Annotated in this window: 54 protein-coding genes and 4 pseudogenes (1 of these 58 running past the window's edge); 9 read left to right on the top strand and 49 right to left on the bottom strand. The window is 40.6% G+C overall.

The features are described from left to right. From RWZ99_RS03005 to RWZ99_RS02980, 6 genes are all read right to left on the bottom strand, one after another. Positions 1 to 1,140 carry the 5' portion of an amino acid permease gene (locus RWZ99_RS03005; protein WP_314676262.1) on the bottom strand. It extends 237 nt beyond the left edge of the window, so only the first 1,140 of its 1,377 coding nucleotides appear in the window; it begins with the start codon at positions 1,138 to 1,140; its stop codon lies beyond the left edge, outside the window. A 129-nt stretch (positions 1,141 to 1,269) separates the two neighbouring features. After that, positions 1,270 to 1,869 carry a ribosome biogenesis GTP-binding protein YihA/YsxC gene (gene yihA, locus RWZ99_RS03000; RefSeq protein ID WP_314676261.1) on the bottom strand — a complete coding sequence of 200 codons (600 nt, stop codon included), beginning with the start codon at positions 1,867 to 1,869 and terminating at the stop codon, positions 1,270 to 1,272. Between the two features lie 9 nt (positions 1,870 to 1,878). Continuing rightward, positions 1,879 to 3,105: an ATP-dependent Clp protease ATP-binding subunit ClpX gene (gene clpX, locus RWZ99_RS02995; protein WP_314676260.1), complete on the bottom strand. Its 1,227-nt coding sequence runs from the start codon at positions 3,103 to 3,105 to the stop codon at positions 1,879 to 1,881. Positions 3,106 to 3,122: 17 nt separating this feature from the next. Then, entirely contained in the window at positions 3,123 to 3,293 is a 171-nt protein-coding gene (locus tag RWZ99_RS02990; RefSeq protein WP_002886174.1) for a hypothetical protein, read from the bottom strand. A 4-nt stretch (positions 3,294 to 3,297) separates the two neighbouring features. Next, complete coding sequence (locus RWZ99_RS02985; RefSeq protein WP_314676259.1) at positions 3,298 to 3,801, bottom strand: dihydrofolate reductase; 504 nt, start codon at positions 3,799 to 3,801, stop codon at positions 3,298 to 3,300. Positions 3,802 to 3,908: 107 nt separating this feature from the next. Continuing rightward, a complete protein-coding gene (locus RWZ99_RS02980; RefSeq protein WP_049546158.1) occupies positions 3,909 to 4,769 on the bottom strand; it encodes a thymidylate synthase in 861 nt (286 codons plus the stop codon). A gap of 330 nt (positions 4,770 to 5,099) precedes the next feature. Here RWZ99_RS02980 and RWZ99_RS02975 point away from each other — a divergent pair, with 330 nt between their 5' ends. From RWZ99_RS02975 to RWZ99_RS02955, 5 genes are all read left to right on the top strand, one after another. Further along, positions 5,100 to 6,275, top strand: coding sequence for a hydroxymethylglutaryl-CoA synthase (locus RWZ99_RS02975; protein WP_314676258.1), 1,176 nt, complete (start codon positions 5,100 to 5,102; stop codon positions 6,273 to 6,275). Next, complete coding sequence (locus tag RWZ99_RS02970; protein WP_314676257.1) at positions 6,268 to 7,539, top strand: hydroxymethylglutaryl-CoA reductase, degradative; 1,272 nt, start codon at positions 6,268 to 6,270, stop codon at positions 7,537 to 7,539. The genes RWZ99_RS02975 and RWZ99_RS02970 overlap by 8 nt, the downstream gene beginning before the upstream one ends. 177 nt (positions 7,540 to 7,716) lie before the next feature. Continuing rightward, on the top strand, positions 7,717 to 8,166 hold the full coding sequence (locus tag RWZ99_RS02965) for a DUF1836 domain-containing protein (protein WP_314676256.1): 450 nt from the start codon (positions 7,717 to 7,719) through the stop codon (positions 8,164 to 8,166). Then, positions 8,159 to 8,836, top strand: a complete 678-nt coding sequence (locus tag RWZ99_RS02960; RefSeq protein WP_314676254.1) for a hemolysin III family protein — start codon at positions 8,159 to 8,161, stop codon at positions 8,834 to 8,836. Before RWZ99_RS02965 ends, RWZ99_RS02960 begins: the two co-directional genes overlap by 8 nt. A 43-nt stretch (positions 8,837 to 8,879) precedes the next feature. Beyond that, complete coding sequence (locus RWZ99_RS02955; RefSeq protein ID WP_399556040.1) at positions 8,880 to 9,086, top strand: PspC domain-containing protein; 207 nt, start codon at positions 8,880 to 8,882, stop codon at positions 9,084 to 9,086. 61 nt (positions 9,087 to 9,147) lie between these two features. Here the strand turns inward: RWZ99_RS02955 and RWZ99_RS02950 are convergent, their stop codons facing one another. The 18 genes from RWZ99_RS02950 to RWZ99_RS02865 form a co-directional block, all read right to left on the bottom strand. Further along, positions 9,148 to 10,206, bottom strand: coding sequence for a DUF3114 domain-containing protein (locus RWZ99_RS02950; protein WP_314676253.1), 1,059 nt, complete (start codon positions 10,204 to 10,206; stop codon positions 9,148 to 9,150). A 29-nt stretch (positions 10,207 to 10,235) separates the two neighbouring features. After that, entirely contained in the window at positions 10,236 to 11,174 is a 939-nt protein-coding gene (locus tag RWZ99_RS02945) for an alpha/beta hydrolase (protein ID WP_314676252.1), read from the bottom strand. Positions 11,175 to 11,222: 48 nt separating this feature from the next. Then, positions 11,223 to 13,169: a threonine--tRNA ligase gene (thrS, locus tag RWZ99_RS02940; RefSeq protein ID WP_314676251.1), complete on the bottom strand. Its 1,947-nt coding sequence runs from the start codon at positions 13,167 to 13,169 to the stop codon at positions 11,223 to 11,225. Between the two features lie 395 nt (positions 13,170 to 13,564). Then, complete coding sequence (locus RWZ99_RS02935; protein ID WP_314676249.1) at positions 13,565 to 14,887, bottom strand: glycosyltransferase family 4 protein; 1,323 nt, start codon at positions 14,885 to 14,887, stop codon at positions 13,565 to 13,567. Continuing rightward, positions 14,888 to 15,886: a glycosyltransferase gene (locus RWZ99_RS02930; RefSeq protein WP_314676248.1), complete on the bottom strand. Its 999-nt coding sequence runs from the start codon at positions 15,884 to 15,886 to the stop codon at positions 14,888 to 14,890. 130 nt (positions 15,887 to 16,016) lie between these two features. After that, positions 16,017 to 18,989 carry a Spy0128 family protein gene (locus RWZ99_RS02925; RefSeq protein ID WP_314676247.1) on the bottom strand — a complete coding sequence of 991 codons (2,973 nt, stop codon included), beginning with the start codon at positions 18,987 to 18,989 and terminating at the stop codon, positions 16,017 to 16,019. Between the two features lie 391 nt (positions 18,990 to 19,380). Next, positions 19,381 to 20,073 (bottom strand): 5'-methylthioadenosine/adenosylhomocysteine nucleosidase, encoded by a 693-nt coding sequence (locus tag RWZ99_RS02920; RefSeq protein WP_314676245.1) that lies wholly within the window; start codon positions 20,071 to 20,073, stop codon positions 19,381 to 19,383. 67 nt (positions 20,074 to 20,140) lie between these two features. Next, positions 20,141 to 20,401 carry a cell wall synthase accessory phosphoprotein MacP gene (gene macP / locus RWZ99_RS02915; RefSeq protein WP_314676244.1) on the bottom strand — a complete coding sequence of 87 codons (261 nt, stop codon included), beginning with the start codon at positions 20,399 to 20,401 and terminating at the stop codon, positions 20,141 to 20,143. A gap of 3 nt (positions 20,402 to 20,404) precedes the next feature. Continuing rightward, a complete protein-coding gene (locus RWZ99_RS02910) occupies positions 20,405 to 20,953 on the bottom strand; it encodes an NUDIX hydrolase (protein WP_314676243.1) in 549 nt (182 codons plus the stop codon). A 74-nt stretch (positions 20,954 to 21,027) separates the two neighbouring features. Then, a complete protein-coding gene (glmU, locus tag RWZ99_RS02905; protein WP_314676241.1) occupies positions 21,028 to 22,410 on the bottom strand; it encodes a bifunctional UDP-N-acetylglucosamine diphosphorylase/glucosamine-1-phosphate N-acetyltransferase GlmU in 1,383 nt (460 codons plus the stop codon). Positions 22,411 to 22,976: 566 nt separating this feature from the next. Beyond that, positions 22,977 to 23,984 (bottom strand): type 2 isopentenyl-diphosphate Delta-isomerase, encoded by a 1,008-nt coding sequence (gene fni / locus RWZ99_RS02900; protein WP_314676238.1) that lies wholly within the window; start codon positions 23,982 to 23,984, stop codon positions 22,977 to 22,979. Positions 23,985 to 24,031: 47 nt separating this feature from the next. Continuing rightward, positions 24,032 to 25,027, bottom strand: a complete 996-nt coding sequence (locus tag RWZ99_RS02895; RefSeq protein ID WP_314676237.1) for a phosphomevalonate kinase — start codon at positions 25,025 to 25,027, stop codon at positions 24,032 to 24,034. Continuing rightward, positions 25,020 to 25,964 carry a diphosphomevalonate decarboxylase gene (mvaD, locus tag RWZ99_RS02890; protein WP_314676236.1) on the bottom strand — a complete coding sequence of 315 codons (945 nt, stop codon included), beginning with the start codon at positions 25,962 to 25,964 and terminating at the stop codon, positions 25,020 to 25,022. Before mvaD ends, RWZ99_RS02895 begins: the two co-directional genes overlap by 8 nt. Continuing rightward, positions 25,946 to 26,824: a mevalonate kinase gene (gene mvk, locus RWZ99_RS02885; protein ID WP_314676235.1), complete on the bottom strand. Its 879-nt coding sequence runs from the start codon at positions 26,822 to 26,824 to the stop codon at positions 25,946 to 25,948. Before mvk ends, mvaD begins: the two co-directional genes overlap by 19 nt. Before the next feature lie 204 nt (positions 26,825 to 27,028). Next, positions 27,029 to 28,060, bottom strand: coding sequence for a glutathione S-transferase C-terminal domain-containing protein (locus RWZ99_RS02880; protein WP_314676234.1), 1,032 nt, complete (start codon positions 28,058 to 28,060; stop codon positions 27,029 to 27,031). 24 nt (positions 28,061 to 28,084) lie between these two features. After that, positions 28,085 to 29,041 carry a glutathione S-transferase C-terminal domain-containing protein gene (locus RWZ99_RS02875; protein WP_314676233.1) on the bottom strand — a complete coding sequence of 319 codons (957 nt, stop codon included), beginning with the start codon at positions 29,039 to 29,041 and terminating at the stop codon, positions 28,085 to 28,087. Between the two features lie 144 nt (positions 29,042 to 29,185). Beyond that, positions 29,186 to 29,671, bottom strand: coding sequence for a GNAT family N-acetyltransferase (locus RWZ99_RS02870; RefSeq protein ID WP_314676232.1), 486 nt, complete (start codon positions 29,669 to 29,671; stop codon positions 29,186 to 29,188). A gap of 9 nt (positions 29,672 to 29,680) precedes the next feature. Then, complete coding sequence (locus RWZ99_RS02865) at positions 29,681 to 30,532, bottom strand: transporter substrate-binding domain-containing protein (RefSeq protein WP_314676231.1); 852 nt, start codon at positions 30,530 to 30,532, stop codon at positions 29,681 to 29,683. Positions 30,533 to 30,692: 160 nt separating this feature from the next. Between RWZ99_RS02865 and pepV the strand changes: the two genes are divergently transcribed. After that, positions 30,693 to 32,102: a dipeptidase PepV gene (gene pepV, locus RWZ99_RS02860; protein WP_314676230.1), complete on the top strand. Its 1,410-nt coding sequence runs from the start codon at positions 30,693 to 30,695 to the stop codon at positions 32,100 to 32,102. Positions 32,103 to 32,155: 53 nt separating this feature from the next. On the opposite strand, the pseudogene RWZ99_RS09380 reads toward pepV, so the two are convergent. From RWZ99_RS09380 to RWZ99_RS02840, 5 genes and pseudogenes are all read right to left on the bottom strand, one after another. Further along, positions 32,156 to 32,298, bottom strand: a pseudogene (locus tag RWZ99_RS09380) (FAD-containing oxidoreductase); the annotation flags it as partial. Between the two features lie 156 nt (positions 32,299 to 32,454). Then, complete coding sequence (locus tag RWZ99_RS02855; protein WP_314676229.1) at positions 32,455 to 33,225, bottom strand: transporter substrate-binding domain-containing protein; 771 nt, start codon at positions 33,223 to 33,225, stop codon at positions 32,455 to 32,457. A 55-nt stretch (positions 33,226 to 33,280) separates the two neighbouring features. Beyond that, positions 33,281 to 33,973 (bottom strand): gamma-glutamyl-gamma-aminobutyrate hydrolase family protein, encoded by a 693-nt coding sequence (locus tag RWZ99_RS02850; protein WP_314676228.1) that lies wholly within the window; start codon positions 33,971 to 33,973, stop codon positions 33,281 to 33,283. After that, positions 33,970 to 34,187 (bottom strand): annotated as a pseudogene (locus RWZ99_RS02845) (amidohydrolase); the annotation flags it as partial. The pseudogene RWZ99_RS02845 and the gene RWZ99_RS02850, both read right to left, overlap by 4 nt. A gap of 312 nt (positions 34,188 to 34,499) precedes the next feature. Then, complete coding sequence (locus RWZ99_RS02840; RefSeq protein WP_399556045.1) at positions 34,500 to 34,652, bottom strand: hypothetical protein; 153 nt, start codon at positions 34,650 to 34,652, stop codon at positions 34,500 to 34,502. Between RWZ99_RS02840 and RWZ99_RS02835 the strand changes: the two are divergent. After that, positions 34,650 to 34,931, top strand: a pseudogene (locus RWZ99_RS02835) (nucleotidyltransferase family protein); the annotation flags it as partial. The gene RWZ99_RS02840 and the pseudogene RWZ99_RS02835 sit on opposite strands and share 3 nt — an antisense overlap. 218 nt (positions 34,932 to 35,149) lie before the next feature. Here the strand turns inward: RWZ99_RS02835 and RWZ99_RS02830 are convergent. The 16 genes from RWZ99_RS02830 to RWZ99_RS02755 all read right to left on the bottom strand — a co-directional run bounded on the left by RWZ99_RS02830 (position 35,150) and on the right by RWZ99_RS02755 (position 49,030). After that, positions 35,150 to 36,466 carry an FAD-containing oxidoreductase gene (locus RWZ99_RS02830; RefSeq protein WP_314676227.1) on the bottom strand — a complete coding sequence of 439 codons (1,317 nt, stop codon included), beginning with the start codon at positions 36,464 to 36,466 and terminating at the stop codon, positions 35,150 to 35,152. A 180-nt stretch (positions 36,467 to 36,646) separates the two neighbouring features. Continuing rightward, positions 36,647 to 37,990: a HAMP domain-containing sensor histidine kinase gene (locus tag RWZ99_RS02825; protein ID WP_314676226.1), complete on the bottom strand. Its 1,344-nt coding sequence runs from the start codon at positions 37,988 to 37,990 to the stop codon at positions 36,647 to 36,649. Further along, positions 37,962 to 38,636 carry a response regulator transcription factor gene (locus RWZ99_RS02820; RefSeq protein ID WP_314676225.1) on the bottom strand — a complete coding sequence of 225 codons (675 nt, stop codon included), beginning with the start codon at positions 38,634 to 38,636 and terminating at the stop codon, positions 37,962 to 37,964. Before RWZ99_RS02820 ends, RWZ99_RS02825 begins: the two co-directional genes overlap by 29 nt. A 101-nt stretch (positions 38,637 to 38,737) precedes the next feature. Continuing rightward, positions 38,738 to 39,307, bottom strand: coding sequence for a PepSY domain-containing protein (locus tag RWZ99_RS02815; protein WP_314676224.1), 570 nt, complete (start codon positions 39,305 to 39,307; stop codon positions 38,738 to 38,740). Between the two features lie 152 nt (positions 39,308 to 39,459). Continuing rightward, on the bottom strand, positions 39,460 to 39,840 hold the full coding sequence (locus RWZ99_RS02810) for an alpha/beta hydrolase (protein WP_314676222.1): 381 nt from the start codon (positions 39,838 to 39,840) through the stop codon (positions 39,460 to 39,462). Positions 39,841 to 39,842: 2 nt separating this feature from the next. Further along, positions 39,843 to 40,256 carry an alpha/beta hydrolase gene (locus RWZ99_RS02805; RefSeq protein WP_314676221.1) on the bottom strand — a complete coding sequence of 138 codons (414 nt, stop codon included), beginning with the start codon at positions 40,254 to 40,256 and terminating at the stop codon, positions 39,843 to 39,845. 32 nt (positions 40,257 to 40,288) lie between these two features. Next, positions 40,289 to 40,654 carry a hypothetical protein gene (locus RWZ99_RS02800; protein ID WP_314676220.1) on the bottom strand — a complete coding sequence of 122 codons (366 nt, stop codon included), beginning with the start codon at positions 40,652 to 40,654 and terminating at the stop codon, positions 40,289 to 40,291. 247 nt (positions 40,655 to 40,901) lie between these two features. Further along, on the bottom strand, positions 40,902 to 42,014 hold the full coding sequence (ald, locus tag RWZ99_RS02795; RefSeq protein WP_314676219.1) for an alanine dehydrogenase: 1,113 nt from the start codon (positions 42,012 to 42,014) through the stop codon (positions 40,902 to 40,904). A gap of 444 nt (positions 42,015 to 42,458) precedes the next feature. Further along, entirely contained in the window at positions 42,459 to 43,604 is a 1,146-nt protein-coding gene (locus RWZ99_RS02790; RefSeq protein ID WP_314676218.1) for an amidohydrolase, read from the bottom strand. A 247-nt stretch (positions 43,605 to 43,851) separates the two neighbouring features. Further along, positions 43,852 to 44,571, bottom strand: coding sequence for a pseudouridine synthase (locus tag RWZ99_RS02785; protein WP_314676217.1), 720 nt, complete (start codon positions 44,569 to 44,571; stop codon positions 43,852 to 43,854). 80 nt (positions 44,572 to 44,651) lie between these two features. Continuing rightward, a complete protein-coding gene (locus tag RWZ99_RS02780; RefSeq protein WP_314676216.1) occupies positions 44,652 to 45,335 on the bottom strand; it encodes a VIT family protein in 684 nt (227 codons plus the stop codon). A gap of 88 nt (positions 45,336 to 45,423) precedes the next feature. Beyond that, positions 45,424 to 46,194 carry a nucleoside phosphorylase gene (locus RWZ99_RS02775; RefSeq protein ID WP_314676215.1) on the bottom strand — a complete coding sequence of 257 codons (771 nt, stop codon included), beginning with the start codon at positions 46,192 to 46,194 and terminating at the stop codon, positions 45,424 to 45,426. Positions 46,195 to 46,272: 78 nt separating this feature from the next. Beyond that, positions 46,273 to 46,767 (bottom strand): DUF6773 family protein, encoded by a 495-nt coding sequence (locus RWZ99_RS02770; RefSeq protein ID WP_314676214.1) that lies wholly within the window; start codon positions 46,765 to 46,767, stop codon positions 46,273 to 46,275. A gap of 13 nt (positions 46,768 to 46,780) precedes the next feature. Continuing rightward, on the bottom strand, positions 46,781 to 46,978 hold the full coding sequence (locus RWZ99_RS02765; RefSeq protein ID WP_014621323.1) for a helix-turn-helix transcriptional regulator: 198 nt from the start codon (positions 46,976 to 46,978) through the stop codon (positions 46,781 to 46,783). A 178-nt stretch (positions 46,979 to 47,156) separates the two neighbouring features. Beyond that, positions 47,157 to 48,140 carry a rhodanese-related sulfurtransferase gene (locus RWZ99_RS02760; RefSeq protein ID WP_314676213.1) on the bottom strand — a complete coding sequence of 328 codons (984 nt, stop codon included), beginning with the start codon at positions 48,138 to 48,140 and terminating at the stop codon, positions 47,157 to 47,159. Between the two features lie 188 nt (positions 48,141 to 48,328). Next, positions 48,329 to 49,030, bottom strand: coding sequence for a glucosamine-6-phosphate deaminase (locus tag RWZ99_RS02755; RefSeq protein ID WP_314676212.1), 702 nt, complete (start codon positions 49,028 to 49,030; stop codon positions 48,329 to 48,331). A 150-nt stretch (positions 49,031 to 49,180) separates the two neighbouring features. On the opposite strand from RWZ99_RS02755, the gene queA reads away from it, so the two are divergent. Beyond that, positions 49,181 to 50,224: a tRNA preQ1(34) S-adenosylmethionine ribosyltransferase-isomerase QueA gene (gene queA / locus RWZ99_RS02750; protein WP_314676211.1), complete on the top strand. Its 1,044-nt coding sequence runs from the start codon at positions 49,181 to 49,183 to the stop codon at positions 50,222 to 50,224. A 97-nt stretch (positions 50,225 to 50,321) separates the two neighbouring features. On the opposite strand, the gene RWZ99_RS02745 is transcribed toward queA, so the two are convergent. From RWZ99_RS02745 to RWZ99_RS02730, 4 genes and pseudogenes are all read right to left on the bottom strand, one after another. Further along, positions 50,322 to 52,109, bottom strand: coding sequence for an ABC transporter ATP-binding protein (locus RWZ99_RS02745; RefSeq protein WP_314676210.1), 1,788 nt, complete (start codon positions 52,107 to 52,109; stop codon positions 50,322 to 50,324). 12 nt (positions 52,110 to 52,121) lie between these two features. Then, complete coding sequence (locus RWZ99_RS02740; protein WP_314676209.1) at positions 52,122 to 53,858, bottom strand: ABC transporter ATP-binding protein; 1,737 nt, start codon at positions 53,856 to 53,858, stop codon at positions 52,122 to 52,124. A gap of 237 nt (positions 53,859 to 54,095) precedes the next feature. Beyond that, positions 54,096 to 55,321 (bottom strand): annotated as a pseudogene (locus RWZ99_RS02735) (tyrosine-type recombinase/integrase). Next, a complete protein-coding gene (locus RWZ99_RS02730) occupies positions 55,311 to 55,577 on the bottom strand; it encodes a DUF3173 family protein (RefSeq protein WP_037610862.1) in 267 nt (88 codons plus the stop codon). The pseudogene RWZ99_RS02735 and the gene RWZ99_RS02730 overlap by 11 nt, the downstream one beginning before the upstream one ends. A 520-nt stretch (positions 55,578 to 56,097) precedes the next feature. Here RWZ99_RS02730 and RWZ99_RS02725 point away from each other — a divergent pair. After that, on the top strand, positions 56,098 to 57,459 hold the full coding sequence (locus RWZ99_RS02725) for a hypothetical protein (protein ID WP_175063632.1): 1,362 nt from the start codon (positions 56,098 to 56,100) through the stop codon (positions 57,457 to 57,459). Positions 57,460 to 57,671: the final 212 nt, after the last annotated feature.

Here is a 57,671-nt window from a genome sequence, read left to right as displayed (position 1 = left end):
AAGCCAAACAACAACAACTGCAAAACCGGCGATTGATACCAGGGCTAGATAAACCGTATCCGCTGCATAGATACTTGAAAAGAGCGATAAAACTGCTCCGGCCATGGAAATCAACAGGGCTGTCATCGGAACACCGTGCTTATTGATTTTCACTAATTTTTTATTAAGCATTCCCTCATTGGCCAAAGACCAAAGCATACGGCTTGAAGCATAGAGACCTGAATTCCCAGCAGAAAGGATAGCAGTTAAAATAACAAAGTTCATAATGTCCGCCGCAAATGGAATCCCCATCTTGTCAAAGACATCAACGAAAGGAGCTGAGGATACCCCTGCTTCTTTCATGGGAAGAAGCGAAGCTAAGACCACAATAGTTAAGACGAAGAAGATAACCAAACGTCCAATAGTTGTTTTAATAGCACGTGGAACAGCTTCCTTAGGATTATCTGTCTCACCAGCAGCAATACCGATTAACTCTGTTCCTGAAAAGGCATAATTAACCGCCAACATGACTGACACAATGGCAAGACCACCATTTGGAAAGAGACCATTAGCCGTCAAGTGCTTAAACATAATAGCCTCATGGTGACCATCAAAACTCACCAAACCAAACATCGCCCCTAGGCCTAGAATGATGAAAACCAAAATAGCAATGACTTTTATTGACGAGAAGAAGGATTCCGCTTCTGCAAAAGATCTCACACTCAAAGCATTAATCCCAAAAATCACTAAGGCAAAGAAGGCTGCGAAAATCCAAGCCGGAACTGATGGGAACCAACGTTGCATCAACATAGCAGCACCCAGAAATTCTGTTCCCAAGGCATCCGTCCAACAAATCCAATAAAGCCAGGCTACCGTAAAGCCGGTTCCCGGACTAATAAACTTAGTCGCATAGGTATGAAAGGATCCCGTTACTGGCATAGCTACTGCTAACTCTCCCAAAGAAAGCATAACCAAGTAAACGACAACAGCCCCCACAAGATAAGAGAGGATCGCACCAAGGGGACCAGCTTGTGCAATCGTATAGCCTGAACTCAAGAAGAGACCAGTACCGATAACACCACCTAGCGAGAGCATAAAGAGGTGGCGTGAGGTCATCTTCCGTTGGAACTGACCCTCATTTTTATAATTATGGTTTTCCATAGATTCCTCCAATAGATATGATAAAACAAGCTTATCACAATAAAATCCCTTTGGATAATAGGTTGAAACTATCAAAGAGATAGACAAAAACTATCGCATGAAAAAAACTCGGATTTCTCCGAGTTCTTCTTACAATTCAGATAAAATAGTATCCCATGCCTCGTCATAACCGTCACGTGTGACAGATGAAAAAACGATGAAATGGTCATTTTTGTCGAAATTGAGTTTTTTCTTAATAATCGATTCGTGCTTATTCCATTTTCCACGAGGAATCTTATCAGCCTTAGTCGCTACAACAATAACTGGAATCTCATAGTACTTTAGAAATTCATACATTTGAATATCGTCCTGAGTTGGCTCATGTCGGAGGTCAACCAAGCTAACAACGACACGAAGATTATCTCGAGTCACAAGGTACTCCTCAATCATTTTCCCCCATTTGGCACGTTCTTTTTTGGAAACACGGGCATAACCATAACCTGGAACATCCACAAAGCGTAACTTGTTGTCAATATTGTAGAAATTGAGCAACTGTGTTTTTCCTGGTTTCCCAGAAGTACGTGCTAGGTTTTTACGGCCAAGAAGTGTATTAATAAAGCTTGACTTACCGACATTTGATCGTCCTGCTAGGGCAACTTCAGGGAGGTCATCTTGTGGGTAGTGACTCTTATTTGCCGCACTGAGTAAAATCTCAGCATTGTGCGTATTTAGGACTTGTTCTTCAGCCATAGGTCCTCCTTATGCTGTTTCCAATACTGGAGCAGCTTTCCCATCAACGGCTTCTTTAGTGATACGAACCTTAGTGACATCTTCCTGACTAGGAATTTCAAACATAACATCCATCATGACTTCTTCAATGATAGAGCGAAGCCCACGCGCACCAGTCTTACGTTCAATAGCCTTACTTGCAATAGCCTCAAGGGCCTCCTGGTCAAACTCAAGTTCAACCCCATCATAAGACAAGAGGGTTTGATACTGCTTCACCAAGGCATTCTTAGGTTCTGTCAAGATACGCACCAAGTCATCAACAGTTAACTGTTCAAGGGCCGCAAGAACTGGCAAACGTCCGATAAATTCAGGGATAAGACCAAATTTTTGGATATCTTCAGCCACAATTTCTTGCATGTATGATGACTCATCATCAATTGCCTTATTATTTTGACCAAATCCAATGATTTTCTCACCAAGACGTTGCTTAACGATATCTTCAATACCATCAAAAGCACCACCCACGATAAAGAGAATATTCTTAGTATCAATTTGAATCATCTCTTGGTTAGGGTGTTTACGACCACCTTGAGGTGGAACGCTAGCCACTGTTCCCTCAATAATCTTCAAGAGAGCTTGTTGAACCCCTTCACCTGAAACATCACGAGTGATTGAAACATTCTCACCTTTTTTGGCAATCTTATCAATCTCATCCACGTAAATAATCCCACGTTCCGCACGTTCAATATTGAAGTCTGCCGCTTGTATGAGTTTGAGGAGGATATTTTCCACATCCTCACCCACATAACCTGCCTCTGTCAATGATGTCGCATCCGCAATCGCGAAAGGAACATTCAAACTACGAGCCAAAGTTTGAGCCAAGAAAGTTTTCCCTGAACCTGTTGGTCCAATCATAAGAATATTTGATTTTTGCAAATCCACATCATTGTCTTCACGACTTTCTGTGAAGTTAATACGTTTATAATGGTTGTAAACAGCTACTGCCAAGGCACGTTTGGCACGATCTTGCCCTACGACATAGTTGTTCAAAATATCTAAAAGTTCTTTTGGCTTTGGTGTTTCAGCCAAGTCGGCCAAAACTTCTTCAGCCATTTCCTCACGAATGATTTCTTGTGACAAGGCCACACATTCGTTACAGATAAAGACGCCATTGCCGGCGATAATTTTCTTTACTTCTTCTTGGTTTTTGCCACAAAATGAACAATAAACCATTTCTTCATTACGATTTCCAGCCATTTATTCCTCACTCTTTTCTAAAATAGGGTGCCATAGAAGGCGTGAATGGTATTGACAAGGTTAGTAAAAGCATTTAAAAAGAGAAAAACTGCTAACCCATAACGTTTCTTTCGAAAGGCAGGAATCGCGGAAAGCACACAAAGTACTCCCAATAATGCAGTAAATAATCCAAAAACACTACGTTGCATGAACCTAGTCTCCTTCTTTTTCATAGCGACTTATACTAAAGTCATAGGCATTTTTATCATCCTTGGCCACGCGGTCACGTGATACCTCTTTAAATGCCGTCATATCTAGTTGTGGAAAATACGTGTCTCCCTCTAAATCAGCCTCAATGGTTGTCTTGATGAGCGCATCATAATGTCCATCAAAAGCCTTGTAGACACCAGCACCACCAGCAATATAGAGATCCTTGTCTTGCTGTTCAAACCAAGCTAGAGCTTCCTCAACACTCGTAACGGTCCTTACACCCTCACAGTCGAAGTCCTTGTCTCGTGTTAGAATCAAGGTTTCACGTCCCGGGAGGCAACGACGGTTCATGCCATCAAAGGTCACACGTCCCATAAGAATTGCTGAACCCATGGTCTTTTTCTTGAAATGTGCCAACTCAGCAGGCAAGTGCCAGGGCATGGTGTGATTCTTCCCAATAACATGGTTACGAGCTTCCGCCCAAATAGCAATGATTTGTTTAGACACGGTATTTCCTTTTCTTTTTAAGTTTACAATCCATTCTAACAAAAAAAGACAAAAAGAGCTTGGAAAAACTTTGCCAGCTCTTTATGGGCTTAAATCATAAGCATTTATTAAATTGCTAAGTCAAATTTGAGTTGAGGTTTAACAGGATCATAGTCCACCAATTCAAAATCTTCTGGTTTGATATCAAAGAAATTAGTTCCATCAGGAACATTGAGGACCAAGCGTGGTTGGCAATCAGACGGCTGACGCTTGAGAAGTTCCTCAGCTTGCTCAAATTGATTGTCATAGATATGGAGGTTGTTAATGAAATAAAAGAATTTACCAACTTTCCAACCAAAGTGCTTGGCAATCATCATCTGAAGAGCCACATACTGCATAGCATTGATGTGATGGGCTACCAACATATCGTTAGAGCGCTGCGTCAAAGTGGCATCCAAATAAATGTCCTCACCCACACGACGAACATCAAACATGGTCTGGAAGGCACATGGCTGAAGTCCAGCTGTCTCCTCGAAGGCCTCGTAATCCCAAAGAGAAATCACATTACGGCGATTCCAAGGATTGGCCTCTAACTGCGCCAGCAAACGATTAATAATATCGTGCTTCTTAACGACTGCCCCATAACGCTGACCGATGGAACGCTTGTCCCCATTATTAGCAGGGACGCCTTCAACTTCCCAGTCATTCCAATAATGAACATTATACTTGTCTTCAAGAACATCTAGGCTATTTGACTGGTCTTGGTAAATCCAGAGGACTTCTTTGATGGCAGATTTGATAGCAATGGGACGAAGAGTCGTAATTGGAAACTCTCCCTTGCTCAAATCATATTCTGCAAAAGACCCTGTAATGTATTTGGAATTGGCTGTTGTGCCATCCTTGTATTTGGGACGTGCTTGTTCTGACCAAACGCCTTCTTCCATGATTTTAGTGATATTTTCTTTAAAAATAGTGTCTGCTTTTGTCATGATTTTCCTCTTTATTCCATTGAAAACAAAGTCTCACTTAATACTCGCAACATATTAATAGAAATAATTTTGCTTATCTAATTATAGCTGTAAATAACGTTGCTTATCACTTCAATTTTACCCTATTCTGATGCAAATGAGAACTAAAAGCTATGTGATTACCAAACTAAGTCTTGTGGAATTCTCTAGTTCGTATCAAATTCATATCAAAAATAATATATTACTAACTATCAAAGTTTTTTCAAGGCGAAAGCACTCTTTTATGGTAAAATCACTATAGATTGGTATCCTTCTGGATACTTTACAATGAAGAATAAAAGGAAACATCATATGTCTATTGGAATTGACAAGATTGGTTTTGCGACCAGTCAATATGTTCTAAACATGGCGGATCTTGCTCTTGCCCGAGGGGCGGAGCCTGAAAAATTCAGCAAGGGGCTGATGCTTGATGCAACCAGCATTACACCGATTACAGAAGATATCGTGACACTTGCCTCTGACGCAGCCGCTGACATTTTAACTGACGACGACAAGAAGGCCATTGATATGGTCATCGTGGCTACTGAGTCTTCCATTGACCAATCAAAGGCTGCTGCAGTTTATGTCCATAGTCTTCTCAACATTCAACCATTTGCCCGTTCTTTTGAAATGAAGGAGGCTTGCTATGCAGCAACTGCTGGTCTTAACTACGCTAAATTGCACGTAGCAGCTCACCCAGATAGCAAGGTTCTAGTTATCGCAAGTGACATTGCTCGCTATGGTGTAGGGTCTTCAGGTGAATCTACTCAGGGAGCTGGTGCTGTTGCCATGCTAGTCAGCCAGAATCCACGTATTTTAGAGCTTGCTGATGACAATGTGGCACAAACCCGCGATGTCATGGACTTCTGGCGTCCAAACTATAGTTCAACGCCTTTTGTTCAAGGCATCTATTCAACCAAACAATACCTAGATAGTTTGAAGACAACTTGGGCAGCTTATCAAGAACGTCATCAAGCCAATTTTGCTAATTTTGCAGCTTTTTGTCTTCACCTCCCCTATCCTAAGTTAGCTCTTAAGGGACTTAATAAGATTATTCCCAAAGATTTAAATGTAGAGGATAAAGAGCGACTCATTAACAACTTTGATGCATCCATTACTTATAGTCGACAAATTGGAAATATCTACACAGGATCACTTTATCTTGGACTTATTTCTCTATTAGAACAGTCACAAAATCTTAAAGCTGGAGATAAAATTGGGTTCTTTTCTTATGGTTCTGGGGCTGTCTCTGAAATTTTCTCAGGTCGTCTGGTTGAGGGTTACAAAGACATGCTTCGTTCTGATCGTCTAGATACCTTTGCCCAACGTCATAACCTGAGCGTCGCTGACTATGAGGAACTTTTCTATGAAGAGACTCAATTGGATGACACTGGCTCAACCCAATTCGCTACTTATCAAACTGGACCTTTCCATTTGACTGAAATCTCTGAACATCAACGTATCTATAAAGGAAATCAAAATGACTAAACTCTCTTGGACTGGTTTTTCCAAGAAGACACCGCAAGAACGCAAAGAGCATTTGAAAAATAATGCTCTTTTGTCTCAGGAAAATCAAGACCTTCTGGATAATGACCAACAACTTACTCTTGAAACAGCCAATCAAATGGCTGAAAATGTCATTGGTCGATTTACACTTCCCTTTGCCATTTGCCCAGATGTATTAGTAGATGGCGTTACCTATCAGGTTCCCATGGTTACCGAGGAACCTTCAGTTGTGGCTGCTGCTTCCTATGCTAGCAAGCTCATCAAGCGCTCTGGTGGCTTTTCAACCAAGATTCATGACCGTCAGATGATTGGGCAAGTAGCCCTCTTTGATGTCCCTGATAAAGCCGTTGCGGCAAGTAAGATTCAAGCAGCTAGTCAGGAACTTATAGAAATCGCCAAAGAAGCTCACCCTTCTATTGTTAAGCGTGGGGGTGGTCCTCGCAAGCTCTGGACTGAGACCAAGGGAAACTTCCTCATTGTCTATTTGGCGGTTGATACCCAAGAAGCCATGGGTGCCAATATGGTCAATACCATGATGGAAGCTCTGGTACCAGAATTGGAACATCTCTCCCAAGGTCAAAGCCTCATGGCCATTCTCTCAAACCTAGCTACCGAAAGCCTTGTGACAGCGACTTGTCGTCTTAGCACACGCTTCCTTAGTCGAAATAAAGAGGAAGCTCATGACCTAGCCAAGAAGATGGAACTGGCTAGTCAGCTGGCTCAAGTCGACCCTTACCGAGCAGCTACCCATAATAAGGGTATTTTCAATGGTATCGATGCCCTAGTTATCGCAACTGGAAATGATTGGCGGGCAGTTGAGGCTGGGTGCCACGCCTATGCTAGCAAGGATGGTAGCTATCGTGGCCTGTCTACATGGACCTATGATCAAGAGACCAAGGAACTAGTGGGAAAATTAACCCTCCCAATGCCAATCGCGACCCGAGGTGGTTCTATTGGACTTAATCCAAGTGCGTCTATCGCCCATGACTTGCTTAACCATCCAGATGCTAAAACACTAGCTAGTATCATCGTCTCTCTTGGTTTGGCACAAAATCTTGCTGCTCTTAAAGCACTTACCTCAACAGGCATCCAAGCAGGACATATGAAACTTCAGGCCAAATCTCTAGCCCTACTAGCCGGTGCGAGTCCCAAAGAGATGCCTTACGTTTTGGCTGAGCTTCTCAAGGCCAAACATATGAATCAGGAAACTGCCCAAGCGATTTTGGAAAAACTCAGAAATCCTTAAAAAGATTACCATAGAAGTTTAAAATATCACTTCCGCTTTTAAGGCTAAAAGAAAAATGAAGATGTTGGAAACCCTTATTTCATCATCTTTTTTCTTGTCTTTTAAGTTCTGACTTGACTTGGATTTCTATAATGTTATAATCTAGTTATGAAAACTAGGTGAAGGGGTTTTTATAATTTGACAACACAACAATACCCTCTCTGGGAGGAATTACCAGAGATAGAACTCTATTTGGATCAGGTTTTGCTCTATGTCAATCAGGTCACCCAGAGCACTTTGGGACCAAACGACAAGGGGCTAACCGCCTCAATGGTCAATAATTATGTCAAACATGGCCATGTCGCAAAACCCATCAAGAAAAAATATAATGCAGCTCAATTAGCCAGACTCATTGTCATTACCAGTCTGAAGACCGTCTTTGAGATTTCTGAGATTGCTAAAACCCTTGAAATCCTACGGACAGATGCTGAAAGTCAAAGGACCTACTACAATGACTTTGTGGCCTGCATGAATGGTCAAGTCCCTGAAGAGGCTCCACAAGTCATACTTTCAGCCTGCCAGACACTTCAATGCTACCGAGCTACCCATCAACTTTTGAACGACCTTGAAGGAGGAAATAATGTCTAATACTGCTACTTTTAACACTTCTCTCAACCTCAAACTCAGTAAAAAACTTAGCTTTGGTGAGGAAGTGGCAAACAGTGTGACACACGCTGTCGGTGCCATGGCCATGTTGGTCTTATTGCCAATTACTGCCGTTCATGCCAACAATGGCTACGGCATGACTGCTGCTGTCGGAATGTCCGTTTTTGTCATTAGCCTCTTCCTCATGTTTTTGAGCTCAGCCATCTATCATGCCATGGATTACAATTCACCTCACAAGATGGTCCTAAGAATTATTGACCACAGCATGATTTATATCGCCATCGCTGGAAGTTACACCCCTGTTGCCCTATCGCTAGTTGGCGGTTGGCTAGGTTACAGCATCATCATTCTTCAATGGGGAACAACGATTTTTGGTATTCTCTACAAAATCTTTGCTAAAAAAATCAATGAAAAATTCTCCCTCTTCCTCTATCTAATGATGGGTTGGTTGGTTATCTTCATTATTCCAGCTATCGTCACAAAGACAGGTCCAGCTTTTTGGGGACTTATGCTTGCTGGAGGATTATCATACACGGTTGGCGCAGCCTTCTATGCTAAGAAAAAACCATACTTCCACATGATTTGGCACCTCTTCATCATGTTGGCTTCAGCTCTCCAGTATATGGGTATCGTCTATTTCATGCTTTCTTAAAACTAGTACCAGCCTTCAAATAGTTATGATATAATAAGGCCACATGGAGGTAAATCATATGAAAAAAGAACTCAGACGAGATCCTAACAACAAAATCATCGCCGGTGTTTGTTCTGGTATCGCCAACTATCTTGATATTGACCCTATCATTATTCGCCTCATCTGGGCCGCAGCGATTTTCTTATTCGGAACAGGTTTTCTTTTCTACATCGTTTGCTGGATTATTATCCCAGAAGAAAGCAAGTGGTAAGTTAAAATTGAACATAAAAAATAAGCCAGACCTGAATTTCTTACAGGTCTGGCTTATTTTTTTATTTTTTCAAGCGGAAAATCAAATAGCTGACATTAATAAGGAGTAAAACACTCCAAAGAATAAGGAAAGGGATATTTCCTCGGACAGCATTGTGCCAAATACCTAGGGCATATAAGGCCATAAAGACGAGCGATCCTAGAACCGCTGTTCCTTTATTGTTTTTTGGTTGATTAGACATAGAAACCTCCTTTGATTGCTTTGTATAAAACGTTCTGAAACCATAAACCATGGCGAAAAAAGATCTGGCTTGGCGTTTGACATCATTAGCCAAAGATCTATGGGACTGGGCATAGATACCATTTGGATTGTAAAAAGACTTGTCAAAATGCTCAGGCTCTTTCTGGCCCCACTTCTTCCTCAATTTGTTGGGTGATCGAAAACCCTTAGTCATCCGATTACGAAAGGCCGGATCGTGTGGTTGGACTGGCTCCACATCCAGTTGCCAGTGGCGCTTGAATTTACCATAGTTGAAACTAGCTCCATTTACCACACCACTCTCAGTTACCTTTTCCGCATCGGCCTCATTGAGAAAATTTCCCTGACTATCTAGAATAAACTCTATGCGATTATAGAGGAGAATCTTGAGATTAACACTAGGAATCCCATCTGGATAAATCACCTTGCCATCACAGAAAGAAATCTTTTGGTGCAGACGTCCCTGATCAAACATGGTGAAAGGTTTCCATCTGAGATAGACAGCTAAAGCTTCCTTGTCTGTCATCCCTGTTTTTTTATAATGTGTCCTCACATACTGGGCCTGTTGACTCGAAATCAGGTAACGTAGCTGATGGATTTGTCGCTCTACAAGGCCTTCCTGAGACAAGCTATCATCAGGAAAAGCCAAATTTACCAACCTGACAATATCCTTCCAGAAGGCATCATGAGGCGCCAAGTCAGGGGCAAAATAGGATAATAAACGCTGAGTTTCCTCAAGCTCCCCAGATAGATCCTCTGGCATCTCTATATAAGCAAGCAATAACTTCAGTACCTGCAATGGCTGGTATTCCTTTTGCCATCCCTTCCATAAGCTAGAAAAGCTTTTTGAGCCTATGAGCATCTCATCTCTCCTCAATAACATCAGTTAGTTTAATCAGTGGTCTCCTTTATGAAGTCCTCTATCTTAGCAACTACCTCTTTGGTGTGATAGTGATAAAGATAATGTGGAGCATCATAAAAAGTCAGTTCGATATTTTCCTGGTCCTTTGCAAATCTAGTCGCATAATGTCGCCACTCCTCCTGGCTAAAACCCGTGCCTTCTCCATTAGAAACTAGAAGTAAGGTTGGGATTTGCGAATTTATCCTAGTATCAACCTTTTTAGCATTTTCCTTAACAGATAGGCTCTCATTTAACATGGCTTGCGACAGTATTTGACGATAGGCTATTCGTTGATAGAGGCGTCGGTCACTACTATTAAGATTTTCATTAGGCATATATAAGCGACTTGGTAAATACCTTAATAGGCCTAATTGACTTCCCCAACGAGCCAGACGCAACATCTGGGGATGCGTTTTCAATTGAGAATAACTCTCTGGTAGAGCCCAATCTAAGCCAATGACTGCCTGGATTTCACTTGGGTATTTTTCTTGCCACAAAAGGGTTTCTAAGGAGGCCATCGAATGAGAGATTACTATATAGGGACCTGACACATGAGCTTTGGCTAGAGCTTGACGTGTCTCTGAAAGGATCACAGATACATCTCTTGACTTAGACGTGTCCTCACTGTAACCATAGCCAGCTCTTTCAACAACGACTACCTTGTACTCCTTTGAAAGCCCATTATATAGCTCTTTAAAATCTAGAATTGGCGAAGCCGTTCCTGCACCAGAGAGAAAAACTAAGGTTTGCGGACCGTTTCCTTTTACATAGACGCTCATTTTGTGTCCATTGACAGCTACCATTTGACCTATAGGGTTTAGAGATGCCTTCTCTCTTTGTAAGGCTAATCTATGGTAAGTAAAGCTAGCCAGTAACAAGACCAGAACGACTCCTAGCAGAAATAAAAGTCTTTTTATAAAAACATGCATGGTTTATCCTACAAAAAGTCAGCTAGCTTAGCTAACCGACTTTCTGATTTATTCGGCATCTGGGCGTGATTTGCGAGCGATATCAGCAAGGATATTTTCTACAAATTCTGACACAGTTTCAGTGTGTGTCTGTTTTTGTCCATAGCGACGAACGTTAACAGACTTGTCTTCCATTTCCTTATCACCAACAATCAATTGGTAAGGAACTTTTTGGGTTTGAGAAGCACGGATTTTGAACTGCATTTTTTCGTTGCGCTCATCAACCTCGGCACGGACACCACGGTCACGAAGTTGTTTAGCAACTTCCCATGCGTAATCTGTGTGAGCTTCGTTAGAAACAGGGATTACTGTCACTTGTTGTGGTGCCAACCAAGTTGGGAAGGCTCCTTTATAGTTCTCGATGAGGATGGCTGTGAAGCGTTCCATTGTTGAGATAACCCCACGGTGAATCATAACTGGACGGTGCTCTTCCCCATCCGCTCCGATATATTTAAGGTCGAAGCGTTCTGGAAGTAAGAAGTCAAGCTGGATAGTAGAAAGAGTTTCTTCTTTCCCAAGGGCAGTTTTAACCTGTATATCCAATTTTGGTCCGTAGAAGGCTGCTTCCCCTTCTGCTTCGTAGTAGTCTACGCCCATTTCGTCAAGTGCAGCACGAAGCATGGTTTGGGCATTTTCCCACATTTCATCGTTATCGAAGTACTTGTGAGTATCTTCTGGATCACGAAGAGAGAGACGGAAACGGTACTCAGTCAAGTTGAAGTCTTCATATACGTCGATAATCAACTGAAGGGCACGTTGGAATTCTTCTTGGATTTGTTCTGGCGTAACGAAGAGGTGACCATCATTAAGAGACATTTCACGTACACGTTGAAGTCCTGTAAGAGATCCAGATTTTTCGTAACGGTGCATCATACCGATTTCAGCGATACGGATTGGCAATTCACGATAAGAGTGAACATGGTGTTTGAAGACTTGGATGTGGTGTGGACAGTTCATTGGGCGAAGGACAAATTCTTCACCGTCTCCCATATCCATTGGAGGGAACATGTCTTCACGGTAATGATCCCAGTGACCAGAAGTCTTGTAAAGTTCTACAGAAGCAAGTGGCGGAGTGTAAACGTGTTGGTAGCCAGAAGCCAACTCTTTATCGACAATGTAGCGTTCCAACTCACGACGGATTGTCGCACCATTTGGCAACCAGAATGGAAGACCTTGACCAACTTCTTGAGAAATCATGAACAAATCAAGTTCTTTACCAAGTTTACGGTGGTCACGTTCTTTAGCTTCTTCAAGGCGTTTAAGGTAAGCCTTGAGATCTTTTTTATCGAACCAGGCTGTACCATAGATACGTTGCATCATGGCATTATCACTATTACCACGCCAGTAAGCACCAGCAACATTCAAAAGATGGAAGATTTGGATGCGACCAGTTGATGGCACGTGTGGACCACGGCAAAGGTCAACGTATTCACCTTGACGATAGATAGTCAAACCACCTTCATCTTCTGAGTGTTCTTCAATCAATTCCAATTTATATGGATCGTTCTTGAAGATTTCGCGAGCCTCGTCTTTAGTCACTTCTTCACGGATTGAAGGGAAGTTTTCTTTAACGATTTTCTTCATTTCTTCTTCGATGCGAGGAAGATCTTCGTTAGAAATTTGACCAGCTTGATTGTCTGTATCGTAGTAGAATCCGTCTTCAATAGCTGGACCTACACCCAAGTGGATATCTGGGAAGAGACGACGAGCTGCTTGAGCAAACAAGTGGGCCGCTGAGTGACGCAGGATTGGAAGGGCATCTTCGTGATCTGGTGTCACGATTTCAATGCTTCCATCTTCAGTGATCGCACGAGTTGTGTCAATCAATTTACCGTTAAATTTACCAGCAAGAGCTTTTTTTGCCAAAGAATTACTGATAGATTGTGCAATTTCAAAAGTTGTCACGCCAGATTCGAATTCACGAACAGCGCCATCTGGGAAAGTAATCTTAATCATGATGTTCTCCTTATATTAGTTATCAATTATTTCTAAAGCAGAAGTGTTTTTCTTATTTTACAGTCTTAAATCAAGAAAATTAAAAAACGACCTCCTCGAAAGGACGTCGCAACGTGGTTCCACCTTAGTTCGTGTACGACAAAAAATGAGTCTGTCCTACACCTCTGATTGGCTCTAACGTGGCCACCGTTTTATGTTTGCATAAAAAGTTAATCGAGTAGTCCCAACCATGTCCTCTGCGTGATTTCCAGCACCACACGCTCTCTGAAAGATTTCCCATGACTGATATGTCTCTATGCGTTATTATAGCATGAAACTGTAATTTTTCAAGCTAATTATCTTTTTTATTACTCAATCCTAAGATTTTATCTGACTAGGAAAATGTGATAGCTTTCCTAATCCAAAAGTTTTGTGATATTTCTGATTTTCTTGACCTGTTTGGCAGATCCTTTGATAATACGAACAGAGCCATTGACAGGCAAGCTAATAGCCTTAGTTGGCAAATAAGTCACCATACGGGTCAAGCGTTTCATAGTACTATCTTCACCATTAAGATCATTATGGAAATCCTTAGAAATCGTAAGGTCCAAGTAATACTCATAGACACGTTTTCCAAAGTTTTCCGCAGAAATTTCATAGAGCTTCTCAGCCCACTTAGTCTCATCTTTTTCCGGCGTTGCTATAGCCGCTTCTAAAATCGCCCCAGCTAAATCATTATCATGATAATACAGCGTTCCAAACATCTGGTCTGTGATGACATTGTCCAAATAAGGATTTCCATGAGCAATGATAGGTGTACCGCTTGCCAAGGCCTCCAAATAAGTCAAACCTTGCGTCTCACTGGTTGATGCTGAAATAAAGAAGTCAGCAGCCTTATAATAAAGTGCCGTCTCACTAGGTGCAATCATACCTGTGAAAACCACCTTATCCTCAATACCAAGTTTCTTGGTTTGGGACTTCAAATCTGGTAGGTAAGGGCCATCGCCAGCAACAACTAACCTAACCTTATCATCTTCCTCTAAAACCGAAGGCAGAGCCGCCAAAACGGCTTGGATATTTTTCTCATAAGAGACACGAGACAAGCTCAACAACATGGTTTCATCTGAAGCAATACCAAGCTTGGCTCTCAAGTCCGCCACATCTTCCTCAGTAATCTCTGGACGCTGGAATTTCTCAAGTTCAATACCTGTTGGAATGACCCGTTTTTCAGCAGCAATCTTATACTTGAGCAAAAGGTCATAAACAATCTCACTCGGACAGATAACCCCATCCAAGTCACTCATAAAACCACGAACAATGTACTTAACCATGCTGGGTCGAATAACCATACCTTTGGCAATATAGCGGACATAGTCTTCATACTGGGTATGATAGGTGTGTACAACAGGAATCCTAAGTTCACGCGCAATGGCAATCCCTAGAAGCCCCAAGGAGAACTCGGTCTGCGTATGAATAATATCAAGCTTGTACTGTTTGGCAATCTCTAGAGCCTTAGAAAAGCCACGATAAGCCACTCGGCGATCCTTAAAAGCAAAGAAAGGCACACTAGGAATACGGACAATCTGCCAGTCTTCATAGCGGTCAACATCTCTATCAGTCGTAGTAAAGATAAAGACATTATGCCCCATTTTTTCCAACTGCGTCTTCAGTGTGCGAATACTAGTCGCAACACCTGATACCTGTGGAAAATAGGTATCTGTAAACAATCCGATACGCATTTAAATCTCCAATACTTCTTTGTAGGCTTCAACAAGTTTTTGGGCAACATCATCAATCGAGCGACTCTCTGCCACCTTATAACCTTCTTTACGTTTGTCCACTTTACCATCAATGATATCTTGTAAGGCTACTACAAATTCGTCCACGTTGTGCCCAAATGAGGCAGATTTCTCATCAACCCAGCCCTCATAAACAGGAATATCACGCAAGACCACATGTTGGTGACTCGCAAAGGCTTCCAGCACCACAATCCCTTCTGTCTCTTCGTAAGATGGGAAAAAGAAGGTACTAGCACCACTCATAGCTCCCTGGAAGACAGCTCCCTTGAAATAACCTGGGAAGCTAACATTATCAGGATGCTTGCCATTGACAATGTCTCGAATCTTTTTAGGAATTAACCATTTACTGATACTGCCTAGCCAAATGAAACGAACATGGGGCATTTTCTCAGCCACCTTGACAAAATCTTCAATTCCCTTACGTTGGAAGTAAAGACCCGCACAAATAACCACTGGCTGTCCTTCCTCGATACCAAAGTAATCTCGGAAAACTTCTTCCTTACGTGGGTCCTTGCCGTATTTTTTAAGATCAATTCCGTTTGAAACAGCAATGATTGGTGTGGTCACCCCATAAGATTGAATCAATTTTTTGGAATACTCAGATGGCGTAATCACGTAATCAGCCTTTTGATACATGTGGGCCAAATATTTCCCAAAAAGTGGAGCCATGAGGTTAGAGCCGATGAATGAGTTTTCAAAGTCCTCACGTGTTGAATGACCATGCATGATGACCTTCTTACCACGACGTTTTGCGGCATGCAACAACATCAAGCTGCGTGGTCCGTAAGTATTAATATGAACGACATCGTAATCACCCAAGATGTCAGTTGTATAGGGAATCCCCGCCAAGTCCAAGGCATGCATCTGATGGTGGAGAGCCCGTCCGATTCCAGATTTTTCAAGAACCGATTTTCCTTCAAGATAAAGTAGAACTTTCATACTCATCATTATAGCTTAATTTGGACGAAATTTCATCTTGCAGTTGACTTTATCTTGATTTCTCATTTAATGAGATAGGGTAGAAAAACACAAAAAAGATCGAGTATTCTCAATCTTTTAGGTCATCACCTTAAATGTCTTTACGACGACGATGGCTATATGCTACACCCATGACTGCTGCCACTTCTGCTGCCACTCCTAGAGCAAGCAAGGCAGTATCATTAGCTTGACCAGTCTCTGGAAGTTGAGGTCCTGATTTCTCAGAGGATACAACTGGCTTAGCTGGTTTTGGTGTCATCGGTGGAGTAGGCAGAGTTGGTGGTGTTGGTGGTGTAGGAGGTTTTGGTGGAATGAAACTATTGTTGAATTCCGTATCCAAAGGAAGTAGAACCGCTGCTACAAGCAGATTTTCCTTTTCACCCACAGTCTTAGTAACAGTCACTTGGAATTTGGCCACCATGTTATCGTAAACCACGTCGGCTTCATTGCCCTTGACTTCTTCAACAGTGTAGTAGTAAACACCTGGTTTATCATAGACAATGTTATCGAAACTAATGTTTCCTTGTGCATTATTGGTTACTGTTTGGATAACATTACCCTTGTCATCCTTGAGGACGAAACTAAACTCACCATCTTTTAGATTGCGACCAGTAAGAACCTTGGTCAATTCGAATTTAGCCTTGGCTGGTTGCACTTCTTTCACATAGTTATTGAAAACAGTGTCCGTTGGATTAGCAACAGTTGATACCAAAGCATCACCGTCTCGGGTTACTGTAATCCAAACAGTTGCTTTCATACCATCATAGATGATATCTTCGTTAGTTCCCTTAACTTCTTCAACCGTATAAGTGTAAGTTCCTGCCTTATCAAAGTGAAGTTCACTAAATGCCACACGACCATCAGCTGTATTTCCAACAGTTTCGACAATATGGCCTGCACTATCTTTGAGGACAAATTGGAACTCATTAGCAGTCAAAGTTTGGTTAACACCTGCCTTAGTCAATTCCTTACTGAACTGAATAGCAGCTTTAGCTGGAGTCACAAACTTGTTGTTAAAGATGGTGTCTTTTGGATTAACTACGGTTGAAACAAGAGCATCACCATCACGTGTTACCGTGATAGAAACAGCAGCTTTCATCGTATCATAGACAATTGCATCATCCTTATCTGCAAGTTCTTCAACAGTGTAGTTGTAGGTACCTACCTTGTTAAAGGTCAACTCACTAAAGGCAACCTGACCGTCAGCTGTATTTCCAACAGTCTCAAGGACTTTTCCAAAACGGTCTTTAAGGACAAATTGGAATTGATCTGCTTTTAGATCTTGCTTAACACCTGCCTTGGTCAATTCCTTACCAAATGCAATTTTGGCCTTGGCTGGTGTTACCAATTTATTGTTAAAGATAACGTCATCTGGATAAACCACTTTGGCCACTAATTTTTCTCGGCCATCTGTGGTTTCTCTAGCTACTTGGACAGTCACATCAGCTTGGAGCTTATCATAAACGACGTCACTATCATTACCAGGAACTTCTGTCACACGATAATGATAGATGCCTGGCTTACTGAGTGAGAGATCTGAAAAGACAATTTTACCCTTGGCATCATTAGTGGTTTCCCCTAACTCAACAGGATTGGCACCATCAGTCACATCAACCAATTTGAAGGTAAACTCTTTGTCCTTGAGGTCTCTACCCGCCAAGTCCTTCTCAAGCTCAAGATTGAAATACGTTTGTTGTTCACCACCTGCATTTCCACGACCTCCAACTAAACGTACTTCAGAAGTATATGTTTTTGACTCAACATCTGCATGAAGGTCAACTTTATTCGTAGGATTATTAGAATCTGATGCTGGGTTGGTCAATCGTGTCTGATACCAAACATAAACCATACGGTCCAAACGACCAAGATTTAACTCAAATTTAGTATCGTCATGAGAGAAACTCTTAATCAATTCCATAGCTGAACCCTTATCAACCCATGGCTCAGCAGAATCAATGTAACGTAACTCTAAAGAATTATCAACAAATCTTTGATTATCAGACCAAGTATCGATCAATTGAAGATTATTCAAGACACGTCTTGCGTAATTAAGACGCATTCCCCAGTTAATTAGGGTTGAATCATTCTTGTCCTGACTACCCCATTTAGCAATGACTTCGTCACCAGGAATAGGATTTGCAGAACCAACTGTCACATTAACGACATGACCATTGAAATTGAGGTGCAATTTTTCGCCACCTTTGAGAGCTTCAGAATAAAGCGTATCTAACTCTAAATTCATATATTTCCCAATAGGGTGATCTTCGAAATAATGATTAAATGTGGTTACAACACTGTTATTCTTAGGATCTACCTGAGCAATACCAACAACTTCGTTATTAGGGTTGTAAACATTAACACTATAGCTTGTCTTAAATTGCAATTCACTTGGAAGAGTGAAGATAACTTTGTCACCTGAATTAATAGCTATATCGTTAGGGAATGAAATATCATGATAAACAACCTTACTTCTTGAGTAAATACTATTTCCGTCTGGAAATTGAAGCTCAACGTTAGGGTTTTGAACATGAATTTCAGTTCCTGTCTTAGTCACCTTGACATCCGCTGGAATTGGACGACTTAGATTGGTAATCTTAAGTCCAAAATTATCAGATGAAGTTGAACTACTATTACTAGCTGCAGCAAGTTCGCTAGCACTGGCTTCTCGTGTTTCACTAACAGTAACAGGTTTCTCACTAAGAGCTTCACTAGTCTTATCTTGTGATGAACTAGTTTGTTCAGAGCTTGCAACCGTTTGCTCTTGAACCGTAGCTTCACTAGTAACAGCAGTCACTGAAATAGCACTGGTACTTTCTGCATGAACGGTAGGTTCAACTGTCGCTTCATAACTTGAGACACTAGTGCTTGTCCTTTGGCCCCCGCCATCAGACTCACTAGCTTCCTCAAGTACACTCGTCGCTGGTTGCCCTTTAGGCTCCTCAGCTTGCTCTGCTTTGGCGGTACTCACACCAAAAACTGCAAACGAAAGTAAGACCGATGCAACGCCCACCGTAAACTTACGAATGGAGAAACGTTGCCTCGAATCACCGAATAGGTTATTCATGATTCTATCCTCCCATTATTACAAATCTTAACATTTTTGTAACCCTTTTCATTTTGGATTATACACTATTTTCAGAACTTTGCAAGAACATTATTTACCTATTTGGAGGTTTTGTAAATCTTTCTAAGATATCAATAGATAGTGAAATCTGTAAAACCTTATATTATAGGCTTTATGCTAAGTGCCCTCATTTAACATTGTTTCACTTTCTCATTTTTTTATCATAATTTTAATTCTTATTCTATTTTAAAAATGCCGAAATTCAAGTTATTTCTTCCAAAGATTAGAAGATTATCTAAATTTAAAGAAGAAAAAACTGCCATTCTCTTAAGAATGACAGTTAGCTTTTAAATTTATTAAGAAGGCGAACTTTAACACTCATTTATACTACTCAAGCAAGTTCTTTGAGAAACTCCACTAAGATAGCAGCTGATTGTTTACCCGCTTGAATAATGAATTCGTCAAAGGTAATATTAGCGTCATGGGCTGCTGTATCACTCATAGCACGGACAACGATGAAAGGTTTCTTGACACTGTGCGCAGCTTGAGCAATGGCTGCTCCTTCCATTTCCACCGCTAAGACTTCTGGAAAGTGCCCTTTAATAGCATCAATCTTATCCTGACCTGCAATAAAGCTATCACCAGTCGCAATAAGACCAATTTTAGAGTCGATAGAGGCTTGCGCCAAAACCTTTTCAAAAGTCTCTACAAAGCCAAGGTCACTTTCAAAGTAAAGTGGTTGCATAGACATTTGACCAAAATCATAGCCAAAGGCTGTCAAATCAACATCGTGGTAGGCTAATCTTGATGCCACAACCACGTCCCCAATCTTAAGTCCAGGCGCTACAGCTCCTGCAGATCCAGTGTTAATTAGGGCCTCAACCTCAAAGTGGTCTGCCAGAACAGCCACAGACATGGCTGACATGACCTTCCCTACACCTGATTGCACCAAAACAACATCATGTTTACCTAATCGTCCCGTATAGTAGGTATTGCCTAAAACAATTTCTTCAACCTTATTTTCCAATTGCTCCACTAGAAGCACTAATTCCTGCTCCATGGCAGCGATAATTCCGATTTTCATATAGTTCCTTTTCAACTTGTAATCTTATCAGAGGTCAGCAGAGACATCTATCCAACTCACAGACTTTTTAGAAATAAAAGACAGCAATGAAGAGAATAATCAAGAGGACGACAACCCAAAAGAGGATGCGATTAAGCTTGTGCTGAAATTGATTGCGTTTAGCATTCTCAATTCGACGGCTCTTATATGCAGAAGGCTGATAATTAGCCTCATAGTCCTCATCATAGAAATCTTCCTCGTAGTCCTGATAATAAGGATGATCCTCTAAGTCAATTTCCCCACGCTTGGCCTGCTCAATGACATCGTCAGTCAAAAGTGGCTTACTCATAACTTATTTTCCTCCAAAATGAAGTGCATAGTACTGGAGAGCAATGATGGTTTTAGCATCCTGAATAGCACCTGATGCTACGAGTTCCATACACTCCTCATAAGTCAATTCATAGATTTCAAGAAACTCATCTTCGTCAAGTGGGCGTGGATTTTCAACAGGCTTGAGGTTTGTAGCCACATAGAGCTTAATTTTTTCATTACAGAAACCAATAGCTGTGTAAAACTCATGAATCAATTTAAGTTCGCCCTTATACTGAGTTTCCTCTTCAAGTTCACGCGCTGCTGCAGCCATCTCATCGCCAGCCTCACCGACTTCCAGTTTACCCGCAGGAATCTCGTAGGAAACCGCCTCAATAGCCTTACGGTATTGCTTGACGATAATAATTTTCCCTTCAGGGGTAACAGCTAAAACGGCCACTGCTCCCTTGTGGAAAATCAGTTCGCGGCCAGCTGTCTTACCGTCTGGCAAGAGAACTTCGTCCACTGCAACTTCAAAAATATGTCCCTTAAATTTTGACTCACGTTTGAGTGTTTTTTCTTCAAACTCCATGACTTGACTCCTTTAATCTATGACCTCAATCTAAGTCTTCTCTCCAATAGAAGTAAGACTAGATAGGCTTAGGCCTACTTTTGTTGGCTTGGGTGGTGAGGTTTCTTAATAGCGTAGCCTTCTTTATTGACCTGACGGCCGCGTCCAATGGCTACACTGTCAGCTGGAACATTTTCCGTAATGGTTGAACCAGCTGCTGTAAGTGCATTGTCCCCGATTTCAAGCGGTGCAATCAAGGTTGAATTGCTTCCGATAAAGACGTTGTTAGCAATTTGGGTCTTGAATTTATGTTGACCATCATAGTTGACAGTGATTGTCCCTGCACCAAAATTAACATCAGAACCGACTTCCGCATTACCAATGTAGGTCAAGTGACCAGCCTTAGTATTTTCACCGATAGTAGAACCCTTGACCTCGACAAAGTTACCGATATGAACGCCTTCTTTGAGAATTGAATCCGGACGAATATGGGCAAATGGACCAACGGTAACTCCTTTTTCAACCACTGAATGCTCAATCATAGAGTTAGTGATAACAGTATTGGCACCGATAGTTGAATCAACAATATAAGTCCCATTTGTCAGTACTGACTCTGCACCGACTTTAGTTTGCCCTTTAAGCGTAACGTTAGCCTCAATGACAACATCTGGCTCAATTTCCACATCCACATCGATATAAGTAGCGTTTGGATTTTGGAAAGTCACACCATTAACCATGTGAGTCTTGTTAATGCGACGACGCATAACATCTTCTGCCGTAGCTAGGGCCACACGGTCGTTAACTCCAAGACTTTCTTCAAAGTCACGAAGGGTAAAGGCACCTACCTTTTCACCATTTTCACGGAAAATAGAGATAACGTCTGTCAAGTAGTATTCCCCTTGAGCATTGTTGGTGTTAATATTTTTAAGCGCTTCGAAGAGACGTTTATTGTCAAAGACATAAGTCCCTGTATTAATTTCTTTAACCTGTTGTTCAAACTCGTTGGCATCTTTTTGCTCAACAATCTTAGTGACTTCACCATTTTCATTACGGATGATACGGCCGTAACCAAATGGATTGTCGGCAGTTGCAGTCAAGATAGTGGCAACATTTTTGTGATTAACATGGAAATCAATAAGGTTTTTAAGGCTTTCACCGGTAATCAAAGGTGTGTCCCCAGCGATAACAAGCGTTTGTCCTTCAAGTCCAGCCAACTCTTCTTCAGCCATCATTACTGCGTGACCAGTCCCCAACTGCTCTGTTTGCATAGTGAAGGCAGATTGACCATCCAAAACCTCACGAACAAGCTCAGCCTTGTGACCAATAACAGTAACATTTTTAGCTGGTTCGATAGCTGAAACTGCACGGAAAACATGCTCAAGCATAGTGATGCCTGAAACCTTGTGCAATACTTTTGGAAGATCTGACTTCATGCGAGTTCCTTTACCCGCAGCAAGGATAATAGCGTAATTACTCATTTTCTTTTTCCTTCTTAATATTTTTTTGTGATGATTTCTTTCGTGACGGTTTTAGCCTTGAGCCCCAAATATCAGGGCCTCAACCTCCCACTGGATGGCCAACGAAAGAATGGAGACCTAGAAAAAGTACAGTTTCTCATTTATGAGAAAACATGTCTTTCAGAACAACCGTTTTTAAAGGCCTCTGATTATCTATAATCGCTCTATTATACCATAAATGAGAAAGTTTTGGCAGAATGGACGGTAATGAAAAAAGAGCTGACGCTCTTTTTTCAAAACTATCTTTTTTGTGAACATTTTTGAGACTTTCCTTAAGTGAGTGCGGACGTCAGCGATCTTCTTCGAAGCTCCATGACTAATTTTTGAGCCCCTTCACTTTTTAATTTCTAGGCTCAGGCTAAAACAGTTCCCCAAAGTGTTTTACTCTCAAAAATCCCGAGTTCTTGAAACACTAGTGTTTCAAGAACTTTTCTCACAGCGGAAAGTCTCGTTAAATGCTCGTTTAAATCAAGTCTAAACAAGATTAAAGTTATTTATCCTTTACCGGGGTTAAAGTAATGTCACCTTTATGACTTCTCTTGTTTGACATAAGTCCCTTGTAGCTTACCGTGTAGAATGTAATCAACAGATTTGAGCTCATCAACAGTCCGACAATCAAGGGCACACATGATGAGACGAAGGTCGTCCTTCCAGCCATTAACGATAGCCACAACCTTATTCACAGGGTAACGTTCCACCAATTCAAGGACAGTTCGTGAGAGGCCTACACCTTTTGCTCCTAGAACCAGACATTTAACCATATCAAGTGGGTTCCGCACGCCACCAGAGGCTAGGATTTCCACATTATCACGAAGGTCTTGGGCTTGCAAGAGGGTCTGGACGGTGCTTTGTCCCCAGTCATTGAGGTAATCACGGTTGCCGCCTCGACTATTTTCAATATAGGCAAAGCTAGTTCCCCCACGACCTGAGATATCCACAGTCTTGATGCCCTGAGACAAGGCGTAACGAATGGTTTCCACATCCATACCAAAGCCAACTTCCTTAAGCACAAGAGGAACCTCTATTTTCTGTGCATAAGCCGTCACATTTTCCTTCCAAGTGTGGAAAATACGCTCCCCCTCAGGCATGAGAAGCTCCTGCATAAGATTAACATGGAGCTGTAAAAAGACTGGATCCATAGCTTCCACCGTCTTAATCCCCAGGTCCACAGACTTATCAACACCGATATTGGTCGCAAGGTCTAAGTCTGGAAACTCTTGACGATAGTCAAAGGATTCCGGTGCCTCTCCCTTTAGAGCAGCACTGTAGGAACCCGTTACCATGAGAATACCTGTTCGGCTGGCCACCTCAGCTAGTTTTCGATTGACAGCGCCACCTTTGGCAGAACCACCCGTCATGGCATTAATATAAAAGGGAAATTCCCAATCTCGACCCGCAAAATGAGTGGATAAGTCAATCTGATCTAAATCATAAGTCGGTAGAGACTTGTGGATAAGTTCCATATCGTCAAAACTATTGTAGGGCGACTGGTACTTGAGGGCATAACGGATGTGATCGTCTTTACGATTTGTCATAGGTTATTTCTTTACTTTCTTGCGTGATTATATCTACTAAGCTGACCCTAAATCTCATACAAGAGCTCTATGCCTGCCTGTTGCCAGCGCTCAACTAGAATATCTCTGCTAGCTTGGTCAAATACAAAGGCGATACCGCAATCACCACCTCCAGCTCCAGAGGATTTAGCGATAGCATCAAGTCCTTGTTCAGCTTCTTTGAGTTTTTTTAGCTTGGCAACATAAATATCTGGACTCAATGATGTCAACTGGTCACTTACAGTTTGAAGACTGCTCTTAAGCAAATTCTTATTTCCTGTTTCCAGTGCCTTGATGGCGTCCTGGACGGCAAGTTCTGTTTCACTTAAATACTTGCTTGATATGCGAGATTTGGCCATTTTAACCATGTCTTTTGAAATAGCAGCTTGTTTGGTCCAACCCACCAAGAAGTGAGCCTTTAGTACTGAGACTACAGGACTGATACGATAACCCCAGTCGATTTCCAAAAGTTCGGATAGAGTCATTTGGTCTATAAGCCCTGCTATTTTTGCACGGTCAAAGGAGCGATAGGAAACCAAATCCTCGTATACGATACAAGCTAAATCTCCCATCGAACCCTTGTCTCCTCGTTTGAGGAGGGTGTAGCTAGCTAGCTTAAAGAGACTGTCTTTGGATAAATCTTTCTGAAGCGTAGCTGCCAAGGCCTTAAGGGTCAATACCACAACTGAACCAGATGAGCCAATACCAAATTTAACCCCATCTCGTTCTAACTTTCCAGTGATTGAAAGGTCCAGAGCGGGCAACTTCTCACCACAATAGCTCTCAAAAGTATTCAAAGCCTCTTGAATGAGGGCGTAATTTACGTCTGGCTCACGGCCCACACTGTAGTCAAACATGTCTGAGGTTAACTGGGTAGTTTGGGCTTCCTTGACCTCTGCTGACATAAAAATAGGAATAAATTGAATTAGGGCTGTCTGACCAGGTGTTAAGACTGAGTATTCTCCAGCAATGTAGAGTTTCCCACCTGTTTTTACTGTGACCTGATTGACCGACTGCTTAAGCATCTGGCAACTCCTTGGTACGTGAAACGATGACCTGATAGTCCTTACGGAAGTGGTCTGCTAGGCGGTCCAAGTCTTCTTCCAGACAAAGCACCTTAACATTTGGTCCTGCATCCATAGTGAAATAACATTGCTCACCAGAGGCACGGAGGGCCTTAACCTTGTCCATAGCCTGATAAGAGGCTTCCGTTAGATATGAAAATGGAGGGTTAGCCGTACGTGTTGTTTGGTGCATACGAAGGGCATTAGCTTCAGTGAGCTCACCGACCGCTTGGAAATCATTTGCTTTGAGATAGGCCAACATATCCTTATAATCAAGCTCAGACTGTTTAATCCACTCTGGGAAAGAAGTCGATGTTTCGGTACACAATTTCATACCGTCTCGACTTGATACGGGTTTCTTTTGATCTGTCAAGACCAACATAATCATGGCTAATTTGAGATCTGTTTCAACCGGGTAAACCTCACCACTATCCTTGTCCCAGGCTGCCAATGGGCCAAAGAAAGAACGTGATGAAGAGCCTGAAGCAAACTTGGCAATCTGAGCCAATTCAGACTGCGTTTTTCCTACTTGGAAGAGCTCGTTAGCGGCCTTGACCAAAGCTGAAAGACCTGAGGAACTTGATGATAGACCCGCTGCTGTTGGCATATTGTTCCACGTTTCGATTTTGACATACTGATTTGGATTAGTACGGAAGAGATCTAAAACCTTGCTGGCCTTAGTTGTCTCTTTTTCCCCTTGGAGCTCGTCATCGATATACATGACATCACTGGTCGCATCCTTGGGCAGAAAAGATAACTTGGTTTCCGTATACATATTTTCCAAAGTCAGTGAGATACTACTGGTTGAAGGAATCATACGCTCGGCATCCGCCTTACCCCAGTATTTGACAATAGCAATATTTGCGTACGATTGGACGCTTACAGGCTTTCTATCCACGTGTTTACGGCTCCTTTTTCTTGAAGTTTTTTTGCAATCGTTTGTGCTTGATCCTTGGTACTTGTTAGGGCAATAATACAGCCACCCAGTCCTCCACCTGACATCTTTGCTCCCAGTGCACCATGATTCAGGGCAGTTGCTACCAGAAGGTCCGACAAGTCACAAGACACGCCTAAAGATTTAAGATGATTATGGGCTTGAGACATGAGCTGTCCAAGGGTATGTTGGTCCTTAGCTTCGAGGGCTAGTTCCGCCTTCTGGCTTAATTCACCCAATTGGTTGAGGTCTGATAAGGCATCTAAACCAATGGCTTCAACCTTTTCCACAGCTTCACGGGTGTTTCCATGGATGCCCGTATCAGCAATAACCAGATAGGCACCTAGATTGACCTCAATTTCCTTGAAACCAATATTACGAGTAAAACTAATAGCTTGGTCACTCAAGCAGGTCTTAGCATCCAGACCACTCGGTTTACTATGGGCTATGGTCTCCGCCTGATGAACCAACATTTCCAAGGTCTCCCGGCTAAGCTCTTGATCGAAATAATCAAAGACCGCTCGAATTGCTGCAATGGCTACAGCCGCAGACGACCCCATGCCACGCTTTTCAGGGACGCTAGACTTAATAGCATAGCTAATAGGCTGATTCTTGATTTCCAGATAATTAAGGGCTGAAAATATAGCCGTCGTCAAGGGGTCTTGAGCCTTGAGCGTCAAAGGAGTCTCAGCCGCCTGAATCTGACAGACGACCTCAATATCCTTAAGAGGGAGAGCAAGGGCAGGATGACCATAAACGACCGAGTGCTCCCCCATCAAAATAATCTTACTGTGAGCCTTGCCCACTCCTACTTTCTTAGTCATAAGTTACACACACTCACAGACGCATTTGCAGGCGAGTGTCTTTCTAGATTTTTCATACAGATTATAGTGGTGTCTCAAGGTCAATCAACCTCCCTGTGTGGATTAAGAGCACCAATCTAAGGAATTTTCCTATGTCACTTCTATCTTATCATCAAAGCGCAAAAAAAGCGACATCTAACCCAGAGTGTCGCTTGTTTGATGACTTTAATCCACCAAGAATTTTTGATCTGGTGTTTTTGAAAGGTATTTACGCTTTTGAGGTGTTGACCAGATGGCATCAAAATCAATATCATCCGCAAAACGTGAGTTGAAATCCACAAAGAGTTTTTCTTTCTTGGTATCCCAACCACGGGCAATATCATGAAAATAAGTGTTATTTCTAAAGGCTGGGATTTCGTAAAGATCACGCGCATAGCCCCAGATATTTTCATACTCAGAGATACGTTTCTTAATCGGACCAAGGTTACGGTAATAATGTGTATCAAAACGTGCCAAGGTTACGAATAAACGGACATCGCTGTCTGTCACATAGTCACCAAAGAGGAAACGATTGGTAGCTAGGCGTTTTTCAAGTACATCCAAAGTAGTAAAGAAATCGTCAAAAGCCTCCTCATAAGCCACAATAGATTGGGCAAACATCATACGGTAAACCCCATTATTGATGTATGGGAAGAGAACATTATCATTAAGGTTATCAATATCCTCACGAAGTTCTTCAGGATAAAGGTTTGGTGCCCCTTCTTTATGGAAAGGTTTGAAGGCTGTCTCGAAATAGTTGGTCAAACGGTGGTAATCATTATTGGCAACCGTGTAGGTATCAAGATCAACCAAGGCTGGAACGGTAGAACGTCCTGTGTAATCGGGATCTGCACGGTAATAAAATTCTGCCAAAAATTCTGCTCCTGTTTCAGGATCCTTAAGGTCTTCATCATAGACAAATTCCCAACCATATTTACGACGTTCAGGATCTTCAGTGTGACCTACCTGATTGACTGAGATGACATCCTCCAATCCAAGCAATTCACGTACGATGGAAGCACGGTTAGACCAGTGGCAACCTCGCGCCCAAAAGAGTCGGTACTTGCCTTTTTCTGCCTTGAGTTGTCCTTTCCCATCTCCAAATGGTGTTGTGAAGCGATTTGGTTGGCGTTGAAAGGCACCACGTTCATCAATCTCCGTCTTAGTTTCAACGGGACGTATTTTAAGTGTAACTGGTTTAATATCTTTTTTGGTCATAACATTCTCCTTGTTCTATTTCTTTTACTGATACTGGCGACTAGTCCTATCCTGAGGTTCTAGCCACTCCTTTTCATCTGGACCCTTAGGTAAAATCTGATGTGGGTTGTCAATGGCACTTAGATGATAGTGTTTCTTAATATGATCAAACTTGGTGGTCTCACGGAAGGCTGGCAACTGGTAGAGGTCACGAGCATAAGCCCAGAGATTTGGAAAATCCACCAGGCGATTACGGTTACAACGAAAACCATTATAGTAAGCCGCATCAAAACGAGCCAAGGTCACATAAAGACGAATATCTGAATCTGTCACTTGATTTCCGAATAAATAACGAGAGTGTGACAAGCGTTCTTCTAACTCATCCAGACGAGTAAAGAGACTATCATAAGCCTCCTCATAGGCTTCCTGACTCGTAGCAAATCCAGCCTTATAAACACCATTATTGATATCATTGAAAATAACTTCATTAAGGGCATCAATATCTTTTCGCAATGACTCTGGGTACAAATCAGGAGCATCATCCTTATGCAAATCTTTCCAGTCTGTCTCCCAAAACTTGAGAAGATTATAAAAATCGTTATTAACGACTTGACCGGTCTCCACATCAACAAGGGCAGGCACTGTATATCGCCCTTGATAATCAGGGGCTGTCTTCAGATAAAGCTCACTGAGATAGGCTACTCCTAGCACAGGGTCCTTACCATTAGGATCTATACTAAAAGCCCAATCGGTACGTCCAATACCAGTCGGTCTGACAGGATCCACAATACCTATGGTCAAAGCATCCTCAAGTCCTAAGAGTTTCAGTGCAATTAATTGACGATGAGCCCAAGGACAGGCATAAGAAACGATGAGACGATAACGATCCTTTGCCACAGGCAGCTGCCCTTGCTCACTGCCAAAGGGAGTTAGGAATTGTGTTTTCTGTCGTTGAAAACGCCCCGAGGCATCTACCTCACCTTTCACAAAATCTGTTGCCATTAGCGAGTCCTCCATGCATTCTCATAAGAGAGAAAAGTCATATCTTCTGCTAGATAACCGCTAATTTGCAAAGACTTCAAGTGTTTCAACTCTAGATGAGTATCACTCTCTTGTTTAAATAAGACTGTCCAAATTCTCTTCATCCTAATACCTCCCAATCTCACTCTCAAAACGATAACCTGTTGGTAAAAAGAAACCTTCGTCTTCCATCCATTTTAAGCCCTCCTCTGAACCATGGCTAAAATGCGAGAAGGCTGTTTTATTGCGTCTAAAACCATATTTTTCATAGAGAGTCAAGGTCTGTGGATGGGTATAGAGAATAATGTTAGTCCCTTTTAACTTTTCTAGCAATAAAGTGATAATGGTATGACCCACATGCTGACCCTGGTAAGCACTATCCACAGCGACATTATAAATAGCAGACTGAGACACAAAGTCGGTCAAAGCACGACCAACGCCGATTACACGATCACCGTCCTTGATAAAGATAGTCACATCACTATTACGGAAGGCTTTTTCAGTGTTAGGAACATCTGTCTCCTTAGCTAGTCCAGCTGAATGAAGGACCTCAGCTACCTCCTGAAAATTCACCTTATTCACATCCGTCTCAATCTGATATGCAAATGTCATCTCATCCTCCTATTTGTCGTAGCTTGGCGAATAGTCCGTGCCAAAGTATTTCTCATTGATTTTCTTAGAGGTACCGTCTTCAATCACTTCTTTAAGTGCCTTATTAACATCCTTGGTCAATTGTGTTTCTTCTTTACCAAGCACGAAGTAGCTATAAGGCTCTGCCATAAGATCAGTTGAAAGACTGCCTGAAATATCCTTACCTACCAAGTCAAGGTCATATTCCTTTTGATAATAGGCAAACATTGGCTTGTCCATAACCAAGAAGTCATACTTACCGCTCTCAACGCTTTGCAACTGAGATTTGAGATCTTCTGAGCTGTAGTTAAGGGCGATTTCCTTGTCTGGATTGGACTTGTTGTACTCTTCGATGGCTGTTGTTGAGTTTACCCCAGCTGATCCTACTGTCGAAAGTCCAGCTAAATCAGCCCATGTGCTAGCTTCTTTGGCCTTGCTATTACCTTTTTTAAAGATCACAACATAGGAATTTTTAAAAATCGGATCTGAAAATTGATAATTCTTCTCACGTTCCTCATTTTTAGCGAGATTATTCACCGCAATCTGGTAACGCCCTGAGCTAAGACCTGAAAACATTGAGGCAAATTCAACTTTTGTAATTTCCAATTTATATTGTGGCAGTCTGTCAAAAACAGCCTTGAGCAATTCGATATTGTGTCCTGTCAACTTGCCATCTTCTTCAAAAGTAAAAGGTTTAGGATTTCCTCCAGTTGCTGCAATAACTGTTGTTTGTTTTTGAGCCTTCTCTGTCTTAGTTGCCGAAGAATGATTACCACAAGCAACAAGCAAACCTGTTATTGCTAGTCCTAATAGACCAAATAAAACTTTCTTTTGTATTTTCATTAGCCGTCTCCTAATTTGTAATATAACTATCTTATCACTCGCTACAAGACTTGCATAATCTTAATTATTTATCGCCCGCCATAAATAATTTTTATATAGCCTTCTCTAGAGTTTTACACTGATATAGAGTAGTATAAAGGTAAGAATACGGAGGTAACTTATGACAAACTGGGAAACCATCATTGCTCCCTATAAAGAAGCTTTACTAGCTGATTTACAAGGTCTCTTAAAAATCCCTTCAGTAAAAGACCCTGAAACAGCATCCCCTAGTGCTCCATTTGGAGAAGGGATTCAAAAAGCACTTGAGTACATGCTAGCTTTGGGGCAAAGGGACGGCTTTAGCACAAAAGATATTGACCATTATGCTGGACATCTTGAAATAGGACATGGTGAAAAGCTTCTAGGTATTTTAAGCCATTTAGATGTTGTACCGGCTGATGCGACTAAATGGCAAACGGATCCTTTTACACCCATCCTAAAAGATGGAAAACTGTTTGCAAGAGGTGCTCTCGATGATAAAGGTCCTACGCTTATGGCCTATTATGCTGTTAAGATTCTGAAAGAACAAGGCTACCACTTCAACCAACGTATTCGGCTGATTTATGGTACAGATGAAGAAAATGATTGGCGAGGGGTGGCTCATTATTTCAAAAAGGAAGATATGCCTGATTTTGGAATTGTTCCAGACGGTATCTTTCCTATGATTTATGCTGAAAAAGGGGTTGCCTCTTTGTCTTTTAAAAAAGTTGTCAACTCTCAGCAGCTCCTTAAGTTTCATGCTGGACAGGCCTACAATGTTGTTGCTGATTTGGCGTCGGCTGAACTTGATTTTCCAGAAAATCTACAAGATGCTTTTGAGACCTACTTAAACGAAAACAACTTAAAAGGACAATGGGAAAAGGACGAGAGCAAACAAATACTCACTCTTTATGGAAAATCAGCGCACGCTGCCGATCCTTCACAAGGTATCAATGCAGGCTTATATCTGGTTCATTTCCTAAATCAGTTGGCACTAGATCAAAATGCCAAAGAGTTTTTAGCAATCGTTGACAACTATTTTTGGCAGGATACCAGCGGTAAAAAACTAGGAATCTTTCATCAAGATAAAGAATTAGGAGATACTACTCTTAATACAGCTTTTATCACCTTAGAAAATAAACAAGCTTCAATAGGAATCAATTGGCGTTACCCAGCTAGCCTTAGCTTTGACAAGACTTGGTCCATTTTTAAAACATGGGCAAATCAAACCAAACTAGATGTAAGCCTTATATCCCACCAAAAACCAAGCCATGCTAAGACCGATAGTCCTGAGGTCCAAACCTTGCTAAATACCTACCGTAAACTCACCAAAGACCAAACACCACCACTAGCTATAGGGGGGATTACCTATGGACGCGTCTTTGATAGAGGAATCACCTTTGGACCAGCTTTTTTAGGAAAAAAAGCCACCCTTCACCAACCCAATGAATATATTGAATTAGATGATTTGTGGAAGGCTTTAGTCATCTACCTAGAAGCCCTTTATCTACTAGCAACCGAAGAGGGTAGCGCTTCTCTAAAATCAGAATAAAAACGAAAATGAGTCTAGACAAAAGCTAGCACTCATTTTCGTTTTTTTGGTTTTTAAATCGCAAATAAATCTTCAAATCCTCAGCCAGCGTTGGGTGAGTAAATATCTGTTTAGACAAATCCGTATAAAGAATACGACGAGTTACAGCTAGAGTGATCAGAGTGATTAGCTCGTATGCCTCTTCTGAAAAGAGCGTTCTTTTATCACGAAAGAATAAGACTTGCATAGATGTGCTAGGTAACTTAAAGAGACACAAAAAGTCTAGCCAATTGGCTAGACTTGATAGTTTTAAAAGACAATCAAACAAACGTGGCCTTTGCTTGATAAGAGTAATCATTTTGTTTAGTTATTCTTATTTTTCAATATCCTCTTTTTTAGGAGCATAATCAGCACCAAAGAATTTCTTTGTCAATTTAGAAATGGTTCCATCTGCATAAAGTTCTTTAATACGTTTATTCACAAAACTTTGTAGGTCTTCGTTATCTTTAGTAAAGATGTAGTAAATATAAGGAACATCATCAGAAGCAATATCAATCGTTTTCAAGTTATCAAGACCTTGATCTTTGATAATCGAATTGACAGATGGGGCATCAAAAATTTTGAAATCATATTTTCCATCATTAACATTGTGAAGGATTTTAGTGATATCTTCATTCGTATAATCAATGGTTACTTTGTCTGCATGCTCTTTATTGTAATCTTCTAAAAATTGAGCTGTTGTTGTTCCTGATACCGCTTGTGATGAGTGTCCTCCAATATCATCGATACTCTTGATATCAGATTTCTTATCAACAGCTAAGACTGATGGTGTTGAGGCTGTTGGAAGAGAGTAAAGGTATTTTTCGGCACGTTCTTTTGTATAGCTGGTATTATTTCCAAGCATATCGAATTTTCCTGCATCAAGACCTGGGTATTGCGCAGTTCCTTCAACCTTTTGGAATTTGAGGGTGTATTTATCAGAATCCTTGAAAATCGCACGCGCTAATTCGATGTCATAACCTGTCAATTCTCCCTTACTATCTGCATAAGAAAAAGGTCTTGTCGTTCCTACTGTCGCCATGGTAATCTCTTTTTTAGCTGTTTCTTTTTTTGATGAGCAACCGACCAAGAAAAGCCCTGCCAAGAAAAGCGTTCCTGATACTAGTGCGATTTTTCTCCTTTTAGTTCCTAATTCCTAATTAAAACGATTTAACAAAATAGTCAAACAACCCTTGATCTGCCAGCTCCTTATGACCTAGCAAGAATTCTGGGTGCCATTGAACACCAATGAACTTGTGGCCGGATTGACTTTCGACACCTTCAATCACATCATCATTTTGACTCCTTGCAGTCACCTTCAAATGAGAAGCCACATCTTTTAGACTCTGACGGTGAACCGAATTAACGATTTGTGTTTTTCCGTAGATTTTTCGTAGCTGACTTTCTTCATCCGTCGTAATCTTATGCGCTAGTTCAAAAGGTGGCAGATCTCCATGTCCTTTGATGTCTTGATTTAAGGTACCACCTGTCACTACATTGTAAAGTTGCATCCCACGACAAACACCGAGTATCGGTTTATTCTGGGCTAAAGCTTCCTTAATGAGAGCTTCTTCCCAAATGTCTCTCGCTAAGAAGTAATCTTTACTATCAGTCTTTTTCTCTTCACCGTAAAAACTGGGATCTACATTTTGGCCGCCAGATAAAATTAACTTATCAATCTTTTTTACATAGTCATGTGCCAATTCTGGATTGCTAATAGGCAAGTAAACGGGAATACCCCCAGCTCGTTTGACTCCATCAGCAAACAAGGTACTAACTGATAAATGAATAATAGGACTACCTTCGGTAAATGGTCTTTCATTACTTGTAATCCCTACTAAAGGAATGGTCATTGATTCTTCTCCTTATAATAATCAAGCAAGAGCAAGGCATTTTCAACATAATAATGAACTGCTACAGATAAAGCCTCATCTTTGACAATAAAGTCATCATGATGCCAATCTGGTGCATCTGGTTCTCCATCAGAGCCAACAAAAGCAAAGACGCCTGGAACTTTTCTTGATAGTCCGCAAAGTCTTCTCCTCCTGTTGATGGCGTATCTTTCACAAACTTTCATAAAAGACTTTTGTCATCTACTACCTTACTTTCACAGTTTTAAATCAAGCTTTAGTTAAATTGTTTTTATCATACCATTCTGCTCCTTACCTGAAAAATCAAAAAAACTTATGGTCTGCCATAAATTTTTCTTATATATCTCAAAAATAGCGTAGGTATCGGGTTTTAAACATAATATGGGGTGATAAAAGAAAGCTATCAAGTCTTTGAAATCATTAATCACCGATAAAAAAGCTGTGATAGGTCTAAATCCTCTTTAAAGCTAGTTTAAGCAACCTTTTAAAATCTCTTTTTCATCATCTGTCAAACTGCGATAAGTGCCAGACCTTCTGTATCACGGTCAAGTCCCCCAACTGGATAAAGTTCTAATCGCTTTTCCTTAGCAAGAAGTAAACCAATCACTGTTTGGTCTTCCTTGTCTCTGTGAACCTTGCCCACTCGTACTTTCTTGGTCATATGAACATTCACAGTCCTAATACTGAAAAGTATATCAGCTCTACAGATGCTGTTTCAAAATTTCCCGAAAAATGTACTGCCATAGCTGCTAGACTAAATGACAATCAGGAACTAGAGGTATTTATTCCTTTCGGAACAGACGATTTGACTAACTTCAGAGTCTCACCCACACCACATTACTTTTCAGATAAAGAACGACAAACGGTCTATAACGAGAGAGTGAAAAAGAAAAATTGGAACACAATCTGGCCAAATATTTCTATAGCAATTATCAAATAGATTAACCTATGATTTGAGATTTACTTTTTACAAGACTTTCCGCTGTGAGAAAAGTTCCTGAAACATAATAGTTTCAGGAACTCGGAATTTTTGAGACCTTAGGCTCAAAAATTAGTCATGGAACTTCGAAGAAGGTCGCTGACGACCGGAATCACCTAAGGAAAGTCTTAAAAAATTTTTCTTCTATATTAAAAAAGAGCCTCTCAGCTCTTTTCATGTTATATCGCAAACAAATCGTTTAGGTTCTCAGCCATAGTTGGGTGAGTGAAGATTTGCTTAGCCAAATCTGTGTATGGGATACCATGGTTCATAGCTAGGGTAATCAAATTGATAATTTCATGAGATTCTTGACCAAAGAGGGTCACTCCCAAGATTTCCTTAGTTTCGGGATTTACTACAGCTTTGAAGGCACCACGCAAATCACCGTTCACATGACCACGAGGCATGCCAGCAACTGGAAGTTCCTTGACAGCAACTGGTCCACCTGCTGCTCTGGCTTGATCTTCAGTAAGGCCAACTTGAGCCAAAGGTGGATTGAGGAACATAGCAGTTGGAACAGCTCCACGTGTTTCAAGGTTATAGCTACCATCACCCGTTAAGTAATTAAAGACAATACGGAAATCATCTAATGAGATGTAAGTGAATTGAAGTCCACCATTAACATCACCCACTGCAAAGACACCCGGAACACTTGTTTCCAAATGCTTATTAACCTGGATACCACCACGTTCAGTCAAAGCGATATCGGTATTTTCCAAGTGAAGAGGTTCAATATTAGGCTTGCGTCCTGTCGCATAGAGGAGTGCGTCAAAACGGAAGTCCCCTTTATCAGTAACAACGACAACTTCATCACCATCATTCTTAACTTCGGAAGTTTTAACACCTTGCTCAAAGACAATGCCATCCTCTTCCATGTATTCCTTGGCCAACTTAGCAATAGATGGCTCTACACGTGGCAAGAAGCTAGTCGCTGCATCCAAGACAGTCACTTGGCTTCCCAAACGGTTATAAAGGCCAGCAAATTCAAGCCCGATATTACCACCACCTAGGACACCTAGGCGTTTTGGCAAGGCTTCAAGGGTTTGAATGCCAGTTGAATCGTAGACATGCTCAGCTGTTGTCAACCCAGGAATAGGTAAGACATTAGACACAGCACCTGTATTGATGACAATAGTCTCAGCTGTAAGCTCCTGACGGTCATCACCAGCCACCACTTCGATAACCTTATTTGACACGAAATGTGCCTCTGCATCAATGACATCAACGCCATTGTCTGCCAACATTTTATAATTCTTAGCATTAAGACGACTAGTCACCGCACCACGTTCTTTCATGGTATCGTCAAATGACCAGCCCTTTTCAGCCGCTACAATCATAGTCTTGGTTGGGATACACGCAATATTAATGCAAGTACCACCATACATAGCTTTACTGCGCTCGATGACAGCAACTTTCTTACCAGCCGCATTCATCTTAGCAGCCAACGTTTTACCGGCTTTACCAAAACCGATAACAATCAAATCATAGTTTAACATCTCTGTATCCTCCTATCTACTGCCATTCTATCATTTAATTTTTCAGACTGCACTTATCTGAACCGGAAAATAAAAAGGGGAAGTTTAAGAACCTCCCCCTAGTTCAATATAGCAGCTAAACCGTAAGTCTTCAAAATAGTCTAGCTAGAAATAACCACTTTTTAGACTCATCCAATATCCCTAATCACATAGAGGGAAACGAATCATAAAGCTACTACCAACGTCTTCTTTAGACTGAATATCAAGTTCGGCCCGGTGTAACTCTGCAATGTCTTTGACAAAGGATAACCCTAAGCCAACCCCACTATTAAGTGACTTGTTTCGAGAATCTTCGACCTGATAAAAACGGTCCCAGATTTTATTGAGCTGATCTTCTGAGATACCCATACCATCATCTACCACTTTTAAAAGAACCTGATTGTCCTCCCTTTCAAGAGTAATGGAAATACTAGTACGAGTATATTTCATGGCATTACTAAGTAGGTTATCGAGCATTCGGATGACGAGTAACTTCTCACCCTTTATCCATAAACTGGGTTCGATGGCTACTTTAACATGAATAGCTGATTCTGCCCACTTTCTTTCTTGTGCCTGGCAAAATTCTGATACCAGGTTTGACAGAGATAGTCGGTCTAAATCAGTCCAATTGAGTTGCTGTGTTTTAGATAACTCTAAAATTTGCTCCGTCATGTTTTTCATTAATTTTGCTTGACGATTGACGATAGCAAGCGATTCTTTTGATTCTTCTAAACTATCAGCATATTTTGAACCGAACTCACTTTCTGACAAGATGACAGAAAGGGGTGTCCTAAGTTCATGAGAAACATTTTGATTGAACTGCTTTTCTTTATCAAAAGAATACTGGACCGAAGATATCATGCCATTAAAAACCTTGGTCAATCGCGTCGTTTCAACATAAGACTGTTTATAGGAAGAAGAAACTCGTTTAGTGTAATCTCTACTTTCTGTTATCTCTTCTGCCATCTGAGTGACATCCTTAATTGGCAAAAAGGCTCGTTTTAAAATTCGACGTCCCATCCATGTCATACCAAGAATTGAAATAGGAGCAAGAATGGCTAAGGAAATTAAAAACAAGGTTAATTCCTTACTGAGTCCAGATGCGGTCCTAACACCCCGAATCCACTTCCCTTTTTTAGCATTATAAACATCGTAATAATAATAGTTCGTTTGTGATCCCTTGTAGGTAGATAATTTTCCAGACTCAAATGAAGCATTCACATCAAAACCACTTGGGAGTGACCCTTTTTCAAAGACTTTATTTTGACTGTAAAGGGCGAAATAAATACCATCATCAAAGGACTCAAAGTCTTCAAGGTCCGTGGACAATCCTACCGTTTCTTGTTCCAATTCACTTCGTGACACATAGTCAGACCAAGTTCCCGATATGATAAAAGAGGCCACAAACATGACAATAAATAGTAAGGAGACAAACACTGTATACCAAAGTGTTACCTTCGAAATAATAGAGGGTTGTTTAGTGTGATTCTTCATTTTTGAAAACATAGCCCATCCCCCTCTTTGTCTGAATGATTGATGGATCGCCCAATTTCTTTCGAATATTCTTGACTAGCACATCGATAATATTGGATTCTCCCACATAATCAAAATCCCAAATATGCTCGCGAATCTGCTCCCTACTTAAAACAAGATTCGGATGTCTAACCAAACACTCAAGAAGCGAAAATTCCTTGGCGGTTAAGTCAATCAGCTGGCCATTTTGAGTCAAGGTCTTTTTGACAAAGTCCAGGCAGTAGTCTCCAAAAACGACTCTACTGGTTAGGTTTTCTCTATTATCTCTTCGAAGCATAACACGAATTCTAGCTAATAATTCATCGAATTCAAAAGGCTTTACGAGATAGTCATCCGCACCAGCATCCAAACCAGTCACCTTGTCCTCTAGTGTATCTTTAGCCGTTAACAACAAAAGCGGTGTCTTAATATGATGATTTCTCAAGTAGGACAATACACCCAAACCATCTAATTTAGGCATCATAATATCTGAAATAATCACATCATACTGTGAAACTTTGATGTAATCCAATGCCTCTTGACCATCATAAGCCGAATCAACACTGTATTTTTGTGTCTTTAATAACTTCACTATGCTTCTGTTCAAGTCAACTTCATCTTCAATTACTAATATTTTCATAGACATCTACTCCCATTCACTTATCTCATATTATACCATGTTCGTATAAAAAATCTCGGCTAGTTAAAGGCTAGTCGAGATTTTTGTTTTTATAACAATAATTAATCATTGTCTGTTTCAATGTCTTCTTCTACAAGGTTGCCTGTATTAGCATCAAGTTCAAGATCAATTTCTTTGTTCCCCTCAGTTATACTAACGTCATAGACGAGCGTGTTATCCTCTACATCTAACTGTACTTTTTCAATAGTCGCATTAGGATATTTAGATTTCACTTGGCTTTCAGCTTCAGCTAAATCAATCTTGTAACTAGCATCAATCAATTGCTTATCATCCTCATCCTTGGTCAAATCTTTAGTTTTAGACTTCAAGACATCTCCGGTCTGGCCATCAATTTTGTATTCCTTCTCATTTTGACCATCAAGTATCGTGATTTCAAAAACAGTTTTTCCAGACTTAGCCTCTTGCTCATAACCGATTACCTGACCACTTTTTGATTCATTGAGAGCTTTTTCTTTGGCCTGATCAACCGTCAAACTTGAGTTAGTTCCTGTCTCAGTGTTGTTTGTAGCCTTATCAGTATTGGCAAATACCACTACTGAACTGAAGACAAGACCTGAAAGAGTGAGAGTTGTAAGTGTGATAAATGCTTTTTGTTTAAATGTTTTTTTCATGATATGTTCCAACTTTCTTTTTATTAACTTATCAAGTTTCTCTTGATGATTTTATTTTAGCCAAGAAAGATGAATCTAAAATGAATAAATAACTTTTTTACTATTTTTTTGAGAGAGTGAGTAGTCCAACTTTATTTATATGAGTTTGCTGCCTAAAAATTCTTTCGTAGAAATTCCAGTACGATTCTATTAAATTGCTTACTTTCAACGTAAGCTGCGTGCCCCAGTCCATCAAATTCGTAATAGGAAGCATGGGGAATGCTGTTAGCAAGTTCTCTTGCACCTTCCACACCCAGAACCAGATCTTTTTTAGCTCCTAAAACAAGCGTAGGACAGGTGATTTTATCAAGTGATTTATAGCAATCAAAAGCTAGAATTGACTTGGCTAAACGAACAAAGCGATTGCGTTTTTCTTTACTCACAGACTTTAAAAATAGCTTATTAATCAGATATAACTTTTTTAACAAAGGAGACGAAAATGACTTACTCATGGAATCCTTATTAAGCTTAACCATATCACCCTTTTCTGCCATCTCTATCCACCCGCCAATGGTTTCTCTATAGTGTTATTGCGAGAAAGTGTCAGGGCTAATACTAGACTTTTCACCTTTTGAGGATATTTGATAGCAAATAGCTGAGCAATCATGCCTCCCTGTGATATGCCTATAATAGAGGCATTATCAATATGTAATTCTTGCAAGGACTGATAGAGGTCATCCGCCATATCCTCAATAGTAATACCTTCTTCGATATGGTCCCTTCTATCAAAAAGATAGACCTTGTACTCCCTAGCGTATCGAGAAAATAGTGAGTAAATAGCAAGATTGGACATATCACCTAATCGTTGCAAACTTAATCCCGTAATGATAATGAGAGTTTTGTTTCCCTTACCAAAAGTGATATAGTCAACGCCCTGTTCTGACAGATGATTTCTTTGAATACTAAACATTATCTATACTCTTTCATTGCAACATCTAAGTATTATCGTGATTCCGGTACATCATTTGACGCCAAAATGACAGTGGTCACCAAGACGACAAAAATAAGTTGCCAAATAATAAGGGACACGAAATCCCCACCTTTGAAAATTATGTGGTAAAAAACTAAAAAAATGAAGACCGCAGCATTTTTTCTAAAGAGTTGTTCACAGTTTTTCCAAAAAGCTTTGAAAGAAATAGTTGCTCCTATCTTACGAGCAAGCACCACATGATAAATCATTTCAAACAGGGATGCCACACCTACTGTAAGTAGAAGCTCGGTCAATGATACATCCATTTGAATACCAAAATAAAAGACGACAAGCTGAGAGAAAATAATTGCTGTAAAAACGCGAATATGATTTGCCATGATAAAACCTCCTTATGAGCGCATTTTTTAAGTAAAAATAGAAAGAGTCATAGATACTCATTGCTAATGTTAATATTTCTACTCATTATAGCATAAAATAAGACCTAAATTAGAAAAAATAAACAGTTCTAAGCTTTGTGGACACTTGACAATCAACTACCAAACACACGAGCACCTCTTATCCTAACTAAAAAAGTCACGCCAAATCATGGTGTGACTTCTCTTTCATTCTGATAGAATTATAAACTTATAGCAATTCGTCAATAGCTGTGTAGCTTCTGTTCAATCCTTCTGCAACAGGTTGGCTAGTGATGTGACCTTGGTAAGTCGTTACCCCTTGACGAAGGCCTTCATCATTTTCAACGGCCTGTTTGAAGCCTACTCCTGCAAGAGCTTCGATATAAGGAAGGGTAACATTGGTAAGCGCAATCGTTGATGTACGTGCTACTGCACCTGGGATATTAGCAACAGCATAGTGAAGGACACCATGTGTTTCATAAACAGGCTCATCGTGAGTTGTCACGCGATCTGCAGTCTCAACAACTCCACCTTGGTCAACGGCAACGTCAACAATCACAGAACCTGGACGCATTTGTTTAACCATATGGTCAGTAACAAGTTTTGGCGCTTTAGCACCTGGGATAAGAACTGCACCGATAACCACGTCAGCATCACGGACACTAGCTTCGATGTTGAACGGATTTGACATAAGGGTTTGAATTTGACTACCAAAGACTTCCTCAAGGACAGACAAACGTTTGGCGCTAATATCAAGAATCGTTACTTGGGCTCCAAGTCCAAGGGCAATACGGGCTGCATGTGTCCCTACGACACCACCCCCGATAATAGTAACTTTTCCTTTAGGAACTCCAGGTACACCTCCTAAAAGGACACCAGATCCACCCTCTTGTTTAGTCAAGAAATGAGCACCGATTTGTACGGCCATACGTCCTGCAACCTCACTCATTGGAACCAAAAGTGGTAAATGCCCCTCTTGGCTACGAACAGTTTCGTAGGCAACACCTGTTGTCTTAGCATTGACCATAGCATCTGCCAATTCTGGAGCTGCGGCCATGTGCAAGTAAGTAAAGAGTAATAAATCTTCGCGAAGGAAGCCATATTCAGCAGCAAGTGGTTCCTTAACTTTAACGACAAGCTCTGCCGCCCATGCTTCTGCAGCAGTTGCAACAATTTTAGCACCTTGTTTTGCATAATCTGCATCAGAAAAACCAGAGCCGAGGCCTGCATTTGTTTCGATTAACACTACATGTCCCTTAGCCACAAGACTTTGGACACCTGCAGGTGTCAGGGCTACACGGTTTTCGTTATTTTTGATTTCTTTTGGAATACCAATTAACATATTTTCTCCTCATTCGGAAGTCATAAGGTAAAGGATTATTCGAATCGCTTAACCACTTCCGATCTATCTTTCAGTGATGATAACGCTTTCATTTTATCTAAAATCCCTCAAAAAATCAAGAGAAAAAAATCTCCGCTATTGTATGATCTTAGAATCATACTCCTATAACTATCTAAACAATCCACAAAAGAGCCCAACCAAGCGGCTGGGCTCTTAAGTTGTAAACTAAATGATCAAAAGATTATTTTTCCTTAAGCACATCCTCCTTTTCAGTTTCAAAAGCAGCACCAATTTAAAATCCTTAAGCTTTATGAAAAACTCTTAACAAAATAATCAAGGAGCTTTTGGTCTGCTCATTGCTTATGGCCCAAGAGAAAGTCTGGATGAACGATTTTCCTTCCGCAACAGGTTTTTCATTACTAGTAATTCCAATTAAGGGAGTAGTCATTCGTTTTTCGCCTTAAAATAATCAAGTAGGAAAAGTGCGTTTTCCACATAGTAATTAACGGCTACTGGCAAGGCCTCATCTTTCACAAGGAAATCATCATGATGCCAGTCTGGTGCATCCTCCTCACCATTAGAGCCGATAAAAGCAAAGACACCTGGTATTTCCTTTTGATAAGCCGCAAAGTCTTCTCCACCTGTTGATGGTAGCGTTTCAATCACTTCTGCGAATGCTTTAGAATTTTCAAAGATGAGTGGTGTCAGAGCATGGTCATTGTAGGTCACGTAAGGTGAATTGCCCCAAGTGATGTCAACTTTAGCACCAAACTGGTCTGCTGTTGCCTGAACTACCTTTTCAAAGCGGGCAATGACATCTTCACGAACCTTAGGCTCAAAAGTACGAATCGTTCCTTCGAAAAAGCCCGATGCCGGAAGGACATTCCAGGTATTTCCAACTTCGATATGAGTGACTGACAAGACAGCTGATTCAAAGGGCGATACCGTTCGAGCCACAATTTGCTGTAAATTATTAATGATAGTCGTAGTGACCAAGACCGTATCCACACCCAAGTCAGGACGAGCCGCATGGGACGAAACACCCTTGACATCAACCCTAAACTGCTCCACGCCCGCCATAATAGCACCTGAACGAAGGCCAAGCTGACCAGGTTTTAAGTGAGGATTATTGTGATAACCGATGATAGCTGACACATCCTCAATACCGCCCGCTTCAATGACCTGATAGGCCCCTTGGAAATTTTCCTCGGCCGGTTGGAAAATCAGTCGAACAGTACCCTTAAGCTCTGCTTCTCTTTCTTTTAAAAGCTGAGCAGCTCCAAGCAGAGAGGTCTGGTGAAAATCATGACCACAAGCATGCATGGCACCATTATCGCTGGCATAGGGAAGTCCTGTCTTTTCCTTAATCGGTAGGGCATCAATATCAGCACGCAAAGCAATAATCGGATGACCTGACCCAATCTCAGCGATGAGTCCCGTCTTCAAAGGATAATTTAAAGGCTCAATACCTAAATTTTTCAAATAAGCTTTCAAAAAGACTGTCGTCTCATGCTCCTCCTCAGAAACCTCTGGATGTTGATGAATCTGATGACGCGTCTTTGCTAAATGATCGTAAAATGCTTCTGTCATAATGAACCTCCCTCTCTGATTGGTTTTGAATTGTCAATCCTTTTTTGAAACTCTCAATCGAATTGATTCCATCATACCACCAGAAACGACACTTGAGAAATCAAAAATAGTTATAGTAGTCCATAAGTATTTCTTATACCTCTAAAAAAACACTGTCATTATAGGTATTGTAGTATTAAGACTAGTGATAAGATAGGCTTATCAGGTGATTGAAAGTTTCTATCGCACCTTAACCCACATAGGGCGACTAACCCAAATAAGTACGCAAGATTGCTTTTTCTGCTTCGGTCAAGGTTCGGTAGGAACCTACTGCCATCCCTTCATCAAGCTTAAACTCTCCGAAAGAGATACGCTTGAGATAGGTCACCTTTACCCCATAAGCCAAAAACATCTTTTTGATTTGGTGAAACTTGCCTTCTGAAATCGTGACTCGAGCGCAACTCTTGTTACTTGCAGAACTTAAAACTTCCAGCTGAGCTGATTTACAAACAGTCCCATCCTCAAAGACAACACCAGACTCAAAAAATGCAGGTGCATCAGACCCAAGAACATCATTAACTTCAACATAATAAGTCTTAGCCACATGATAGCGTGGGTGAAGCATGGCAAAGCCCAAGGGACCATTGTTGGTAATCAGCACCAAACCTTCCGTATCCCTATCCAAACGCCCCACAGGATAAAGGCCCTCTCGCTGATCCTCAGGCCTAATCAAATCAATGACTGTCTGGTGTTCCTTGTCCTTTCGAGCTGATACCACCCCTGATGGCTTATTCATAAGGTAGTAAACTTCTGGCGCATGCTCCAGTTCCTTACCAGAAACCGTAATGGTTTGAAGACTAGCATCCACATTAAGATTATCTCTATCCGCCAAGACACCATCCACATAGACTTGCCGACTACGAATGAGCTTCTTGACCTGATTGCGAGAACCATAGCCCGCCTGGCCTAATAATTTATCTAAACGCATAGCCCTATTGTACCATGGATAAGTATGGTCTAGTAGACTAAAAAAAGCCTACCTAAAAGGTAGACTCATATGACTAACAATTACACATTCACATGGAAGACTTGCCCAACCACATAGGTCACGAGCATGGTCAAGAGTCCTACTGTCAAGTTACGCATCATAGCTTGTTTAACAGGCGCTTTCCCAAGTTTGGCACTGATATAACCAGTCAAGATCAAGGTCAGTGCAACCACCACCACCGTTACAGGAATACGGTAAGGCTCTGGGAAAAGCAGGATAGCCAATGTCGGTGGTAAAGAACCCACTGAAAAAGCAAAGAAACTAGAGACAGCAGCATGCCATGGATTTGTGATTTCTTCTAAATCAACTCCATATTTTTCCTCAACCATGACCTTGATAGGATTTTTACTAAAGGCCTGATTGACCTTAACTTCAGCTGCCGTTTCGCAATCTCCTTGGCTGAGGAAGGTTTGATATAAACTTTCTCTAGCTGCCTCAGGTGAGCGATGCAAAAGGGCTTGTTCCTTAGCGATAGCAGCTTCTTCGGTATCCTTTTGCGTTGACACACTGACATATTCACCACCTGCCATTGAAAAGGCACCGGCAAAAATCGCTGACAAGGCTGAAATTAAGATAAACCAAATGTTAGATGTCGCACTGGCCACACCGATAACCACTCCCGCAATAGAAATAATGCCATCATTGGCACCCAACACGCCAGCTCTCAAAATATTTAAACGTTCTGCAAAATTCTTATCTTCCAATTGTTTACTCCTTATTTAGAATCATTCTAAAAACATTATAACAGTTATTTAGAATGATTACAAATAAGAGACTTGAAAAGTAGAATATTTAAAGTTCACTCCAGTCACACGCAAACTCTAAAGCTAATAAAGCTACCTTGTCCTTTTCATCCAAATCTGCATGATTCATCAAGTTACGGGCATCCCAATTACCTTCAGAAAGGTGATCCGCAGCATAGAAGAAATGGCAGATCTCAACACCTCTAAACTTTGCTAAAGCTGCAACTGCAGAACACTCCATATCCACACAAATAGCTCCTGCTGCCTTTCGAGTTTTGAGTTTACCACTCGTTTCACGATAAATGCCATCAGTTGTCCAAACCTTACCTTCCCTATGAGAAATCTTACGCTCATTGAGATAGGAACGAAAACGGTCTAAAACACTCACATTTACCTCAATCTCATCGCTAGCTTCCACATAGTGAAAACTCGTCCCTTCATCTCTCAGGGCATGACTAGGGATAATAATAGAAGTCTCTTTAATATCTTCATCAAGCACCCCACAAGTACCAAAGAGCACAAGTTTATCAGCTCCCAAGGCAAAAATATCCTCTAAAATAGCCACACAGGCAGAGGCACCTACAGGTGCATTAAAAAGAGCCAACTCATGCTCAGCAATAACAAGCTTATAAATCGGAATAGCCACATTCGCCATGGACGTTTCATAGATAAGTTCATGGGGAAACATCTCAAGCATTCGTTGAAAGGTCGAACGAGAAAAACAGGACACAGCTATTTTAGGAAAACCCTCAAGAGGCTCATTCAAGTCCTCGGGATTGATAATCGCTTGTCGATTGGCATCAAATTCAGTTAGTAGCATACGTGACCTCCTTAGTTTTAGGACCCATTATAACATAATAAAATCAGACCCAAAAGTCTGGTCTGATTCTAACACTATTTATTCTTCATTCTCCAAATCATCTAGCTGTTTTTCAAGACGTCTTCTCTCATATCTTCCCAGTGCAGCGAGAGCCCAATTCATAAAAAAAACAAAGGGAGCATACAAAATATAAGTAAGTGGCCAAGTCATGAGATATCTAGGATCCAAGGGATTATTATGATAGACATTGTGGTTGTACTGATAGTTAGTTGTCATAATAATAAGGGTGATAAGCCCTGTCACCAGTAAACAACCTAAGACTGTCATCCTCGAACTTCCAAAAGCATTTACAGCAAGACGTTCAGCTCTATAAATAGACCAAATCCATGCTATCAACATTGGAAAGGCCAAGTAATTAGAGGTAATAACACCCTTGTTAAAGAAGGTACTATAGACTTGGCACGCCAGTGTCCCTGCAATCATTATGTAATAGCATTCGGCAGCAACTTTATTACCTAGAGCTTTTTCGCGTTCATCTGTAACCTCATTATTAAGCAGTTTGAATTTCATCATCTTTACTTCCTTCCTAAATCTCCCAAAACAGTTGATCCAAAGTCCTATCCAGTGTTTTGCAAATAGCAATGCATAAGGCTAGGCTGGGATTGTACTTTCCAGCTTCAATCAATCCGATGGTTTGTCTTGTTGCACCTACCGCTTCAGCCAAGTCACCCTGAGTCATATCATGCTCTGCTCGTGCTGCTTTTAAGCGTAAATTCTTTGCCACATGACCCCTCCTTTTCAGCATATCTGATATTTTCTTCGAAATCAATTGTGATTACCATCTCTTTTCATTTATATTATACACTATATATTTCTATTTGCAATATATATCTGTCATATTTTTAGAAATAATTTGCAAAATAAAAAGCCGAGATTTCTCTCAGCTTCTTAACTCGTTTAACTTAAGCAGGTGTTACATCCAAGCTCTCACCAATAGTAGCAAGACGTTCGACAACATCTTCTTGGCTCAAACCATTTTCAGAGACATAACGGTTGCGTGGGTGAACACGGCATTCGTGTGAGCAACCACGGAGGTATTTATCTTCATTTTCCTCAGAAGCAAGGATACGGCGGTTACAGAATGGGTTACCACAGTTGACATAGCGTTCACAAGGTGTACCATCGAACCAATCCTTACCAACAACGATAGGATCTACATGGTTGATATCAACGGCAATACGCTCGTCAAAGACATACATCTTACCATCCCAAAGCTCACCTTGAACTTCTGGATCTTTTCCATAAGTCGCAATACCACCATGCAATTGGCCAACATCTTTGTAGCCTTCACGGACCATCCACCCTGAGAATTTCTCACAGCGGACACCACCCGTACAGTAAACAACCACGCGCTTGTCCATGAACTCTTCTTTATGGTCGCGGACCCATTGTGGCAATTCACGGAAGTTGCGAATATCAGGACGAATGGCTCCACGGAAGTGACCAAGGTCATATTCATAGTCGTTACGTGTATCAAGGATAACAGTATCCTCATCTAAAAGAGCCTCTTTAAACTCTTTTGGTGACAAGTAAGCGCCTGTCGTTTCAAGTGGATTGATGTCGCTATCAAAGTTATCATCCTCTAAACCAAGGTGAACGATTTCCTTCTTGTAACGAACAAACATCTTCTTGAAAGCTTGCTCTTCTTCCTCATCAATCTTGAACCAAAGGTCCTCCATCCCTGGAAGGCTGTGAACGTAGTCCATGTATTTTTGAGTGGTTTCATAGTCACCAGAAACCGTTCCATTGATCCCCTCGTCAGCAACTAGGATACGGCCTTTGAGACCGATTGATTTACAAAAAGCCAAGTGGTCAGCCGCAAATTGCTCAGCGTTTTCGATGGGAAGGTATTTATAATAAAGCAATACTCGAATAGGTTTTGCCATTGTATTTCCTCTTTCTTTATGAAATATCTATATCTGTTGTTTGAAAATCAAAATCAACTTAACTATTATAGCGCTATCAAAGAGGACTAGGCAATTGATTTGTTTGGAGGAGAATTTTCACAAAAGAAAAAGGCTGAGTGCCAAATGCCTCAACCTGAGTTTCGTGCGATTTTTTCCACAAGATAGTATTACAATTTCGCAGCAGCTGCCTCATCCAAGATAAGAGTCACATCTGGATGATGTTGCAAGACACTGGCTGGGACTTCCTCTGTCACCGGACCCTTGACCATCTTGAAAATGGCATCTGCCTTCTTGTCACCATAGGCAAACAAGATAATCTTCTTAGCAGCCATAATGGAAGCAATCCCCATTGAAATAGCCTTTGTAGGGACTTGGTCTCGGCTGGCAAAGAAACGGCTATTAGCTTCAATGGTGCTGTCAGTCAAGTCGACCACATGGGTTTGACTATCAAAAGGCGTACCTGGCTCATTAAAACCAATATGTCCATTACTTCCAATTCCTAAGATTTGCAAGTCAATGGCATGGTGTAACAAGATGTCATCGTAGTCCTTAGCCGCCTGCTCCAAATCTTCAGCCATGCCATCAGGCAAGAAGCTCTCTTTGAATGGCTTGGCATTAAAAAGATGTTCTTGCATGAAAGCATGGTAACTCTGCTCATGTTCAGGTGCTAGACCAACATATTCATCCAAATTGACACTGTAAAGTTCCGAAAAATCCAAGTCACTTTCAACCATCTCTTGGTAGAGGGCGATAGGTGAACTACCTGTAGCCAACCCCAATGTTTGAGCACCCGCTGCAAGGCTCTCTTTAAGAAGATCGAAGGCAACTTTGCCTCCCTCAACTTGATTTTTAACTAAAATCTTTTTCATTCTATTCACCTCGATATTGGTATATACCATTTTCTTTATTATCTCTTTTTTTACCCCTTTTGTCAAGCGCTTTCACTCAACTCCTTTAATGACTGTCGCCCTATATCGTGCTATAATAAAAAGGCTGAAAATTTTTAAACGAGGAAACAAATGAATACAAACGATTTTGATTTTGAACTACCAGAGGAACTGATTGCCCAAACCCCATTGGAACAACGTGATGCCTCTAAACTCTTGGTCATCGATCCTGTCACCAAGGAAATGACTGATACCCACTTCGACCACATCATTGACCAGCTTAACCCTGGCGATGCCTTGGTTATGAACAATACGCGCGTGCTTCCTGCCCGTCTCTATGGTGAAAAACCTGATACACACGGCCACGTGGAATTTCTCCTTTTGAAAAATACCCAAGGTGATCAATGGGAAGTTTTGGCCAAACCAGCCAAACGCCTTAAAGTAGGTGCTAAAGTCAGCTTTGGTGATGGTCGCTTGACTGCCACTGTCACTGAGGAACTGGATCACGGCGGACGTATCGTAGAATTTAGCTACGACGGTATCTTCCTTGAGGTTTTGGAAAGCTTGGGTGAGATGCCACTGCCACCTTATATCCACGAAAAATTGAAAGACCGCGACCGTTACCAAACGGTCTATGCCAAAGAAAATGGCTCTGCTGCTGCTCCAACAGCTGGCCTCCATTTCACTCCTGAATTGCTTCAAAAAATTGAAGCTAAAGGCGTAAAATTAGTCTACCTCACCCTCCACGTTGGACTGGGAACCTTCCGACCTGTTTCTGTCGATAATGTCGACGAACATGAGATGCACTCAGAATTTTACACCCTCAGCCAAGAAGCGGCCGATACCCTCAATAGTGTCAAAGCTGCTGGAGGTCGCATTGTTGCTGTCGGAACAACCTCAATCCGAACACTGGAAACAATCGGCAATAAGTACGATGGTCAACTCCAAGCCGACTCAGGCTGGACCAATATCTTTATCAAACCAGGCTACCAATTCACAGTCGTAGATGCCTTTTCAACCAACTTCCACCTTCCAAAATCAACCTTGGTGATGTTGGTTTCAGCCTTTGCTGGTCGTGAATTCGTCCTCGATGCCTACAAACACGCCGTCCAAGAACGCTACCGCTTCTTCAGTTTCGGAGATGCCATGTTCGTCACACGACGTGCAGAGAAATAATAGTTATTTTGAGACTTTCCCCTACGGGAGAAGTCTCTCTTATTGCTCGTCACATTCAGAAAAAATCCACCAGTTATGAACTGATGGATTTTCTTGTTTATTTCTCCGCAAATTGACTATTATACAAATCGTAATAAAAGCCTTTATCTGCAAGGAGAGATTCATGGTTACCTTGTTCAATGATTTGTCCATCTTTAAGGACCAAAATCTTGTCTGCTTCTTGGATCGTTGATAAACGGTGAGCAATGACAAAACTTGTTCGACCTTGCATGAGGGTTTTCATGGCTTTTTGAATCAAGAGTTCCAGACGGGTATCAACCGATGAGGTTGCCTCGTCCAAAATTAGGATTTTAGGATCAGCCAAAAGCGCACGGGCTATGGTCAAAAGCTGCTTTTGTCCCAGTGAAATATTACTTGATTCCTGGTTCATTTCCATGTTGTAACCACCAGGCAGCGTACGGATAAAGTGATCCACATTAGCAGCCTTAGCAGCCTCAACAATTTTTTCGTCAGTTGCTTCAAGATTACCAAAACGAAGATTTTGCTTGATAGTTCCTTCAAAGAGCCAAGCATCCTGAAGCACCATACCAAACTGTTTACGATAATCTTGACGCGACAAGTTACGTATATCATGACCATCAACCGAGATAAAACCTGCAGTAACATCATAGAAACGCATGAGAAGATTGATAATCGTTGATTTTCCAGCACCGGTAGGACCGACAATGGCCACCATTTCACCAGGATTAACCTCAAGATTAAAGTCACGAATCAAAGGTTTATCTGCGACATACTGGAAGTCCACATGATTAAAGCTAACTTGACCAGTTAAATCTCCTTCAAGCACCTCAGTAGCATCATTAGCCTCGTCTGGTTCATCCATCAGTTGGAAAATACGGTCCAAGGAAGATTTAGCACTCTGCAATTGTCCAGCCAACTGAGTCAAATTCTGAATAGGTTGATTAATCTGCCAAACGTACTGAACAAAAGCCTGCATATTACCAATCGTCAAGCGACCAGCCAAGACTTGCAAACCACCTAGGACAGCGACAATTAGATAGGTCATGTCAGATAAACCATTAAGGACAGGCATCATGAGACCTGAAATGAAATTGGCCTTAAAACCTACCTTTTGAAGGTCTTCCGTAATTTCTTTAAAGTCTTCTAAAGATCTATCCTCACGCCCAAAAAGTTTAAGCACATTAAAACCTGTCAGATTTTCCTGAACAAAACCGTTAAGAGTACCTAGGGCATCAGCCTGCTGCTTAAAGTAAGGTTGAGACTTACTCATAATGAAGCGAGCGCCAAAGTAAGTAATGGGAATAGTGATAACAACCACAGCTCCCAACTGAAGATTAAGATAAAGCACTGTCCCAATAACCAAGGCTAGAGTAAAGACGGCATTGACAACCTGCAAGAATGACTGCTGCAAGGCATTCGAAACTGTCTCAACGTCACTAGTAAAGCGACCCAAAAGGTCTCCAAATTGATGCTTATCAAAGTATGATACTGAGGTACGATTGAGTTTCTCAGTCATCTCATTTCGCATATCCTGAACCGTTGCTTGCACAGCATTGGTCATAAAATAGTTGGAAAAGTAAGAAGCCAACTCATAGATGAGACCACGCAAGAAGTAAAAGACCAGTACCACACCAACATAGGAAACGTTTATATGGGCACCTTCCACACCCTTGGATATGTCCAGTGTATTTTTAGTCAGTTCCGTAATGGCTAAACCAATGACCACAGGTTCGAGAACACTCATGATGACACTAATAATTTTCAGGAAAATAGCTAGGTAAAGTGGGAAACGATAAACCTGTAAGTATGACCAAAGGCGGCCAAAACTTGAGGAATGAGTTGTTTTCATTTTATTATTCTTCATTTTGACCTCCTTCTAGTCTTCCGTCAGAGTCTTTTGATTCAATTGTGATTTGGCAATTTCACGGTAAATGTCATTACATTCCATAAGCTCTTCGTGACGACCACGACCAACAATTTCACCCTTATCAAGAACGATAATCTGATCAGCATCCATAATGGTTCCCACACGTTGTGCCACAATCAAGACCGTCGCATCCTGGGTCACTTCTTTTAGACGACGGCGCAAGGTCGCATCAGTCTTGTAGTCCAAGGCAGAGAAGGAATCATCAAAGATATAGAGATCAGGACGTTTAACCACCGCACGTGCAATTGACAAACGCTGCTTCTGTCCCCCAGAAAGGTTGCTACCACCCTCAGCCAAGTGAGAATCATAGCGTTCTTCCTTACTTTCAATAAATTCCTTAGCCTGAGCCACTTCTGTAGCCTGATTCAATTCTTCATGACTGGCATTTTCCTTACCATAACGGAGATTCTCCCCGATAGTTCCTGTAAAGAGTAGAGCTTTTTGTGGAATAAAGCCAATCTTGCGACGAAGAGCCTTAAGATTGTAGTCACGGACATCCACACCATCAACAAGAATGCGTCCAAGTGTAACATCATAAAAGCGTGGAATCAACTGCACAAGAGAGGATTTTCCTGAACCCGTAGATCCGATAAAGGCAATGGTTTCACCTGGTTTAGCCTTGAAGGAAATATTGTGTAGGACAGGACTCTCCGTTTCACCAGGATAGGCGAAGGTCACATTATCAAATTCCAAATATCCCTTAGTCTCAGTCTCTGTCACCCCATCTTCATTTGGATTGATAGAAATAGGCATGTCTATAATTTCCTTCAGACGTTCACTAGATACCGCCGTACGAGGATACATGGTAAAGAGGTTGGCTAGGAAGAGGACGGATAGAAGTGCATGGAAACTGTACTCAATAAAGGCAACCAAGTCCCCGATTGCCAAAGTCCCAGAACCTAATGGCTCTAGGGCAAACCAAACAATAGCTACAATCATAGCGATGATGATTTGCACAAAAAGTGGCTCTGTTAAACCAGTCAATTTAAAGAGCTTGTTTGAATTATCCGCATAGACAGCATTTTCAGAGGCAAACTTCTTCTCTTGGAAATCTTCTCTAGCAAAAGCACGGATGACACGAAGTCCAGTCAGATTTTCACGAGCATACTGGTTAATCTTGTCAAGAGTTGCTTGTTGCTTTTCAGAAAGCGGACGTGTTTTTACCGCCACATACCAGACAACTACGGCTAGGAAAGGCAAGGAGATTGCCACAATCCAAGCCAAAGACGGACTTGTCGTCAAAATCAAGAAGACGCTAGAAATCATCATTAAAGGAGTAATCACCCCTAGCTTGAGAAGTTGATCCGCAAACTGCATGAGAACAAAAGCATCCGACGTGATACGAGTCACCAAAGAGGATACCCCTATCTGTTCGTACTCATGGTGCGAATACTCCTGAAGCTTGGCATATATATCATTACGCATAACCTGCACCATCGTGGTCGTCAACTTACCAACCGCATAGGCCAGAAGCACACGGCCAACAATCCCCGTTAAGACCACACCAAACATGACCCAAGCATAGGCATAAAGCTTGTCAGCATCTCCACGGTTAATCCCTTCGTCAATCATTCTGGCAAGAACCGTCGGCAGACCCAGGTTAGCAATAACAAATAAAATGGCCGCCGTAAAATTCATCGCCAGCCACTTAGGATAACGCCTGAGATAAGACCAAATATAAGCCATAAATTTCTCCTTTTCTTTTTAGCATTTACCATGCCTTTAGATCTTTTCTAGTTATGCAAAACCGCTAGAGCCATAAAAAGCACAGAAAAAGGGCGTGACAAGCACGCACATTACCTACATTCTAACAAATGAAAATATTAAAAGCAATAGAAAAAACCAGAGCTTATGCCCTGGTTTCTTTATTAAGCGACTTGAGTCGTTACCTTATTATTTAAGAGTAACTGAAGCAGGTTTATGCTAACTACTGATATTATCTAGTTTATTTAGTTGATTTACATTTTGGCAGTTTTTTTGGCAGGATACTAAAAAATTTTTGATTGTAAAATATTCTGAGTGATTTTGTCAGAAATCCCGATTACATCATTATGATACCAATGACTGTAAACATTTAAAGTCGTTGATTTATCAGCATGACCAAGTCTATGTGAAACATACAGTGGATCCATCTTAAGAACATTAAGAAGATAAGATGCATGACTATGACGCAAGCCCTTACCAGTAATCTTTGGAACATCTACAATCTCAGCCTGTCGCTTAATAATACGACAAATAGTTGATTTACATAAGGGCTTACCAAATCGAGATAAAACATAATCATCTTCGCCATTTTGCACTTGAACTTCACGCCAATCTGTTAATACTTCTAAAGTTACATCGTCTAAATCAATTTTACGCAATCCAGCAACCGTCTTTGTCTGCTGCTTAGCATACCAATTTCCATTTTCATCTTTTTCAAGTGTTGCATGGACATTAAGAAGCTTTTTATCAAAATCAATATCTTTCCATTTCAGTGCCAGCCCTTCGCTCACGCGCACCCCCGTCATATAATACAGCCAAATTGTTGTGTAACGATGTCTATCCTCATACTCCGAACGATCAAAAGCTCTCATCACCTTTTTAAACTCTTCAAATGTCCAAAACTCAGTTACTGGATGTTTACCTTTCGGATTATCTAACCCTAAACATGGATGTTTGGAAATATAACCCAACCGTTCTGCATAACCAAGACATGCTTTAAAACGTGACCACAAATTCTTTGCATAATTTTTAGAATAATCATTAATAAGACGAATTCTAAACAACTCACATTCTTGAGGGGTAATAGCTTTTAGCTGTTTTTTTCCAAAAGAAGCTACAAAAAGGTTATGATGAGCCATCGCCGTCTTATAGGTAGAAAAGTCAACTTTTTGTTTATAGGCAGGTAAATAAATATCTTTCATATAGTCTGCAAATGATATATTGTAATGTTCAAGAGTTAACTTTCTTCCATTTTCGTATTTAATACGAACAACCTCATCATATGCTTCTTTTTGACTTTCGAAAGGTTTTCCTTCCTTAGTTTTACGCGCTTTGTGCTGAACCCTTTTCCCAGAAATTGGGTCTTTTCCAAGCTCAATACTAATATAAATTCTATCTTTTTGATCAATATAAACGCAAGGGTATTTTTTTGTTTTAGATACCATCTGTTTTCTCACTTTCTTTTTTGTTTTCAGAAAGCGAAATCCCTCCAAGGAGCTTCTCCACTATATCCCTTGGAGCTATACCTAATCTTTTATTATCAAAGGGCGATCTTATTAATTGTACACTATTTGAATCATTAATTCTATCTTTTTTAAACTTCTCCACCGCAATAAGTTTTGCATCACGAATAATATTACGAGCTGTCTTCTCCGGAAACCCGAGCTCCATTAATTCTTTATATGTAACAGTTTTTTCCATTTGTTACTCCCTACTTTATTATTAAAAGAAACTTTTCTATTTTAAATCTTATAAATCAATTCATTTCTATTTTATTTAATTTACTCTCATTGCAACAGCAAACCTATTATTCTCTTGACTCTTTTACTTAATTTATTATTTATCTCACCTATTATATAGAAGAAAAATAGTTTTATTTGTAGTTCACAAAATCAAGAAAAATTCCTTCTATTTTTATTATGCTTTTTTTTATTTTATTCTAGACTACTTTTTCTGACCAACTTAAAAAGTTAACGCTCCCTTATTTTATTATTTATCTCACCTACTATATAGAAGAAAAATAGTTTTATTTGTAGTTCACAAAATCAAGAAAAATTCCTTCTATTTTTATTATGCTTTTTTTTATTTTATTCTAGACTACTTTTTCTGACCAACTTAAAAAGTTAACACGTCACTCATTATCGCTTTAAGCTTTTCAAAATTGAAAGAAATATGTGTAAAAAACAACATAATGTCATAAAGGAAAGGAAAATATTTTTTTATGACAAAAAAATATAACGAAAAAGATCTCATTAATAATGAGCAACATATCTATGATTGTTTTTCCAACACGACCGCTTTCTTAGGATTAGATAGAGTTGAAGTTAGCATAAAAGGAGAAATAGAGTTCGACGCAACCAAGTTACAAATTTTCTCAAAAAAAAATAAAAAACTCACTGTTATAAAATATATTGATTCACGATATGAATATATTCGAATTAACAATTCTACTTTTGGTTTGCTAGAAATTAAATTAAATCCGTACGATAATTCTTTGGTTTGTCATGTTCAAATCAATCATGGAGGACTTAATTTTGAAACAAATTCACTGTCCTCGTTCAAAGAGAAATTACACAATTTTCTTAACTTTGTTGAATGTAACGCAGGAATTACTATCTATCCTAGCTCAATTGAATACAGGGAACTTGAACTAGCTTTTACATTCGCAACAAATCGTCAAATTCATATACAAACACGCGCCTTACTCTTAAGATCTTTATCAAATAATGTTAACATTACTATCATAAACGACGAAAATCAGGGAATTCTAAAAGCTGGGAAATACAAAAATGAAAAACATATCTTTTACGATAAAATCAAAAAAGCTAAAAGAAATAAACAAATTCCCGAAGAACTATGTCATGATATTGATGTTTATAGATACGAAATCACATTAAATAAACAAAAGATAAACTATTTGTTCAGTTCTACCAATATTAATAGTATTGATGAAACCGATATTATAAATTATTTTAAGGGTAAGGTTCAAAAAGGAATTGAAAATCTTACTAAGCAAATAAATATATCTATTAAAAAGACTCAAAAAGCACTTGAAGAAGCTAGGACTATACAAAGACACCCCTACAATGCTACAAATACTTTTTTTGCAAGATTAATCAACGACCCTTTGAATAGCTTTCAACCAATGACACTTGATGAAGAAATTTTTTGTTATCTAAAACTGAAACAAAATTTTGTCTCAGCATCAAACATAGCACGTACCAAAAAAAGACTAATTGAACACAGTTTCAAACATTCACGTGGCTTTGGGGAAAATTACTTTTTATCAGAAATGATTACTTGGCAAACTCTACGAATTTTGAAACTAATGCTAGATGCTACTGACTTTTGTAAAACATATGGTTTGGGGTGTCAATTGTCTAAAAATAATTCAAAACCAAAGTGCTTAGTTTTTAATAACTATACTGAAGAAGAAAGAGGTACAATTCTCTATCAAAATATCAAAAGTTTCAAAAAAAATAAAATTATGGATATTCATGAAATTATTTCCAAAAGACTAGCTAATTTACCAACAGAGATTGAAAATAGTAATCATGATGTCAAATATTTTTCAGTAGTTTAATATATATTTTTTTATTACTACACTCATAAATCTTGATTTAACAACATTTTTAAAAAAAATTCTCTTCCGATCTGGAAGAAAATTTTAAACTAAAAATCTATTAATTATATTTGGTTCCCCACTAAATACTCCACCAGAAATAAATTCTGGTGGAGTATTTTCTACCATTTGTCAAGTATAATACGGTTTCTGACTCAACACTATTTCTGAAA

The organism is uncultured Streptococcus sp. (assembly GCF_963545685.1).
Taxonomy (GTDB): domain Bacteria; phylum Bacillota; class Bacilli; order Lactobacillales; family Streptococcaceae; genus Streptococcus.
This window is presented reverse-complemented; position numbering and strand designations above follow the sequence as displayed.

Excerpts from the sequence above, each read along its gene's own strand:
- RWZ99_RS02910 (WP_314676243.1), bottom strand. The coding sequence starts at position 20,953 with ATGGAGTTTGAAGAAAAAACACTCAAACGTGAGTCAAAATTTAAGGGA.
- RWZ99_RS02945 (WP_314676252.1), bottom strand. The coding sequence starts at position 11,174 with ATGCATGTTTTTATAAAAAGACTTTTATTTCTGCTAGGAGTCGTTCTG.
- RWZ99_RS02745 (WP_314676210.1), bottom strand. The coding sequence starts at position 52,109 with ATGAAGAATAATAAAATGAAAACAACTCATTCCTCAAGTTTTGGCCGC.
- RWZ99_RS02935 (WP_314676249.1), bottom strand. The coding sequence starts at position 14,887 with ATGCGTATCGGATTGTTTACAGATACCTATTTTCCACAGGTATCAGGT.
- queA (WP_314676211.1), top strand. The coding sequence starts at position 49,181 with ATGAATACAAACGATTTTGATTTTGAACTACCAGAGGAACTGATTGCC.
- RWZ99_RS02895 (WP_314676237.1), bottom strand. The coding sequence starts at position 25,027 with ATGCTTAAGCAGTCGGTCAATCAGGTCACAGTAAAAACAGGTGGGAAA.
- RWZ99_RS02785 (WP_314676217.1), bottom strand. The coding sequence starts at position 44,571 with ATGCGTTTAGATAAATTATTAGGCCAGGCGGGCTATGGTTCTCGCAAT.
- RWZ99_RS02930 (WP_314676248.1), bottom strand. The coding sequence starts at position 15,886 with ATGAAAGTTCTACTTTATCTTGAAGGAAAATCGGTTCTTGAAAAATCT.
- glmU (WP_314676241.1), bottom strand. The coding sequence starts at position 22,410 with ATGAGTAATTACGCTATTATCCTTGCTGCGGGTAAAGGAACTCGCATG.
- RWZ99_RS02740 (WP_314676209.1), bottom strand. The coding sequence starts at position 53,858 with ATGGCTTATATTTGGTCTTATCTCAGGCGTTATCCTAAGTGGCTGGCG.
- mvk (WP_314676235.1), bottom strand. The coding sequence starts at position 26,824 with ATGACTAAGAAAGTAGGAGTGGGCAAGGCTCACAGTAAGATTATTTTG.
- yihA (WP_314676261.1), bottom strand. The coding sequence starts at position 1,869 with ATGGCTGAAGAACAAGTCCTAAATACGCACAATGCTGAGATTTTACTC.
- fni (WP_314676238.1), bottom strand. The coding sequence starts at position 23,984 with ATGACAAATCGTAAAGACGATCACATCCGTTATGCCCTCAAGTACCAG.
- RWZ99_RS02825 (WP_314676226.1), bottom strand. The coding sequence starts at position 37,990 with ATGTTTTCAAAAATGAAGAATCACACTAAACAACCCTCTATTATTTCG.
- RWZ99_RS02990 (WP_002886174.1), bottom strand. The coding sequence starts at position 3,293 with ATGCAACGTAGTGTTTTTGGATTATTTACTGCATTATTGGGAGTACTT.
- RWZ99_RS02820 (WP_314676225.1), bottom strand. The coding sequence starts at position 38,636 with ATGAAAATATTAGTAATTGAAGATGAAGTTGACTTGAACAGAAGCATA.
- RWZ99_RS02730 (WP_037610862.1), bottom strand. The coding sequence starts at position 55,577 with ATGGAAAAAACTGTTACATATAAAGAATTAATGGAGCTCGGGTTTCCG.
- RWZ99_RS02800 (WP_314676220.1), bottom strand. The coding sequence starts at position 40,654 with ATGGCAAATCATATTCGCGTTTTTACAGCAATTATTTTCTCTCAGCTT.
- RWZ99_RS02920 (WP_314676245.1), bottom strand. The coding sequence starts at position 20,073 with ATGAAAATCGGAATTATCGCTGCCATGGAGCAGGAATTAGTGCTTCTA.
- RWZ99_RS02840 (WP_399556045.1), bottom strand. The coding sequence starts at position 34,652 with ATGACCAAGAAAGTACGAGTGGGCAAGGTTCACAGAGACAAGGAAGAC.
- RWZ99_RS02770 (WP_314676214.1), bottom strand. The coding sequence starts at position 46,767 with ATGATGAAATTCAAACTGCTTAATAATGAGGTTACAGATGAACGCGAA.
- RWZ99_RS02955 (WP_399556040.1), top strand. The coding sequence starts at position 8,880 with ATGGAGGTAAATCATATGAAAAAAGAACTCAGACGAGATCCTAACAAC.
- thrS (WP_314676251.1), bottom strand. The coding sequence starts at position 13,169 with ATGATTAAGATTACTTTCCCAGATGGCGCTGTTCGTGAATTCGAATCT.
- RWZ99_RS02850 (WP_314676228.1), bottom strand. The coding sequence starts at position 33,973 with ATGACCATTCCTTTAGTAGGGATTACAAGTAATGAAAGACCATTTACC.
- RWZ99_RS02760 (WP_314676213.1), bottom strand. The coding sequence starts at position 48,140 with ATGGCAAAACCTATTCGAGTATTGCTTTATTATAAATACCTTCCCATC.
- RWZ99_RS02810 (WP_314676222.1), bottom strand. The coding sequence starts at position 39,840 with ATGGCAGAAAAGGGTGATATGGTTAAGCTTAATAAGGATTCCATGAGT.
- RWZ99_RS02815 (WP_314676224.1), bottom strand. The coding sequence starts at position 39,307 with ATGAAAAAAACATTTAAACAAAAAGCATTTATCACACTTACAACTCTC.
- RWZ99_RS02970 (WP_314676257.1), top strand. The coding sequence starts at position 6,268 with ATGACTAAACTCTCTTGGACTGGTTTTTCCAAGAAGACACCGCAAGAA.
- RWZ99_RS02755 (WP_314676212.1), bottom strand. The coding sequence starts at position 49,030 with ATGAAAAAGATTTTAGTTAAAAATCAAGTTGAGGGAGGCAAAGTTGCC.
- RWZ99_RS02870 (WP_314676232.1), bottom strand. The coding sequence starts at position 29,671 with ATGACATTTGCATATCAGATTGAGACGGATGTGAATAAGGTGAATTTT.
- RWZ99_RS02980 (WP_049546158.1), bottom strand. The coding sequence starts at position 4,769 with ATGACAAAAGCAGACACTATTTTTAAAGAAAATATCACTAAAATCATG.
- RWZ99_RS02830 (WP_314676227.1), bottom strand. The coding sequence starts at position 36,466 with ATGTTAAACTATGATTTGATTGTTATCGGTTTTGGTAAAGCCGGTAAA.
- ald (WP_314676219.1), bottom strand. The coding sequence starts at position 42,014 with ATGTTAATTGGTATTCCAAAAGAAATCAAAAATAACGAAAACCGTGTA.
- macP (WP_314676244.1), bottom strand. The coding sequence starts at position 20,401 with ATGAGTAAGCCACTTTTGACTGACGATGTCATTGAGCAGGCCAAGCGT.
- RWZ99_RS02875 (WP_314676233.1), bottom strand. The coding sequence starts at position 29,041 with ATGGCAACAGATTTTGTGAAAGGTGAGGTAGATGCCTCGGGGCGTTTT.
- RWZ99_RS02790 (WP_314676218.1), bottom strand. The coding sequence starts at position 43,604 with ATGACAGAAGCATTTTACGATCATTTAGCAAAGACGCGTCATCAGATT.
- RWZ99_RS02775 (WP_314676215.1), bottom strand. The coding sequence starts at position 46,194 with ATGCTACTAACTGAATTTGATGCCAATCGACAAGCGATTATCAATCCC.
- RWZ99_RS02960 (WP_314676254.1), top strand. The coding sequence starts at position 8,159 with ATGTCTAATACTGCTACTTTTAACACTTCTCTCAACCTCAAACTCAGT.
- RWZ99_RS02950 (WP_314676253.1), bottom strand. The coding sequence starts at position 10,206 with ATGCTCATAGGCTCAAAAAGCTTTTCTAGCTTATGGAAGGGATGGCAA.
- RWZ99_RS02880 (WP_314676234.1), bottom strand. The coding sequence starts at position 28,060 with ATGACCAAAAAAGATATTAAACCAGTTACACTTAAAATACGTCCCGTT.
- pepV (WP_314676230.1), top strand. The coding sequence starts at position 30,693 with ATGACAAACTGGGAAACCATCATTGCTCCCTATAAAGAAGCTTTACTA.
- RWZ99_RS02975 (WP_314676258.1), top strand. The coding sequence starts at position 5,100 with ATGTCTATTGGAATTGACAAGATTGGTTTTGCGACCAGTCAATATGTT.
- RWZ99_RS02725 (WP_175063632.1), top strand. The coding sequence starts at position 56,098 with ATGACAAAAAAATATAACGAAAAAGATCTCATTAATAATGAGCAACAT.
- clpX (WP_314676260.1), bottom strand. The coding sequence starts at position 3,105 with ATGGCTGGAAATCGTAATGAAGAAATGGTTTATTGTTCATTTTGTGGC.
- RWZ99_RS02865 (WP_314676231.1), bottom strand. The coding sequence starts at position 30,532 with ATGAAAATACAAAAGAAAGTTTTATTTGGTCTATTAGGACTAGCAATA.
- RWZ99_RS02925 (WP_314676247.1), bottom strand. The coding sequence starts at position 18,989 with ATGAATAACCTATTCGGTGATTCGAGGCAACGTTTCTCCATTCGTAAG.
- RWZ99_RS02805 (WP_314676221.1), bottom strand. The coding sequence starts at position 40,256 with ATGTTTAGTATTCAAAGAAATCATCTGTCAGAACAGGGCGTTGACTAT.